Annotated in this window: 47 protein-coding genes (1 of these 47 only partly in view); 28 read left to right on the forward strand and 19 right to left on the reverse strand. The window is 66.6% G+C overall.

Going from position 1 to position 57,483, the window contains the following annotated elements:
• The 5 genes from QQZ18_RS21605 to QQZ18_RS21625 all read left to right on the forward strand — a co-directional run.
• Positions 1-693, forward strand: partial view of an extracellular solute-binding protein gene (locus QQZ18_RS21605; protein WP_284543066.1) — the 3' portion only. Its footprint begins 594 nt before the window's first position; only the last 693 of its 1,287 coding nucleotides appear in the window; its start codon lies off the left edge, out of view; the stop codon is at positions 691-693.
• Between the two features lie 117 nt (positions 694-810).
• Positions 811-1,737 (forward strand): carbohydrate ABC transporter permease, encoded by a 927-nt coding sequence (locus tag QQZ18_RS21610; protein WP_284543067.1) that lies wholly within the window; start codon positions 811-813, stop codon positions 1,735-1,737.
• A gap of 3 nt (positions 1,738-1,740) precedes the next feature.
• Positions 1,741-2,580 (forward strand): carbohydrate ABC transporter permease, encoded by an 840-nt coding sequence (locus tag QQZ18_RS21615; RefSeq protein ID WP_284543068.1) that lies wholly within the window; start codon positions 1,741-1,743, stop codon positions 2,578-2,580.
• Positions 2,581-2,599: 19 nt separating this feature from the next.
• Positions 2,600-3,718: an ABC transporter ATP-binding protein gene (locus tag QQZ18_RS21620; protein WP_284543069.1), complete on the forward strand. Its 1,119-nt coding sequence runs from the start codon at positions 2,600-2,602 to the stop codon at positions 3,716-3,718.
• A gap of 38 nt (positions 3,719-3,756) precedes the next feature.
• Positions 3,757-6,129 (forward strand): glycoside hydrolase family 3 N-terminal domain-containing protein, encoded by a 2,373-nt coding sequence (locus tag QQZ18_RS21625; RefSeq protein WP_284543070.1) that lies wholly within the window; start codon positions 3,757-3,759, stop codon positions 6,127-6,129.
• Between the two features lie 283 nt (positions 6,130-6,412).
• Here the strand turns inward: QQZ18_RS21625 and QQZ18_RS21630 are convergent, their stop codons facing one another.
• Complete coding sequence (locus QQZ18_RS21630; protein WP_284543071.1) at positions 6,413-7,129, reverse strand: helix-turn-helix transcriptional regulator; 717 nt, start codon at positions 7,127-7,129, stop codon at positions 6,413-6,415.
• Positions 7,130-7,239: 110 nt separating this feature from the next.
• On the opposite strand from QQZ18_RS21630, the gene QQZ18_RS21635 reads away from it, so the two are divergent.
• Positions 7,240-7,620 (forward strand): VOC family protein, encoded by a 381-nt coding sequence (locus tag QQZ18_RS21635; RefSeq protein ID WP_284543072.1) that lies wholly within the window; start codon positions 7,240-7,242, stop codon positions 7,618-7,620.
• 103 nt (positions 7,621-7,723) lie between these two features.
• On the opposite strand, the gene QQZ18_RS21640 is transcribed toward QQZ18_RS21635, so the two are convergent.
• Positions 7,724-8,803, reverse strand: a complete 1,080-nt coding sequence (locus tag QQZ18_RS21640; protein WP_284543073.1) for an alkene reductase — start codon at positions 8,801-8,803, stop codon at positions 7,724-7,726.
• A 100-nt stretch (positions 8,804-8,903) separates the two neighbouring features.
• Between QQZ18_RS21640 and QQZ18_RS21645 the strand changes: the two genes are divergently transcribed.
• Complete coding sequence (locus QQZ18_RS21645) at positions 8,904-9,788, forward strand: LysR substrate-binding domain-containing protein (RefSeq protein ID WP_284543074.1); 885 nt, start codon at positions 8,904-8,906, stop codon at positions 9,786-9,788.
• Here QQZ18_RS21645 and QQZ18_RS21650 read toward each other — a convergent pair.
• Positions 9,785-10,522, reverse strand: coding sequence for an SDR family oxidoreductase (locus tag QQZ18_RS21650; protein WP_284543075.1), 738 nt, complete (start codon positions 10,520-10,522; stop codon positions 9,785-9,787). The two genes, QQZ18_RS21645 and QQZ18_RS21650, sit on opposite strands and share 4 nt — an antisense overlap.
• 210 nt (positions 10,523-10,732) lie before the next feature.
• Entirely contained in the window at positions 10,733-12,430 is a 1,698-nt protein-coding gene (locus tag QQZ18_RS21655; protein ID WP_284543076.1) for a methyl-accepting chemotaxis protein, read from the reverse strand.
• A 419-nt stretch (positions 12,431-12,849) separates the two neighbouring features.
• Between QQZ18_RS21655 and QQZ18_RS21660 the strand changes: the two genes are divergently transcribed.
• Positions 12,850-13,419, forward strand: coding sequence for a dienelactone hydrolase family protein (locus tag QQZ18_RS21660; RefSeq protein WP_284543077.1), 570 nt, complete (start codon positions 12,850-12,852; stop codon positions 13,417-13,419).
• Between the two features lie 255 nt (positions 13,420-13,674).
• On the opposite strand, the gene QQZ18_RS21665 is transcribed toward QQZ18_RS21660, so the two are convergent.
• From QQZ18_RS21665 to QQZ18_RS21675, 3 genes are all read right to left on the reverse strand, one after another.
• A complete protein-coding gene (locus QQZ18_RS21665; protein WP_284543078.1) occupies positions 13,675-14,199 on the reverse strand; it encodes a hypothetical protein in 525 nt (174 codons plus the stop codon).
• A 98-nt stretch (positions 14,200-14,297) separates the two neighbouring features.
• Positions 14,298-15,863 (reverse strand): DHA2 family efflux MFS transporter permease subunit, encoded by a 1,566-nt coding sequence (locus tag QQZ18_RS21670; protein ID WP_284543079.1) that lies wholly within the window; start codon positions 15,861-15,863, stop codon positions 14,298-14,300.
• 110 nt (positions 15,864-15,973) lie between these two features.
• Entirely contained in the window at positions 15,974-17,206 is a 1,233-nt protein-coding gene (locus QQZ18_RS21675; RefSeq protein ID WP_284543080.1) for an HlyD family secretion protein, read from the reverse strand.
• 295 nt (positions 17,207-17,501) lie between these two features.
• Between QQZ18_RS21675 and QQZ18_RS21680 the strand changes: the two genes are divergently transcribed.
• Positions 17,502-18,149: a TetR/AcrR family transcriptional regulator gene (locus QQZ18_RS21680; protein ID WP_284543081.1), complete on the forward strand. Its 648-nt coding sequence runs from the start codon at positions 17,502-17,504 to the stop codon at positions 18,147-18,149.
• Positions 18,150-18,549: 400 nt separating this feature from the next.
• On the opposite strand, the gene QQZ18_RS21685 is transcribed toward QQZ18_RS21680, so the two are convergent.
• Together QQZ18_RS21685 and gap are read right to left on the reverse strand one after the other, a co-directional pair.
• Positions 18,550-19,407, reverse strand: coding sequence for an NmrA family NAD(P)-binding protein (locus tag QQZ18_RS21685; protein WP_284543082.1), 858 nt, complete (start codon positions 19,405-19,407; stop codon positions 18,550-18,552).
• 620 nt (positions 19,408-20,027) lie between these two features.
• Positions 20,028-21,029 (reverse strand): type I glyceraldehyde-3-phosphate dehydrogenase, encoded by a 1,002-nt coding sequence (gene gap / locus QQZ18_RS21690; RefSeq protein ID WP_284543083.1) that lies wholly within the window; start codon positions 21,027-21,029, stop codon positions 20,028-20,030.
• An 84-nt stretch (positions 21,030-21,113) separates the two neighbouring features.
• On the opposite strand from gap, the gene QQZ18_RS21695 reads away from it, so the two are divergent.
• The 5 genes from QQZ18_RS21695 to QQZ18_RS21715 all read left to right on the forward strand — a co-directional run bounded on the left by QQZ18_RS21695 (position 21,114) and on the right by QQZ18_RS21715 (position 26,508).
• Complete coding sequence (locus QQZ18_RS21695; RefSeq protein WP_284543084.1) at positions 21,114-21,761, forward strand: TetR/AcrR family transcriptional regulator; 648 nt, start codon at positions 21,114-21,116, stop codon at positions 21,759-21,761.
• A 203-nt stretch (positions 21,762-21,964) separates the two neighbouring features.
• The gene (locus QQZ18_RS21700; protein WP_284543085.1) at positions 21,965-22,348 is read left to right on the forward strand and encodes a type II toxin-antitoxin system HicB family antitoxin; all 384 of its coding nucleotides are present in this window, start codon (positions 21,965-21,967) and stop codon (positions 22,346-22,348) included.
• 119 nt (positions 22,349-22,467) lie between these two features.
• Complete coding sequence (locus QQZ18_RS21705; RefSeq protein ID WP_284543086.1) at positions 22,468-22,761, forward strand: HigA family addiction module antitoxin; 294 nt, start codon at positions 22,468-22,470, stop codon at positions 22,759-22,761.
• A 246-nt stretch (positions 22,762-23,007) separates the two neighbouring features.
• Complete coding sequence (locus QQZ18_RS21710) at positions 23,008-24,036, forward strand: L,D-transpeptidase family protein (protein WP_284543087.1); 1,029 nt, start codon at positions 23,008-23,010, stop codon at positions 24,034-24,036.
• A gap of 90 nt (positions 24,037-24,126) precedes the next feature.
• Entirely contained in the window at positions 24,127-26,508 is a 2,382-nt protein-coding gene (locus QQZ18_RS21715; RefSeq protein WP_284543088.1) for a heavy metal translocating P-type ATPase, read from the forward strand.
• A gap of 4 nt (positions 26,509-26,512) precedes the next feature.
• Here the strand turns inward: QQZ18_RS21715 and QQZ18_RS21720 are convergent, their stop codons facing one another.
• Positions 26,513-26,911 carry a rhodanese-like domain-containing protein gene (locus tag QQZ18_RS21720; protein WP_284543089.1) on the reverse strand — a complete coding sequence of 133 codons (399 nt, stop codon included), beginning with the start codon at positions 26,909-26,911 and terminating at the stop codon, positions 26,513-26,515.
• A gap of 65 nt (positions 26,912-26,976) precedes the next feature.
• On the opposite strand from QQZ18_RS21720, the gene ftrA reads away from it, so the two are divergent.
• Positions 26,977-28,011 (forward strand): transcriptional regulator FtrA, encoded by a 1,035-nt coding sequence (ftrA, locus tag QQZ18_RS21725; RefSeq protein ID WP_284543090.1) that lies wholly within the window; start codon positions 26,977-26,979, stop codon positions 28,009-28,011.
• Between the two features lie 21 nt (positions 28,012-28,032).
• Here the strand turns inward: ftrA and QQZ18_RS21730 are convergent, their stop codons facing one another.
• The 4 genes from QQZ18_RS21730 to QQZ18_RS21745 form a co-directional block, all read right to left on the reverse strand.
• A complete protein-coding gene (locus QQZ18_RS21730) occupies positions 28,033-29,157 on the reverse strand; it encodes a hypothetical protein (RefSeq protein ID WP_284543091.1) in 1,125 nt (374 codons plus the stop codon).
• A gap of 53 nt (positions 29,158-29,210) precedes the next feature.
• Entirely contained in the window at positions 29,211-32,210 is a 3,000-nt protein-coding gene (locus QQZ18_RS21735) for a tetratricopeptide repeat protein (RefSeq protein ID WP_284543092.1), read from the reverse strand.
• A gap of 197 nt (positions 32,211-32,407) precedes the next feature.
• Complete coding sequence (locus tag QQZ18_RS21740; RefSeq protein WP_284543093.1) at positions 32,408-33,118, reverse strand: gamma-glutamylcyclotransferase; 711 nt, start codon at positions 33,116-33,118, stop codon at positions 32,408-32,410.
• Positions 33,119-33,297: 179 nt separating this feature from the next.
• A complete protein-coding gene (locus QQZ18_RS21745; RefSeq protein ID WP_284543094.1) occupies positions 33,298-33,489 on the reverse strand; it encodes a heavy-metal-associated domain-containing protein in 192 nt (63 codons plus the stop codon).
• Between the two features lie 177 nt (positions 33,490-33,666).
• On the opposite strand from QQZ18_RS21745, the gene QQZ18_RS21750 reads away from it, so the two are divergent.
• From QQZ18_RS21750 to QQZ18_RS21760, 3 genes are all read left to right on the forward strand, one after another.
• Complete coding sequence (locus QQZ18_RS21750) at positions 33,667-36,165, forward strand: heavy metal translocating P-type ATPase (RefSeq protein ID WP_284543095.1); 2,499 nt, start codon at positions 33,667-33,669, stop codon at positions 36,163-36,165.
• Between the two features lie 20 nt (positions 36,166-36,185).
• Positions 36,186-36,626: a Cu(I)-responsive transcriptional regulator gene (gene cueR / locus QQZ18_RS21755; RefSeq protein ID WP_284543096.1), complete on the forward strand. Its 441-nt coding sequence runs from the start codon at positions 36,186-36,188 to the stop codon at positions 36,624-36,626.
• Between the two features lie 107 nt (positions 36,627-36,733).
• Complete coding sequence (locus QQZ18_RS21760; protein ID WP_284543097.1) at positions 36,734-37,108, forward strand: VOC family protein; 375 nt, start codon at positions 36,734-36,736, stop codon at positions 37,106-37,108.
• A 3-nt stretch (positions 37,109-37,111) separates the two neighbouring features.
• Here the strand turns inward: QQZ18_RS21760 and QQZ18_RS21765 are convergent, their stop codons facing one another.
• The 4 genes from QQZ18_RS21765 to QQZ18_RS21780 form a co-directional block, all read right to left on the reverse strand.
• Entirely contained in the window at positions 37,112-38,755 is a 1,644-nt protein-coding gene (locus QQZ18_RS21765; RefSeq protein WP_284543098.1) for a Na+/H+ antiporter, read from the reverse strand.
• A 99-nt stretch (positions 38,756-38,854) separates the two neighbouring features.
• On the reverse strand, positions 38,855-40,660 hold the full coding sequence (locus QQZ18_RS21770) for an adenine deaminase C-terminal domain-containing protein (RefSeq protein ID WP_284543290.1): 1,806 nt from the start codon (positions 40,658-40,660) through the stop codon (positions 38,855-38,857).
• Between the two features lie 165 nt (positions 40,661-40,825).
• Entirely contained in the window at positions 40,826-42,667 is a 1,842-nt protein-coding gene (locus QQZ18_RS21775) for a tetratricopeptide repeat protein (RefSeq protein WP_284543099.1), read from the reverse strand.
• A gap of 131 nt (positions 42,668-42,798) precedes the next feature.
• On the reverse strand, positions 42,799-43,707 hold the full coding sequence (locus tag QQZ18_RS21780) for a LysR family transcriptional regulator (RefSeq protein WP_284543100.1): 909 nt from the start codon (positions 43,705-43,707) through the stop codon (positions 42,799-42,801).
• A gap of 118 nt (positions 43,708-43,825) precedes the next feature.
• Between QQZ18_RS21780 and QQZ18_RS21785 the strand changes: the two genes are divergently transcribed.
• The 5 genes from QQZ18_RS21785 to QQZ18_RS21805 all read left to right on the forward strand — a co-directional run bounded on the left by QQZ18_RS21785 (position 43,826) and on the right by QQZ18_RS21805 (position 50,972).
• The gene (locus QQZ18_RS21785) at positions 43,826-44,227 is read left to right on the forward strand and encodes an ester cyclase (protein ID WP_284543101.1); all 402 of its coding nucleotides are present in this window, start codon (positions 43,826-43,828) and stop codon (positions 44,225-44,227) included.
• Positions 44,228-44,911: 684 nt separating this feature from the next.
• The gene (locus tag QQZ18_RS21790; RefSeq protein ID WP_284543102.1) at positions 44,912-45,571 is read left to right on the forward strand and encodes a TetR/AcrR family transcriptional regulator; all 660 of its coding nucleotides are present in this window, start codon (positions 44,912-44,914) and stop codon (positions 45,569-45,571) included.
• Positions 45,572-45,646: 75 nt separating this feature from the next.
• Positions 45,647-46,858, forward strand: a complete 1,212-nt coding sequence (locus QQZ18_RS21795) for an efflux RND transporter periplasmic adaptor subunit (RefSeq protein WP_284543103.1) — start codon at positions 45,647-45,649, stop codon at positions 46,856-46,858.
• Positions 46,855-50,376 (forward strand): efflux RND transporter permease subunit, encoded by a 3,522-nt coding sequence (locus tag QQZ18_RS21800; RefSeq protein ID WP_284543104.1) that lies wholly within the window; start codon positions 46,855-46,857, stop codon positions 50,374-50,376. The genes QQZ18_RS21795 and QQZ18_RS21800 overlap by 4 nt, the downstream gene beginning before the upstream one ends.
• A gap of 149 nt (positions 50,377-50,525) precedes the next feature.
• Complete coding sequence (locus tag QQZ18_RS21805; RefSeq protein WP_284543105.1) at positions 50,526-50,972, forward strand: DUF3788 domain-containing protein; 447 nt, start codon at positions 50,526-50,528, stop codon at positions 50,970-50,972.
• Positions 50,973-50,978: 6 nt separating this feature from the next.
• On the opposite strand, the gene QQZ18_RS21810 is transcribed toward QQZ18_RS21805, so the two are convergent.
• Positions 50,979-52,043, reverse strand: a complete 1,065-nt coding sequence (locus tag QQZ18_RS21810; RefSeq protein WP_284543106.1) for a hypothetical protein — start codon at positions 52,041-52,043, stop codon at positions 50,979-50,981.
• A 319-nt stretch (positions 52,044-52,362) separates the two neighbouring features.
• Between QQZ18_RS21810 and QQZ18_RS21815 the strand changes: the two genes are divergently transcribed.
• From QQZ18_RS21815 to QQZ18_RS21835, 5 genes are all read left to right on the forward strand, one after another.
• A complete protein-coding gene (locus QQZ18_RS21815; protein WP_284543107.1) occupies positions 52,363-52,902 on the forward strand; it encodes a hypothetical protein in 540 nt (179 codons plus the stop codon).
• A gap of 187 nt (positions 52,903-53,089) precedes the next feature.
• On the forward strand, positions 53,090-53,659 hold the full coding sequence (locus tag QQZ18_RS21820; RefSeq protein ID WP_284543108.1) for a hypothetical protein: 570 nt from the start codon (positions 53,090-53,092) through the stop codon (positions 53,657-53,659).
• A gap of 107 nt (positions 53,660-53,766) precedes the next feature.
• The gene (locus QQZ18_RS21825) at positions 53,767-54,660 is read left to right on the forward strand and encodes an SDR family oxidoreductase (RefSeq protein ID WP_284543109.1); all 894 of its coding nucleotides are present in this window, start codon (positions 53,767-53,769) and stop codon (positions 54,658-54,660) included.
• Between the two features lie 321 nt (positions 54,661-54,981).
• Positions 54,982-55,566, forward strand: coding sequence for a hypothetical protein (locus QQZ18_RS21830; RefSeq protein WP_284543110.1), 585 nt, complete (start codon positions 54,982-54,984; stop codon positions 55,564-55,566).
• A 184-nt stretch (positions 55,567-55,750) separates the two neighbouring features.
• The gene (locus QQZ18_RS21835; RefSeq protein ID WP_284543111.1) at positions 55,751-57,430 is read left to right on the forward strand and encodes a methyl-accepting chemotaxis protein; all 1,680 of its coding nucleotides are present in this window, start codon (positions 55,751-55,753) and stop codon (positions 57,428-57,430) included.
• Positions 57,431-57,483: the final 53 nt, after the last annotated feature.

The following is a 57,483-nucleotide window of genomic DNA, read 5'->3' on the forward strand; positions in this document are numbered from 1 at the left end:
TCGATGTACTACGGCTACCTCGTCGACCGCATCGGCGGCCCCGAGGCCTTCGCCAACGCCGCGCAGCGCAAGGACGGCGGCTCGTTCGCCGATCCGGTGTTCGTGGAAGCCGGCAAGCGCCTGCAGGAGCTGGTCAACCTCGGTGCCTTCCAGAAGGGTTACAACGGCCTCGACTATGACGTCGGCGGTTCGCGTCGCCTTCTGTACACCGAAAAGGCCGCCATGGAGCTGATGGGCACCTGGGAAGCCTCGACCATCGGCAACGAGAACCCGGAATTCGCCAAGAAGCTCGGCTTCTTCGCGTTCCCGTCGGTTCCCGGCGGCAAGGGTGATCCGTCCGACCTCCTCGGCACGCTCGGCGACAACTTCGTCTCCGTCACCAATGCCTGCCCCGAGAAGGACAAGGCCGTCGAGCTGATCAAGTTCCTGACCGACGATACCGCCGCTGCCGGCCGCGTGGCCGACTCGCGTCTGCCGCCGATCAAGAACCTCAAGGTCGACAACCCGTTCCTGCAGGAAGTCTCCAAGCTGGTCGGCGAAGCCAAGAGCGTGCAGCTCTGGTGGGACCAGGAGCTGCCGCCGAAGCTCGGCGAGCTGCATAAGGACACCTCGCAGGCGCTGTTCGGCCTGTCCAAGACGCCCGAGCAGGTGGCCGAGGAATTCGAGGCCGCTGCCAAGGCAGAGCTGAAGTAACTTCCTCCCGAGAACGGCCCCGCCGACGGTACGCCGCCGGCGGGGCAAAATAGTGAGGGCCCGGCCAGAAACGCGCCGGAATCGGGCCCCGAGGACCGTGGACGGAGGATCACCACCGTGACCGACATTACGACGCGCCCCGCCGACGGCGGAGCGGGAGGGGCGGCTCTGTCTCTCAGGACCTTCGCGCCGGCCATCTTCCTGGCGCCCGCCATCCTGCTGCTCGCCGTCTATCTCATCTATCCGCTGATCGACAGCTTCCGCTTGTCGCTGCTCGACTGGAACGGCCTCGGTTCCGACGCCCGCTTCGTCGGGCTCGACAACTGGAAGAAGCTCGCCGTCGACACGCTGTTCTGGGAAGCCGCCTGGAACAACATCCTGCTGGCCGTCTTCTCGGTTGTGGTGCAGATGCCGATCGCCCTGGTGCTGGCGGTGGTGCTGGACAACGCGGGCAAGGGCTCGCGCATCCTCAAGATCCTCTACTTCCTGCCGCTCCTGATGTCGTCGGTCGCCCTCGGCGTCCTGTTCAAATACTTCTACGACGTCACCTTCGGCCCGCTCAACGCGCTCCTGGATTTCGTCGGCCTCGGCTATCTGGCCCAGGACTGGCTCGGCGACACGCGCTTCTCGCTCGGCGCGGTGATCGCCGTCGTCTGCTGGCAGTACATCCCCTTCTACATGGTGCTGTTCATGGCCGGCCTCGCCTCGTTCCCGGCCGAGATCTCGGAAGCGGCCAAGCTCGACGGCGCGTCGGAGACGACCATCTTCTGGAAGATGAAGCTGCCGCACCTCAAGGGCACCATGCGCACGGCCGTTGTGCTCTCCGTCATCGGCGCGCTGCGCTACTTCGACCTCATCTACGTGATGACCGGCGGCGGACCGGAAGGCTCGTCGGAACTGATGGCCACCTACATGTACCGCAACGTCTTTTCCTCGTTCCAGCTCGGCTACGGCAGTACGGTGGCCTCGGGCATGTTCATCGTCGTCATCCTGATCGCCTCGGTGCTGCTGCGCTTCTCCAAGCGCTACGAAACGGAGGTCTGACCCATGGCCAGCTCGCCCGTCGCCCGCGTCACCGGCCGCATCGCCGTCCCCGTCCTCGGCCTGTTCTGGCTCGCCGTCACCACCGTGCCCTTCCTGTTCATGGTGATGACCAGCTTCAAGTCGCAGCAGGAGTCCTTCTCCAGCTCCGTCTGGGCGCTGCCCAAGGCGCTCGACTTCGTCAACTACGAAAGCGTGCTCAACGGACCCTTCCTCACCTACTTCAAGAACTCGGTGATGGTGGTGGTGCTCTCGGTCCTCCTGATCATGCTGATCTCGGCCATGGCCGCCTTCGCCTTCGCCCGCATGCGCTTCCGCTTCAACGACGCGCTGTTCGGCCTGATCGTCGCCGGCATGATCGTGCCCATCCACATCACCCTGGTGCCGATCTACCTGATGACGCGCCAACTGGGCCTCTACGACAGCCAGTTCGCGCTGATCGGTCCCTATGTGGCGACGTCGCTGCCGATCTCGGTGTTCATCCTCACCGAGTTCATGCGGCAGATCCCCAAGGAGCTGGAGGAGGCGGCGCGGCTCGACGGCTGCGGTCCCTTCGCCATCTTCTTCAAGGTGTTCCTGCCGCTGTCGGGGCCGGGACTCTCCACCATCGCCATCTACAACGGCATCATGCTGTGGAACGAGTTTATCTTCGCCTACGTGCTGACGTCGTCGACCAGCACCCGCACGCTGCCGCTCGCCATCTGGGACTACCAAGGCCAGTACACCTCCAACATCCCGGCGATCCTCGCCGTCGTCACCCTCACGTCGCTGCCCCTCGTCGTCGCCTATGCCTTCGGGCAGGAGAAGATCGTCAAGGGCATGATGGCCGGCTCGCTCAAGGGCTGAGGCTTCGGAGACGCATTCCATGACCAGCATCACCCTCTCCGGCGTCAACAAGTCCTTCGGCGCCAACTTCCCCGTCATCCGCGGCGTCGATCTCACCATCGAAGACGGCGAGTTCTGCGTGTTCCTCGGCCCGTCGGGCTGCGGCAAGTCGACGCTGCTGCGCATGGTGGCCGGCCTCGAAACCGGCTACTCGGGCCAGATCCGCATCGGCGACCGCGTGGTCGACAAGGTGGAGCCGGCCGACCGTCAGGTCGCCATGGTGTTCCAGAACTACGCGCTCTATCCGCACATGTCGGTCTACGAGAACATGGCCTTCGGCCTCCGGCAGGCCAAGACGGCCAAGGACGAGATCGACCGCCGCGTCAAGGACGCCGCCCGCATCCTGCAGATCGAGCCGCTGCTCGAGCGCATGCCGCGGGCGCTCTCCGGCGGCCAGCGCCAGCGCGTCGCCATCGGCCGCGCCATCGTGCGCCAGCCCAAGGTGTTCCTGTTCGACGAGCCGCTGTCGAACCTCGACGCGGCGCTGCGCGTCCACATGCGCTCGGAGATCGCCACGCTGCACCGGAACTTCCCGGCGGCGTCGATGATCTACGTGACGCACGACCAGACGGAAGCCATGGCGCTCGCCGACAAGATCGTGCTGCTGCATGCCGGCAAGGACATGCTGAAGCACGGCTCGATCGCCCAGGTCGGCCGGCCGCTCGACCTCTACCACCGGCCGCGCAACCTGTTCGTCGCCGGCTTCCTGGGATCGCCGACCATGAACTTCCTGGAGGCGACCTTCGTCGCCCAGGAGCCGGCCGGCGCCCGCGTGGTGCTGAAGCACGGCGAGGAACTCACGGTGCCGGTCGACGGCTCGACGCTTGCCGCCGGTGCGCCCGTCACCCTCGGCGTGCGGCCCGAGCATCTTTCGCCGGTCGTCGGCCCGGCCCCGCAGACGCTGACGCGCAAGGTGTCGGCGGTGGAGCATTTCGGCGAATACAGCTTCGTCTACCTGGAGGGCGGCACCTCGGCGCCGCTGATCGCCAAGGTGCCGGGCGATGGCGGGGTGAAGGCGGGCGACAGCGCCACCTACGCCGCCCCCGCCGACTGCTGCCACCTGTTCGACGCCGACGGCATCGCGCTTAACCACATCTGACCCAGCAGGACGGCCGCCCCGGCCGCGAAGAGTTCATCATGACCCTCGTTTACAAAGATCCCAGCAAGCCGGTCGCCGATCGCGTCGCCGATCTCATGGGCCGCATGACCCTCGACGAAAAGATCGCCCAGCTGCACGCCATGTGGCTGGTGCTCGACCAGCACGGCAAGCACCGCCCGCGCACCGAGGACGCCTTCATCGGCCAGTCCGACGAGACGACCCTGACCGACATGCTGCGGAAGGGCCTCGGCCAGATCACCCGGCCGCTCGGCACCCGTTCGATCGATCCGGCCGAAGGCGTGCGCGCCCTCAACAGCCTGCAGAAGTTCCTGGTCGAGGAAACGCGCCTCGGCATCCCCGCCATCAGCCACGAAGAGTGCCTCTCCGGCATGATGGCGCGCGGCGCCACGCTGTTCCCGTCGTCGCTGGCCTATGGCGCCACCTTCAATCCCGAGCTGATCGAAGAGGTCGGCAAGATCATCGGCGGGGAGGTGCGCTCGCTCGGCGGCCACCAGGGCCTTGCGCCGGTGCTCGACGTCGCCCGCGACGCCCGCTGGGGCCGCACCGAGGAAACCTTCGGCGAGGATCCCTATCTCGTCGGCGTCATGGCCACCCGCTACGTGCGCGGCATGCAGGGGCCGAAGCGCGACTTCCTGGCCACGCTGAAGCACTACGTCGGCCACTCCTTCTCCGAAGGCGGCCGCAACCACGCGCCGATCCATCTCGGCTGGCGCGAGCTGAACGACATCTTCCTGCTGCCGTTCGAAATGGCAGTGAAGCAGGCCAATGCCGGCTCGGTGATGCCGGCCTACCATGACATCGACAACGAGCCGAGCCACGCTTCCAAGCACCTGCTCACCAAGGTGCTGCGCGAGGACTGGGGCTTCGACGGCCTCGTCGTCGCCGACTACATTGGCGTCAGCCTGCTCTACCAGCACCACGGCATCGCCTCCAACCAGGCCGAGGCGGCGGCGCTTTCCTTCAACGCCGGTCTCGACCAGGAACTGCCGGGCGAGGACTGCGCCACCCATCTGCGCGAGGCGCTCGACCGCGGCCTGATCACGGTGGAGAAGATCGACGAGATCGTCCGCCGCGTGCTGACCGAGAAGTTCCGCCTGGGCATCTTCGAGAAGCCCTATGCCGACGACACGGCCATCCGCCTGCAGAGCCCCGAGGCGATCACCGTCGCCCGCAAGGTGGCCGAGCAGTCGGTGACCATCCTGTCCAACAACGGCATCCTGCCGCTCGACCCGAAGAAGAAGGTGGCGATGATCGGCCCGGCCGCCGACGATCCGCTGGCGCTGCTCGGCGACTACTCCTTCCCGGTCCACCTGATCCTGTCGGACGCCAACGAGAGCGCCGCCACGGTGGTGACGCCGCGCGCCGCCTTCCAGGCCGCCGCCGGCAACGCCAACCTGATCTACGCTCGCGGCTGCAACATCCTCGACGAGCGCAAGTCCGGCGCGCCGGTGTTCCCGGGCGACGTCGACGACTCGTCGGTGGTCACCCAGGTGTCGACGGTGTCGACGCGCACCGACATGATCACTGATGCCGTCGAGGCAGCCAAGGCGGCCGATGTCGCCATCGTCTGCGTCGGCGACCTCTCGGGCATCTTCCAGACCGGCACGGTGGGCGAGGGCTCGGACGCCGACTCGCTGGACCTGCCGGGCGTGCAGCAGCAGCTGCTCGAGGCCGTGGTCGCCACCGGCACGCCGGTGGTGGTGGTGGTGTCGGCCGGTCGCCAGTACACGCTCGGTGGCCTGGAAGACAAGGTCGCCGCCCAGGTGTGGACCTTCTTCGCCGGCCAGGAAGGCGGCAACGCGCTTCATGACGTGCTCTCCGGCAAGGTGGAGCCGTCGGGCCGCCTGACGCTGTCGGTGCCCCGGAGCGTCGGCGCCTCGCCCTACTTCTACAACCACAAGCTCAAGAGCTCGGGCACGCCGATCGCCCGCCACTTCGGCAGCCGCTATCCCTTCGGCCACGGCCTTTCCTACACCGACTTCGAGTTCGAGGAGCTGAAGCTGAAGTCGGACAAGGTGGACGTGGAGACCGGCGAGATCGTCGTCAGCTTCAAGGTGAAGAACACCGGCAGCCGCAAGGGCGTCGCCGTGCCGCAGCTCTACATCCGCGACTGCCTCGCCTCGGTGGTGCGGCCGGTCAAGGAGCTGAAGGCCTTCGGTCGCGTCGAGCTTCAGCCGGGCGAGGAGAAGACCGTCACCTTCACCGTGCCGGTCGACATGCTGTGCTTCACCGGTCCCGAGGGCTACCGCGTGGTCGAACCGGGCGAGCACGAGCTGCAGCTCGGCGCCTCCAGCGCCGACATCCGCCAGCGCGCCAAGGTCGAGGTCACCGGCAAGACGCGCAAGCTGCCGAAGGATTGGCGCATGGAGAGCAAATTCTCCGTCGCCTGATTTGTACGACAAAAAAGCCACTTGCCGGGGAGACCGATCTCCCCGGCCAGACTTTCACCTTGAAAATGAATCGTTTCGAGACAATAGTCGGAGCGGAGGATTTCAAGTTTCACGAGGGACCGAACGCCGTCCGGCGTCTCCCTCATCGGGTTTCCGGCGATGATAACTCCCGCGTCGCCGGAGAACGCGCGGTCGCTTCCCAACCGCGCATCACGCCCCCCCCGGCGTCGGACGCGAGGCGGATCTCCCCCCGGAGTCCGCCTCGCTGGCGTTTTGGGAGAAATCAGTTGGACTTGGTGCCGGGCGACTGCCGGCGCTGCTCTGCCTCGGCCTCGGCGATGAAGGCCCGGAGCAAGGCGACCCTGTGCGGGCGAAAGCTGCGGCCGGTTGGGCGAAGGTCGCTGATTCGGTCGATCCTGAAGCGCCGGAACGCGTTTCGATCGCAGCACTTTGCGATCAGGATCAGCGCGTTATCCAGGTAGAGGATCGAGAGGGGCCAGATCTCCCGGTCGGTCGTTCGCCCCTTCTCGTCGGTATAGCGGATGGCCAGAACGTCTTCCTGCCAGCAGGCCGAACGAAGAGCGGCCATGTCCAGCGCGGGGGCGGGGGGAGCTGTCGGTTTGTAGATGCCGTTGACGGCGTGAACGGCATGCAGTTGCAGCCGCTCCGGCAGCATCGCCGTGATCTTGGAGAATACCGCCTCGGCGGCCCTGGCCAGTTCGGGGTCGCCGACGTGCTTGACCTCTTCGAGCCCGAGTACCAGAGCCTCGATCTCGATCCGGCTGAACATCTGGGGCGGCAAGGCCATGTCCTCGACCAGATGGTACCCGAAGCCGGTCGCCCCCTCGATGGTCGCGCCGGCCGCCCTGAGACTGTCGATGTCGCGATAGATGGTCCGAACCGATACCTCCGTCTCCTCCGCCAACCGATCGGCGGTCACCGGGCTGGGCAAGGTGCGCAGTGCCTGCAGCAATCGCAGCAGTCGGTCGCTTCGCGCCATCTTGGTATTTCCCCCAGACCCTTACTGTCGACTTTTGTCAGTAAGGCTAGAGGATATTGCGCCTCGGTTCCACAGGCATTCCGCCTGTATTTTCAAGACGAGGATACCCGATGTTTCGCGCCAACAGCCTCATTCTCTACGTCGACGACGTCGATCGCAGCACCGCCTTCTACCGGGACATACTGAAGGCCGACCCTGTCGAGACGTTCCAGGACTTCTCGGTGTTTGCCCTGAGCGATGGCTTTGTCGTCGGATTGCAGTCCAAGCATGCGATCGACCCAAAGCCCCAGCCGTCCTTCGGCGGCTTCGAACTGTCGTTCAGCGACGCCACCAAGGAAGACGTCGACCGGCTCCATGCCGACTGGACGGCCAAAGGCGTCGAGATGGTGCTCGAACCGACCACGCTCGAGTTCGGCTACACCTTCGTGGCCGCCGATCCCGATGGCCACCGCCTTCGCGTCTGCGCCACCGATACCACCAACGTCGCCTGACCGGCCGGACTTGACCCCGATCCCCCCGGAGGCCGCCTCGTGGGCGTTTCGGGGGGGGAGGTCGAGACCCTGCCGATCCCGGTCTTCACCCCAGCCGGCGGGCTCATCTCATCGTGTCATAGACCGCCCTCGCATAGGGGCGGAGCGGTTCGCCGGCGAACAGTTTCTCTACGAGGTCGGGATTGGCGAGGAAGAGCCGGCCGAAGGAATAAAGATCGGCTTTCCGAGCTTCGATGCCCTGGGCGGCCGCCTCGGGAGTGTAGCCGCCGTTCGCGATCACCGTGCCGGCAAAGTTGCGACGCAGGAACTCCGTGGGCGTCATTCCCAGATACGAGCAGAACACGTCGTCTTCCGCGCCGGTGTGCACGTAGGCGCCCTTGTGGCGCTCGATGTGCGCCAAGGCGATCCGAAGGGCGTCCTCGTCTCCGTCCGTATGAACCATTTCCGACATGTAGTCGGCTGGCGACAGGCGGACGCCGATCCGTTCGGCGCCGATCTCGGCGGCGCACGCGTCGAACACCTCCTTCAGGAACCGCGCCCGCTTCTCGGCGGTGCCGCCCCAGGCGTCGGTTCGACGGTTCGTGTGTTGCTTGAGGAACTGGTCGAAGAGGTAGCCGTTGGCCGCGTGAAGCTCGATGCCGTCGAAGCCCGCTTCGCGAGCGCGTCTGGCCGCCATCTGAAAGGCGGCGATGGCGTCGCGAACCTGCCCGTCGGTCATCGCCACGGGCATCTCGTGGCGGAAGTCGTAATAGCGCTCGCCATGTCTCGGCGCGTCGTCCAGCACCGCCGAAGGGGCCAGGGCGCGCGTCCCACTGTAGAAGGAATGGGCCATTCGGCCGAGGTGCCAGAGCTGGCTGAAGATCAGCCCGCCTTTGGCGTGGACCGCCGCCGTGACCTCGGACCAGCGATCGACGTGTGCCTGGGTGTAGATGCCGGGCAGGGCGGGCCCGCCGCGCGCCTCTGGAGCGACGACCACGCCTTCGGTGATCAGGAGCCCCGCGGCTGCGCGCGACGCGTAGTGCCTTATGGCGCTCCTCGTTGGCGTGAAGTCGAGTTCCGAGCGGTTGCGTGTGCAAGGGGCCAGGATGATCCGGTTCTTGAGCCGCATCGACGGGCCAAGCTGAAACGGCGTGAACAGCGACTCGACGGCAGCCGGAGCGGATATTTTCGGAAGGGCGTTCATTTTAGCTCTCCTGAGAGCTTGAGGGCGAGACCTGAACGCTAATGTTGATTTTCCGGGCCAGCCATGACCAAATCCTGACCATCAGGTTAGGATTTCTAAAATGGCTTCGATCCTCGGGGTTGAACTCAATGCGCTCATCGCCCTGGAGGCCGTCGGTCGGCTGGGGACTGTCGTCGCGGCGGCATCCGAAATGGGCGTCAGCCCCGGCGCGGTCAGCCAGCAGATCAAGAAGGCGGAAGCCCAGATCGGCAAACCCCTTTTCTATCGGACTGCCACGGGGCTGCGGGCGACGCCCACGGGCGAGAAGATCTTTCCGGCGCTGACCGCCGCCCGCCATCAGATTGCCGATGGCATCAAGGCTTCGCGCTCGGACGACGATTTCGTTCTCAACATCACCATGGGGTCGGCGTTCGCCTCGAACTGGCTTGTCCCGCGCCTGGCCCGGTTCGGGGAGCGATACCCCGACTATCAGCTGCGCTTCATCGCGACCTCGCGCTTCGTCGATTTCTCGCGCGGCGACGTCGACGTCGGTATCAGGCTTGGCCTGGGAGGCTGGCAGGTGCTGCATTGCGAAAGGCTGGTTGGCGAAAGAGCCTTCCCCGTCTGTGCGCCCGGTCTGGCGTCAAGGCTGTCGCAGCCGCGCGACCTCGCGACCGTGCCCATCCTGTTCGACGAACGAACGGTCTTTCCCTGGTCGAGCTGGTTGGAACGAGCCGGGCTTCCCGCCGACTTCGGCCTGTCCGGCCCGTCCTTCACCGACCCGATGCTTGCTTACGGCGCCGCCATCGCCGGGCAGGGCGTGCTGATGGGCTGGTCGATCCTGACCCGCGACGCTTTGAGCGATGGACGCCTGACGCGCCCCTTTCCCATCGAGGTCGAGAGCAACCACTCCTATTGGCTGGTCGTGCCGCATGCCCAACGCAGGGCGCCGAAAGTCAGGCTCTTCCGCGACTGGATCATGGAGGAGCTCGATCGCGATGGCTAAAGCAGCGTCCGCCCGCCGTTGACGGCGAACTTCTGGCCGGTGATGAAGTCGGCCTTGTCGGAGGCGAGGAACACGACCATGTGGGCCACGTCTTCCGGTTTGCCCAGGTGGCCGAGAGGCGTGCGGTCGGCGTACCAGTCGATGGCCGCCTGTTGGGCGCCGGCATGGCGTTCGACGGGAATCCAGCCCGGCGCGACGAGATTGACGGTTATCCCCTCGGGGCCCAGTTCGTTGGCCCAGGAGCGGGTCATCGACAGCATGGCGCCCTTGGCGGCGGCATAGTTGCCGAACTGCGGATTGCCGAGTTCGGCGATTTCGGAGCCGATGTTGATCACGCGGCCCGACTTGCGGGCGCGCCAGTCCGGCAGCACCGCCTGAAGCAGCTCCAGCGGCGCCTTCACGAAGAACTCCAGTTGATCGAGATAGCTCCGCCAGGATTGCTCCATCAGCGGCATTTCCGGCTGGGGTCCGGTGGCGTTGTTGACGATGAGGTCGACGGGGCCGAGGGCCTGGGCGATCTCCCGAAGGCCGGCCTCGATCTGGGCGCTATCGATGACGCTGAACTTCGCCGCGTGGGCCTTGCCGCCGGCTGCCCGGATGCCCTCGGCCACGGCTTCGGCTCCCTTGGTGTCGCTGGCGTAGTTGATGGCGACGGCCCAGCCGGCGCGCGCCAGTTCCCGGGCCATTACCGCTCCCAGACCGCGCGAAGCGCCGGTCACCAGTGCTACCTTCATGGTCTTTCCCTTGCGGATTGCAGCCCTATCGGCGCGCGAGATGACGCAAGGTAGGTGCGGAGCGCCTGCCATTCAACGGGCGACGTCGCGGCATGGGCATCCACGGGAGGCTGCGCGGGCGGTCCGCGTTCGGCATCCCCCGGAAATGCCAACGGGCGCCGGTGAGGGCGCCCGCTGTCGGTGTTGGGGAAGCTGCCGCTGCCGGTTGCGTCAGGCGGCGCGGAGGTTGGCGACGAAGTCGGCGACCTCCCTTTGCAGCGTGCTCGACTGGTCGTTGAGGTGGTTGGACAGCGTCATCAGCTGCGTCGAGGCGGCGCCGGTCATCTCGGCGGCGGTGCTGACGCCGGAGATGTTGTTGGTGACGTCCGTCGTGCCGGTGGCGGCGAGCTGGGTGTTGCGGGCGATCTCGCCGGTCGCCGCGCCCTGTTCCTCCACCGCGCTGGCGATGGCCGCCGACGAGTCCTGGATGCTGGTGACGGTGCGCACGATGCGCGAGATGGCTTCCACCGTGCTGCCCGTCGCCGCCTGGATCTCGCCGATCTTGCTGCCGATCTGGTCGGTGGCCTTGGCGGTCTGGTCGGCCAGTTGCTTGACCTCGGCGGCGACCACCGCGAAGCCCTTGCCGGCGTCGCCGGCCCGCGCCGCCTCGATGGTGGCGTTGAGCGCCAGCAGGTTGGTCTGGGCGGCGATGTTGGAGATCAGCGTCACCACCTCGCCGATCTGCTGGGCGGCCTGCGACAGGGTCTGCACGTTCTGCGAACTGGATTGGGCCTCGGAGGCGGCCTCCCTGGCGATCGACGACGACTGGCTGACCTGGCCGGCGATCTCCTGGATGGAGGCCGACAGTTCTTCGGCACCAGCAGCCACGGTCTGCACGTTGGCGGCGGCTTCCTCGGCGGCGCCGGCCACGGCTTGCGCCTGCCGCGCCGTTTCCTCGGCGGTGGCCGACAGGTTGCGGGCGGCGTCGGCGACCTCGCCAGACGATTTGCCGAAGCCGGCCGCCAGCGCTTCCATGCGGGCGACGAAGCTTTCCGCCAGCGAGGCCCGCTTGCGGATGGCTGCGTCGTCGGCCGCCTTGGCCGCTTCCTGCCGCTTGCGGAGGGTTTCGGCGTCGATCAGGCTCAGGCGGAAGGATTCGAGGCCCTCGGCGATGGCGCCCACTTCGTCCTTGCGGCCGAGGCCGAGGATGGCCAGATCGTAATGGCCCGATTGCATCGACTTCATGGCGTCGATGAGCTTTCCGACGGGGGCCGTCACGCCGTTGCGCAGCAGCCAGGCGGCGAGGCCGATCACCAGCGCGATGATGGAGCCGATGACGATCAGCGTCGTCCAGACCGACGACCAGGAATCGGCGGTGTTCTGGTTGTTGCGCGCGTCGACGTCGGCCAGGATGGCGTTGTTGAGCTTGGTGGCGCTGTCCTGGATCTGGTCGAGCAGCGGCCGGCATTCGGCGTTGAGCTTGCCGAGCGCCTTGGCATTTTCGGCCGGGTCGGTGGAGTTCGACATCTTGGCGACCTCGCCGCACACGCCGCTCATCGCCGCCTGCACGGATGTGCGATACGTCTCGATGTCGCCCTTGAACTGATCGGGGGCGCTGGCGATCGCCTTGTCGATGTAGCTGTTGAAGTTGTTCAGCGCGTCGTCGCGCGCCTTGCTCGCATCGGCATTTTCCTCGGCCGAGGTCGCCGCCGCGTTCCAGTACATGGTGGCCTTGATTTCCGACAGCCGGCGCGAGGCGCGCACCATGCTGACCGAGGCATCCATCGGCCCGGCGATGAGATGGCTATAGTCGTTGTCGATCTTGACCATGTTGTAGCCGGCGTAGCCTGCCCCGAACAGCGCTCCCAAACCGAGCAGCATCAGAAGGCTGATCACTTTGGCCATGATGGAAAGATTGGCGTATGACACTTGATCCCCCTGTTCGCACGGAGCGATGATGATCGGGGGGAATGATTGCCGATGTTTATTGATGGATAATGAAAATTTTTCACGATCCTTGCCGTCGGGAAGAATAAATACGTTAATGAGTCGTTGACGCCGGTGACTTGAGGCTGTGATCTCCACGATCTGGCAGTTATATCGATACAAAAAGCGGAAATACTCAGTCATGTCTTCGTATTGGTCGAGCGGCCTGACAAAGTCGTGGCTGAACAGGCGGATATGCGCGGTACGTGGCTTCCGGCGCGATCCCGGCTGTTGCCGGGGCGGTTGGCCCGTCACGACCTGATCGAACGCTGCATGGACAAACCCCGGCCAGCATGCAGACTCCAGGAAAGCGTCCGGGCTCTCGGAGGTCTGTGCCCGGGCCGAAGCGGGGAGGGCAGGCGATGGCTTCGGTGGTTCTCTTCCATTCGGTTCTCGGCCTCAGGCCGGTGGAGCTTGCCGCCGCCGACAGGATGCGCGCCGCTGGCCACGGCGTCTCGGTGCCCGACCTGTTCGCGGGGGCGACCGCCGACACGGTCGACCGGGGCATGCGGCTCGTCGAGGAGATCGGCTGGGACACCATATGCGAGCGGGCGCAAGCGGCCCTCGGCGACCTTCCCGCCACCACGGTTCTCGCCGGCTTCTCGATGGGCTGCGGCGTGGTGGCTTCGGTCTGGCCCGAGCGGGCGGAGACGGCCGGCATCCTGCTGCTGCACGCGCCGGCCGACATCCCGAAAGGCGTGAACCTCAAGGGGCTCCGGGCGCAGCTGCACGTCGGCGAACACGACGATTTCTGGCCGCCGGAGGACCTGAGGCGCTGGCAGATGGCGGCCGAACTCGCCGGCATGTCCGCCGAACTCCACATCTACCCCGGCGCCGGCCACTTCTACACCGACCCCAGCCTCCCCGACCACCACCGCCTCGCAACCGAGGAGACATGGACCCGGGCGCTACGGTTCCTGGGGGAGGTTTAGGCGGGCGATTGCGTCCTGTTGGGGATGCCGCCGATTGCGAAGCATTGAAGCCGCGTTGAAGGCCATTACGTTGACATTCGGCGGTGATACAACCATATTTGCAATGTCGTTGCAGATCGGCTTCGCCGGGCTTGCTCGGAAATGGTAACGATACCCTTGGTCTTCTGACCAAGCACTTGCCTAGGGCTGTGGGGCTTATGCCTTGGTTGCGCCGGGTCGTTAAAGCCGGAATGGTTCGCCGTTCCGGCTTTTGCGTTATCTTAAGCCGAGTATTTCCTCGACAGCCTTTCCAAATGGAGGCTTCCAGTCACCCGCGACGATATTGTCCTTCGGGTAGGCGCTCTCAACCGACAACTTGATCTGATGAAACCCTGGCGTTCCTTGCCTGTTGGTTTGTTCCAGTTTGAAGAAGGCGTAGTATTTTTCACCCGACTTGAGTTCATGCAGGCCGACCTGGAATATCTTGAAGTTGTGTCGCCCCGATACCTTCTGGATTTGCTTGGTGGGTTGGTGAACGAGGGTTTGAATGATCTGAGGAAGAAAGATCGAAAGGGTGTGACGCTGAATGTTGAAAACGCGCCATTCTTTCTTCTCGCGGATGCTCCACATCTCCGCAGGTGGGATCATGGACGATCCCACGGTATAGCAATGGCATGAGTATCTGATCTCGACTTCCGCTTGGACGGGCTGTTTCTTCTCGCCGATCCAGGCCCCCATCTTGAGCACGCACCCGTTTAAATGGGAGAGATCGTATTGCTGATTGCAGTGGTCGATCTTCACCCAAGCGCCCTCGCTTTGCCCGACATGCGGGCCGTTGGGGGCAATCTACGATGGGCGACAGATATCGTAAATCCCTACGACTCCTCGGTGAGGGTATCTCAATGCCCCCCGCCGCCGCCTCGCTGTGCTGCCGGCTTCTTGACCATGGGCAGGGCGACGACCAGCACGAGGAACAGGGCGGTCAGGATCAGGAAGATGTCGTTGAAGGCCATCACCGAGGATTGCTGTTGAGCGAGGCCGGTCAGGCGGGAGATGGCGGCGGTGTGTGCGTTGCTGCCGAGTTCCGACAGGGAATGCTCCATGCCGGCGATGGTCGCCATGGCGGTGGAGCTGGTGATGTTGACGGCCTCGCGCAGCCGGTCGAAGTGCAGGTCGGTGCGGCTCGTCATGATCTGGTTGATCAGGGCCAGACCGACGGCGCCGCCGAGGTTGCGGGTGAGGTTGAACAGGCCCGAGGCGTTCTTCATTTCGGCCGGCGGCAGCGTGCCGAGCGCGATGTTGTTGATGGGGATCATGCAGATCATCATGAACACGCCACGGAACACCTGCGGCCAGAACAGCTCCCAGAAGTCCCAGTCGGCGGTGAAGCCGGTGGAGAGATACGTGGCGACGGCGATGCCGGCAAAGCCGATGCCCATCATGACGCGCGGGTCGAGCTTGGCGGACAGGCGGCCGGCGATCGGCGCGGTGAACAGCATGGCGACGCCGGAGACGAACATGGTCTCGCCGATCTGCAAGGCCGAGAAGCCGCGGATGCGGGCGAGGTAGACCGGGTAGAGATAGGTGAGGCCGTAGAGGCCGATGCCGAGGCAGAAGGAGAAGGCGCTGCCGAAGGCGAAGTTGCGGTTGGCGAAGGCCTTGAGATCGACGATCGGGTTGTCGCGGGTCAGCGCGCGGAAAAAGAAGACGATGCCGCCGATCACCATGACGCCGGTGAGGACGGCGATGCGCTCGTCGGCCAGCCAGTCCTTGCTGGGGCCTTCCTCCAGCACGTATTCCATGGAGCCGAGGAAGGCGGCCATGGCGGCGAGGCCCCACCAGTCGAACACCTTGAACAGGCTGAAGTCCGGTTCGTCGAAGTCGATCAGGAAGTAGCTCGTCACCGTGACGAAGATGCCGGGGATGATGTTGACCAGGAACAGCCAGTGCCAGGAGAACAGCTCGGTGAGATAGCCGCCGGCCGTCGGGCCGATGGTGGGTGCCAGCGTGGCGACGAGGCCGATGATCGGCGTCACCAGTCCCATCTTCTCGCGCGGGAAGATGGTGTAGGCCGAGGCGAACACGGTGGGGATCATGCCGCCGCCGATGAAGCCCTGCACGGCGCGCCACAGGATCATCTCGTTGATCGAGGAGGCGAAGGCGCACATCATCGAGGCGAAGGTGAAGCCGCCGGCGGCGATGACGAACATCCAGCGCGTCGAGATCATGCGCGACAGGTAGCCCGACAGCGGGATCATGATCACTTCGGCGATCAGATAGGAGGTCTGCACCCAGGAGATCTCGTCATTGGCGGCACCTAAGCCGGCCTGGATCTCGCTGAGCGACGCCGAGACGATCTGGATGTCCAGGATCGCCATGAACATGCCGAACACCATGCAGATGAAGGTGAACAGCCGGCGGGTGGTGAACGTGGGGCCGGCACCGGCCTGGGCAATGGCGGACATGGGTGGACCGATGGCTATCGGCCGAGGGTGCGCGGGGCGTTCCCCCGCACAAGCCGGTCGGATCAGGGAATGATCGAGGCCGGTCCTTGGGGAGCCGGCCGCAAGAGGTATCAGTTGGCCGGAACGACGGCGGCCGTCTGGGTAGCGGTCGGCGCGGTGCGCGGATCGGCGGCAACCACCACGGAGAGGCCGGGGCGGAGTTTGCCGCTCAGGGCCACGTCGTCGGGCACCGCGATGCGCACGGGCAGGCGCTGCACCACCTTGGTGAAGTTGCCGGTGGCGTTGTTGGCCGGCAAGAGGCTGAACACCGAACCGGTGGCCGGCGACAGGCTCTCGACCTTGCCGAGGATGGTCTCCTCCTCGCCGAGGGCGTCGACGGTGATGCGCACGGTCTCGCCGGGAACGAGCTTGGCGAGCTGCGTTTCCTTGTAGTTGGCCTCGATGTGGGCGCTGCCGCTGGCGACCAGCGAGGCGAGCTGCTGGCCGGGCGTCACGTAGGTGCCGACCTCGACGGCCTTGTTGCCGACGACGCCATCGATCGGGGCGCGGATCTCGGTGAAGGAGAGATCGCGGTTGGCCTTGTCGAGGGCGGTCTGCAAGGTCTTGCCGGTGGCTTCCGCCTCGGCCTTCTCAGCCTTCAGCACCTCGATGTTGGCCTCGGCCACGGCGACGGCCGCCTCGGCGGAGGCCACGGTGGCGCGGGCGGCGTCGCGGTCGGTGCGGGCATCGTCGAGCTGCGACTGGGCCGACACCTTGTTGGTGACCAGCGTGGTCTGTCGGCTGAAGTTGATGTCCTTGGATTCCAGGCTCGCCTCGGCCGAGGCGACGCCGGCCTTGGCCTGGGCCACCTGCGCCTCGCCGGCAGCGATCTGCTTGTCGATGCGGGCGATGGTGGCGAGGTTGCCGGCGAGCGCGTTCTTCGCCTGGGCGACGGCCAGCGCGTAGTCGCCGCTGTCGACGCGGGCGATGACGTCGCCCTTCTTCACCGCCTGATTGTCGGCCACCATCACCTCGGTGACGTAGCCGGAGGCCTTGGCGGCCAGCGTGGTGATGTCGGCGGCCACATAGGCGTCGTCGGTGGTGACCAGGAAGCGGCCGTCGAGCCACCAGGCATAGCCGGCCTTGCCGCCGAACCAGGCGGCCGCGCCGAGAAGGGCGACCAGAACCAGTCGGCCCGTGATGCCGCGCTTCTTCTTCGGTTGAGCCGCCGGTGCGGCCGCCGCCTCATGGTGCGGCGCCTCGCCGATGTGCTTGGGCGCAGCCTCGGTGGCCGGGCGGATCTGAGTGACAGTGGCTTCCGAGCCGTCGCTCTCGTGAGCGGCGTTCGCTTCGCGCTTGGCCATTGAAATCTCCATCTGTCCGCTGGGCGGACGGCGCCGGGCGACTGGGTCCCGCGACTAAAGTCTTAAGTGTTGTTCCTATGCGTCAAAGGTGTTATCTCATGACCGAACCGTTCGGTCAATTGCAGTATTGGCTCTTGGTTGACGATTTGACCCCTTCGGGGGCAGTCTCCGCAAAACGTGATCGTCGCCCCGGATTTCCGTGAACGCCGATCGCCAAAAGGCAGGCTGGCCCTCGGGCCGCAAATGCCGACAATGATCAGCGCGGGTGGAATGAACGCCGCGAGGGCAGGGGTGGATGAGCAAGGTAGCGGCGCAGGCCGGCGGATCGACGGCCGGTGGTGAAGGACAGGACAGCGAGAAACGGCGGCAGATCCTCGACGGCGCCCGCGAGGTGTTCCGCGCCAAGGGCTACGAGGGCGCCTCAATGGACGCCATCGCCAAGGCGGCCGGCGTTTCCAAGGGTACGCTCTATGTCTACTTCACCAACAAGGACGAGCTGTTCGAGCGGCTGATCACCGACGAGAAGCAGGAACTGGCCGCCGCGCTCGACGCTTTCCAGCCGACGACCGAAAGCTTCCACGACAACCTCCGGGCCTTCGCCATCAGCTTCAACGACCTGCTCACCGGCGAGAACCACATGTCGTCCATCCGCATGGTGGTGGGCGCGGTGGACAAGTTCCCCGCCGTCGGCGCCATGTTCTTCCGGGCCGGCGCCGAACGCGGCACGACGCGGCTGACCGAGGTGTTCGGTCAGGCCGTGGCCGACGGCCGTCTGAAACCGTGCGACCCCGCCGTCGCCGCCCACCACTTCATCGCGCTATGCACCTCCGAGGTGATGAAGAAGGCGCTGTTCGGCGCCGAGCTGCGGCCGTCGCCGGAGGAAGCGCGGCGCATCGTCGACAATGGGCTGGACGTGTTCATGAGCTACTACAGCCGGGACTGAGCGGAAATTCTACTGGGGCGGGCATTTGGCTTAGTCTTCTGTGCTTCCGGTGCTCACGGACGTTAAGTCCGCTCCGCTCCGGTTCTCGAAGCCGTCGCCAAGGGCATCCGCCCGAAAAGTTGCAGACTTTTCGGGCCAAGCGGATGCCCAGGGATGCCGCACCCCAGCGAATTTCGGCTCAGTCCCTTGGAGCTTCACATACTCGGAGCCCTATATTGGCGTTGCGCCTGGTTCTGCCCGAGATCCTCTGCCTTCGCAGAGGAGGACAGCTTGATAATTACGGGTGCGAGCCAGTGTACTGTTTCGCCTATATAAATCTGTCCTCCTCTGCGAAGGCAGAGGATCTCGGGCCGGAAGGGGCGGCGCGTGTGGGATCGGGCTCCCTGCCATTCCCCCGCGTTCAAGCTGCAAGGACGGACGAGACGAACTCCGAGAGGGTGACCTTGCCGCGGCGGGGCGCTTGCTGTCTGTCGAAGTCGCTGTCCACGATGGCGGCGGTCATCCTGGTGAAGGAGCGCGCCGCCACGTCGGAGAAGCCCAGGCTTCTGAAGGTTTCCTCCCAGCGGCCTCGCTCCGTCACCTCCAGCCCGATCTCCCTGCCGAGGGCGTCGGCGAAGGCGTCGGCCACGTCGCTTGGCGTGTACAACTCGGGGCCTTCGACGTAGACGACGCCGACATCCTCGAGCGGGCTGACCAGCCGGTCGGCGGCCGCCTCACCAAGGTCGCGCGGCGACACCATGGGGATGGGCATGTCGGCCGGGAACATGCTCTGGAGCTTGCCTGAGTGACGGACGCCTTCGGCAAGGCCGGTCCAGTTGGTCATGTAGTAGGCGCCACGGTTGATCGCGGCGGGAATGGACTGCCGGCGCAAGCCGTCTTCCAGCTCCCACAGGGTCGACAGGTCGCCGATGCCCTCGCCGGGTTGCGCGCCATAGGTCGACGCCGCGACGACCTTTTCCAGCCCCGAACCGTCGAGCGCGGCCAGAATGTTGGCGATGGTCCGGCGTTCCGTGCTGTCGGTGTCGCCGGTCGGGTCGGCGGGAGGATTGAGCAGGAAGGCCCGCTTTCCGCTGCGAAAGGCCGCCTTGAGCGAGGCGGTATCCTCGGCGTCGGCCTGAACGATCCGTGCCCCCTTGTCGCGCCAGATCGAAGCGCGTTCGGGCTGGCGGGTGAGCACGGTCACCGCCTCTCCCTTGGCCAGCAGCGCGTCGGCGACCGCTCCGCCGACGTTTCCGGTTGCTCCCATGACGACATACATTTGCGTGTCTCCTGAAATGATGGAGATCATGCTACCGTCTATTGCTGCCAATTTATGGCATCATGATTGTGTGTCTTCCGATCAGTCCACCTTGTTGCGCGCTGAGAATGTGCCTTTTATCTGGGGTTTCGGATGTCTGTGGAGCCTGTTGATGCTGTCATATCGAGGCAGTAGACCGAAAGGCGGCGATCATCGTCATACCAAGTGGCCAGCTTCGCCTCATCGAGGTCGAGCCTCAGCCTCAAGGCCGGAACGAACCTTCTACGGAAGTGGGCATCCCCCCGATCCCAAAGGTCTGCAACTCTTCGAGCGGATGGCTTGGATTTGGGGACGCTTGACGTTCTCGACCCGATTGCCACCTGCCGCAGCCCAGCGAGCCTCGCTTCAGCTCCGTGGAGCTCTTCATGCGGCAGCATGATATCGGCGTTGCGCTTGGTTCTGCCCGAGATCCTCTGCCTCCGCAGAGGAGGACAGCTTGAAAATTAGGAGTGCGAGCCAGTGTCCTGTTTCGCCTATATAAATCTGTCCTCCTCTGCGAAGGCAGAGGATCTCGGGCAGGAGAGGGCGGCGCGTGTGGGGTCGGGCTCCCTCTTGATGAGGAAGCCCGCCCGCGATCAGTCCTATCGCATCATGTGCACGGCCAGATCGAGGCAGCGGCAGGAGTAGCCCCACTCGTTGTCGTACCAGGCGATCAGCTTGGTCAGGCCCTCGGAGGTCTGCATGCCGGCCTTGGCGTCGAAGATGGAGCTGTGGGGGTTGCCCCTGAGGTCGGTGGAGACGACGGCGTCGTCGCAATATTCGAGGACGCCGCGATAGGCGCCGGCCGAGGCTTCGCGGATGGCCTCGCAGATCTCGGCGTAGGAGACCTTGGTGCGCAGGCGGCAGGTGAGGTCGACCATCGACACGTCGGCCACCGGCACGCGCACCGCCATGCCGTTGATGCGGCCGTTCAGCGTGGGAATGACCTTGCCGACCATGCGCGCCGCGCCGGTGGTGGCGGGGATGATGTTGTTGAGGATGCCGCGCCCGAAGCGCCAGTCCTTGCGCGCCACGCCGTCGACCGGGTTCTGGCTGGCGGTGACCGCGTGGACGGTCAGCATCAGCGCCTCTTCGAGGCCGTAGAGGTCGTCCATCAGCTTGGCGAGCGGCGCCACGCAGTTGGTGGTGCAGGAGGCGTTGGAGACGATGGTCTCGCCGGCATAGGCGTCGGCGTTGACGCCCATGACGAACACCGGCGTCTTGTCGGTGGGCGGGCCCGATATCACCACCTTCTTGGCGCCGGCCTTGATGTGTCCCTCGGTGCTGTCGAGGGTGAGGAAGCGGCCGGTCGATTCGATCACCAGATCGACGCCGGCATCGGCCCAGGCGATCGCGGCGGGGTCCTTCTCCTCGAAGGCGGCAATCTTCCGGCCGTCGACGATGAGGGCGCCGGCCGCCGTTTCAACCGTGCCGGGGAAGGCGCCGTGCACGCTGTCGTATTTCAGGAGATAGGCGAGGTGGTCGATGGGCAGGAGATCGTTCACCGCCACCACCTCGATGTCGTCGCGCGTCCGCGCGGCGCGGAACACCATGCGGCCGATGCGGCCGAAGCCATTGATGCCGATGCGAATTTTGTCAGCCATGTCACTCTCCATTTTTCCTCTCACAATTTCATACTAGGTCGCATAAAATGGAGCGTCGATTAATTTTTTGCGAAGCGGTACAAAATGACAGCTAAACCCAGCCGTGGCCGGCCCCGCGCCTATGACCCCGAGGAGGCGCTGACCGCCGCCCTCGGCGAGTTCCACCGGCGCGGCTACACCGCCACATCGCTCGACCACCTGTCGGACGCGACCGGGATGGCGCGGCCGAGCCTCTATGCCGCCTTCGGCAACAAGTTCGAGATCTACCGCAGCGCCGTCCGGCAATATTCCGAGCAGTCGGCCGCGCGGCGGCGGCATGCCCTGTTCGAGGAGCCGTCGCTCTCAAAGGGCCTCGACGACTATTTCCGGGCGATCATCGACGCCTATTTCTCGCGCGAGGGCGAACCGCTCGGCTGCCCGGTGCTCAGCGTCATCTCCGGCGAGGCGGCCGCCGATCCGGTGATCGGAGCGGAACTGGCGGCCTCCGTCGGCAAGACGGATGCCTTGTTTCTCAAGCGGATGACCATGGCGGCGGAGGCCGGCGAGATCGCGGCCGGGGCCGACGTGCACGGCCTTGCGACGATGCTGGCGGCCCTTCAGCACAGCCTGGCTCTCAGGGCGCGGGCCGGAACGCCGCGCCCCAACCTCCAGTCGATCGCCGGGGCGCAGATCGCGCTGGTGCTCAAGGCGGCGGGCCACACGGGCGGGGAGGCGATGAGACGGGGTACGTGAAATAAATGACCTCTCGCCTCATGTTAAGATTTCGTTTACCATCTTTTGCGACCGTTAACCGTCTCGGGCCGATGCAAGGCGCGCCGTTATCGGTCCGAGGTCCTCGGCTGGCGAGGGAGCCCACTCAAATGGCTCCTCGTGCCCGGACCCTTTCCCTTCGGGGACCTTCCCTCTCGTTCTGACACCGGAGCCAGGAGGCTCATATGGCCTACGCCGTTGCGCTCATTCATGAAGAAGACAACCGCAGTTTTGGCGTGTCTTTCCCTGATTTCCCCGATTGCCACTCGGCGGCCACCAACCTCAACGACGCGATCGCCCGGGCCGCCGTGGCGCTGGCCGCCCACGTCAAGAACCTCGACGAGCAGAAGATGCCGATCCTGCGCACGCTCGACGATATCCGCCGCACCCAGGAGCTGAACGAGGCGATCATCGCCGCCGTGCCGGTGGACATGCCGGGCAAGTCGGTGCCGGTGCAGCTCAGCCTCAACGAGCACCTTCTGGCCGCGCTGGATCGCGCCGCCAGGGCGAGCGGCGTCACCCGCTCGGAGAAGATCGCCGAGGCCATCCGCGCCAGTCTTAAGGTTTGATCGCCCGACCCGATACTCTACTGGGGGCGGGCGTTTTCTGCCGCACCCCAGCGAGTTTTGAGCCAGGCGCTAAGCGCCCCTATATCCCGTCATCGACGCCCCCTCAGGAGGCCACGACCATGCCACGCGATATGTCGCTGCACCCCGGCATCGTCCTCAGCGAAGAGTTCCTCAGGCCGATGGGGATCTCGGTCCAGGCTCTGGCCGAGGCGATCGGCGTCTCCAGCAGCCTGATGGGCGAGATCTGCAACGGCCGGCAGGCAATGTCGGCCAGCATCGCCCTCCGGCTCGGCCGCTACCTTGCCTTCGATCCGCAGTGGTTCATGACCATGCAGTCGAAATACGATCTCTCGGCCGCCGCCGAGGACATGGCCGAGGCGCTCCAACTCATCCGGCCCTGCGAGGCCGCTTGATCTACATTTCTTCCGCTTGAGCCGGACAGGTCCGGCTCAAGCGGGTTTCGGCCTGACCGGCCGGCGCCCGGTCGGGCGCTTCCGCTTCTGCCGGATTTCGCGGGAGCGTCGAAACCCGACCGAAGCGGTATAAGGCAACCGGCCTGCCCATGCCGTGGCGAAGCCGGTTGCCAAATCACAGCGGGATGCGCTAGCGCGTCCGTCACGGGCGCCGGCTGGCGCCCGGCCTGACGAAAGGCTTGTTCGGTGAATTTGCGTTCGGTCGCGTTTGTTCTTCTCACCACGGCGGCCCTCTCGGGCTGCGCCCTGTTCGGCGACGACCTCAAGCGGTCGGAACGGCCGATCCCCGGCAAGCTGCTGTCGGAGATGAACGCCAAGGGGCTCGGCGCCGCCGCGCCCATCCTGATCCGCGTGTTCAAGCAGGAGAGCGAGCTCGAGCTGTGGAAGATGGACCGCACCGGCCGCTATGCCTTGCTGAAGACCTATCCGATCTGCCGCTGGTCGGGAAAGCTGGGGCCGAAGACGACGGAAGGCGACCGCCAGACGCCGGAGGGCTTCTACGCCGTCGCCCGGTCGCAGATGAACCCGGACAGCCGCTACTACCTGTCCTTCAACCTCGGCTTCCCCAACCGGCTGGAGGCGGCGCTCGGCTATGAGGGCTCGGCGCTGATGATCCACGGCGCCTGCTCGTCGCGCGGCTGCTACGCGGTGACCGACAACGCCGCCTTCGAGATCTACGCCGTGGCGCGCGAAGCCTTCCGGGGCGGCCAGCCGGCCTTCCAGGTGGAGGCGCTGCCCTTCCGCATGACGCCGGCCAACCTGGCGCTCCACCGCAACAACCCCAACATGCCCTTCTGGCGCAACCTCAAGGAAGGCAGCGACGCCTTCGAGCTGACGCGCAAGGCGCCCCAGGTCGGCTATTGCGGCGGCCGCTACGTGTTCAACGCCAGCAACATCGACGCCTCCGTCGATCCGCTTCAGCCCTGTCCGCCGCTTCAGACGGACGCGACGCTCACCGCCGCCGTCGCCGCCAAGGCGGCCAAGGACGACGCGGCGGCCGCCGCCATCGCCGCCGCCAACCCGGCCATGCCGGCCATGAGCTATGTCGACGGTGGCATGCACCCGGCCTTCCGCGCCATCCTGCAGGACAAGGGCGCTTCGCGGCTTTCCAAGATGACCTCGGAAAAGACCCCGGTCAGCCAGCCCGACGCGGCGCTGGCCGACCCCTACACCCCCGACCTGCCGGCGCGGCTCGTGGGCAGCGGCAACAGTTGAGAGGCGCCCCGCCGCCCCCTCAAAAAAGGGTCTTGCTCCTCTAGTGGCTAGAGGTTGTAGCACTCCGATAATCGGAATCGGAGTGATGTCATGACTGAGGCAACGCAGCAGGACCGTTACCGCGTCGGCGGTATGGATTGCGCCTCCTGCGCGCAGAAGATCGATACGGCGGTGCGCCGCCTGCCGGGCGTCGAGGACGTTTCGGTGTCGGTGACGGCCGGCACGATGACCGTGCGCCACAACGGCGACGAAACTCTGGCGCCGGCCATCACCAAGCGCGTCACCAGCCTGGGCTATCAGATCAGCCCGCTGGCGCCCGCCGCTTCCAAGCCCGCCTCCGGGGGCGAAGCGGAAGAGAAGGCCTGCGGCTGCTGCCACCACGACCATGATCATGAGGGGCACGACCACAGCGACCATGATCATGACCACGCGGGGCACGACCATGCGGGACACGACCACGCGGAGCACGACCACGCGGGACATGATCACGACCATTCGGGGCATGACCACGCAGCCCACGACCACAAGGCTCAGGCCCACAAGGGCCACGCCCACGATGCCGCCGATGAGGTGCCGGGCCTGCATGGGCACGACCATGGCCCGATGACCGGCCCATGGTGGAAATCGGCCAAGGGGCGGCTCACCATCATGGCCGGTCTCGCGGTGGCCGTGGCCTGGGGCCTCGGGCATCTCTTCCCCGCCTATGAAACCTGGATCTTCGCGGTGGCGATGCTGGTCGGGCTGGTGCCGATCGCCCGCCGCGCCGTCATGGCCGCGCTGGTCGGCACGCCCTTCTCCATCGAGATGCTGATGACCATCGCCGCCGTCGGCGCGGTGATCATCGGCGCCAGCGAGGAGGCGGCGGCCGTCGTCTTCCTGTTCCTGATCGGCGAACTGTTGGAAGGCGTGGCGGCTGGCCGCGCCAGGGCGAGCATCCAGTCGCTCGCCAGTCTCGTGCCGAAGACGGCGCTCGTCGAAGAGGGCGGCAAGACGCGCGAGGTGCCGGCCGAGAGCCTTGCGGTTGGCGCCGTCATCCTGGTCCGCCCCGGCGACCGCATTCCCGCCGACGGCACTATTCTCTCCGGCGAAAGCTCGGTCGACGAGGCGCCGGTGACCGGCGAGAGCACGCCGGTGCGCAAGGGCGTCGATGCCACCGTCTACGCCGGCACGGTGAACGGCGAGGCGGCGCTGCGCGTCAAGGTGACGGCGGCGGCGGCCGACAACACCATCGCCCGGGTGGTCAAGCTGGTGGAGGAGGCGCAGGAATCCAAGGCGCCGACCGAGCGCTTCATCGATCGCTTCTCGCGCTACTACACGCCCGGCGTCGTCGCCGTCGGCGCGCTGGTCGCCATCGTGCCGCCGCTGCTCATGGGCGGCGCCTGGGGCGAATGGATCTACAAGGGCCTCGCCATCCTGTTGATCGGCTGCCCCTGCGCGCTGGTCATCTCGACGCCGGCCGCCATCGCCGCGTCGCTGTCGTCGGGCGCCCGGCGCGGGTTGCTCTTGAAGGGCGGCGCCGTGCTGGAGACCATCGGCAAGGTGACGGCCGTGGCGCTCGACAAGACGGGCACGCTGACCGAGGGCAAGCCGGTGGTGACCGACGTCGTCGCCTACGGCCGGCCGGAGGCCGAGGTGGTGCGCCTCGCCGCCGCGCTGGAGACCGGCTCCAGCCATCCGCTGGCCAAGGCGATCCTCGACCGCGCCGCCAAGGATGGTACCGACGTGCCGCCGGCCGACGACGCCAAGGCGCTGGGCGGCAAGGGCGTGACCGGCGTGGTCGAAGGCGCCGAGATCCTGCTGGCCTCGCCCAAGGCGGCGGCCGAGCGCGTTCCCCTTAGCGACGAGCAGTCGAGGCGCATCTCCGCCTTCAACGACGAGGGCAAGACCGTGTCGGTGCTGGTGACGGGCAACGCGGTGGCCGGCATCCTCGCCATGCGCGACGAGCCGCGCGCCGACGCGGCGGCCGGCCTGAAGGCGCTGACCGACGCCGGCATCCGCACGGTGATGCTGACCGGCGACAACCGGCGTACCGCCGAGGCGATCGGCCGGCAGTTGGGCATCGAGGTTCGCGCCGAGCTGCTGCCCGAGGACAAGCAGCGCATCGTCGGCGAGCTGAAGGCACAGGGCCTCAAGGTTGCCAAGGTGGGCGACGGCATCAACGACGCCCCGGCGCTCGCCGCCGCCGACGTCGGCATCGCCATGGGCGGCGGCACCGACGTGGCGCTGGAAACGGCCGACGCCGCCAGCCTGCACGGCCGCGTCGGCGACATCGCCGAGATGATCGCCCTCTCCAAGCGCACCATGTCGAACATCGGCCAGAACATCACCATCGCCATCGGCCTCAAGGCGGTGTTCCTGGTCACCACCATCCTCGGCATCACCGGCCTCTGGCCGGCCATCCTGGCCGACACCGGCGCCACCGTGCTGGTAACCATGAACGCGCTGAGGCTGCTGGCGCCGACAAAGGGGTAAACCGTCAGGCGTCGCCGACGGCCAGCTCGAAGCCTTCGTCGATCCAGCCGGTGAGGCCGCCGGCCATGATCTTGACGGGACGGCCGAGGTCGGCGAGGCGGAGGGCGCCGCGGGCGGCGCCGTTGCAATGCGGGCCGGCGCAATAGGTGACGAACAGCGTCTCCTCCGGCCACTCCGCCAGCTTGGAGCGGATGATCTTGCCGTGCGGCAGGTTGATGGCGCCGGGCACGTGCCCCTTGGCGTAGAGGGCAGGGCCGCGCACGTCCAGGAGCACGAAGTCGGCGCCTTTGGCGAGGGCGTCGTGCACGTCGTAGCAGTCGGTCTCGAAGGTGAATTCGGCGGCGAAGTGCTCGCGGGCGACGTCGCTCGGCGCGGCGGGGATGGCGGTGACCGCTGATGTCATCGGGCTCTCCATTGGGTTGGCAGGGAGATCGTGCCGGCGAAGCGCCGGGCTTGCAATTGGCGCGGATGACAATGTACGTAAAGATCATGCCAAACGCTGCCACCCGCATTTCACCCCAGGGACCGCTTGCCGTCGCGCTGCTCTACGACGGGCTCTGTACCTTCGAGTTCGGCATCGTCTCCGAGGTGTTCGGCCTCTATAGGCCGGAGATGGGGCCGGGCTGGTATCGCTTCCTGAGCGCGGCCATCGAGCCCGGTCCGCTCCGGGCGCATGGCGGCTTCACCATCATGCCCGACGAGGGGCCGGAGGCGATCGACGCGGCCGACATCATCGTCGTGCCCGGCTGGAAGGGTGCCGACGTGCCGGTGCCGGAGGCGCTGTGCGCGCGGCTCAGGGCGGCGCATGGGCGCGGCGCGCGGCTCGTCTCGATCTGTTCGGGCGCCTTCGTGCTGGCGGCGACCGGCCTTCTCGACGGCGGCACCGTTTCCACCCACTGGCGCTATGCGGAGGCGTTGCAGCGGCGCTTTCCGTCGGTGACGGTCGATGCCGCCTCGCTCTATCGCGAGCATGACGGCGTGTTCACCTCGGCCGGCAGCGCGGCGGGCATCGACCTGTTGATCGAGATCGTGCGGCGGGATTTCGGAGCGGAGGCCGCCAACTCGGTGGCGCGGCGGCTGGTGGTACCGGCCCATCGCTCCGGCGGGCAGGCGCAGTTTCTCGAGCGGCCGGTGCCGGCCCGCCCCACCGGCGAGGTGGCGCCGCTGCTCGACCGGATGCGCGAGACGCTCGGCCGCGACTGGACCACCGAGGCGATGGCCGAGGCGTGCCGGATGAGCCTTCGCACCTTCCTGCGCCGCTTCCAGGAAGCCACCGGCGCCAGCCCCGGCGACTGGCTGATCTCCGAGCGCGTCGAGGCGGCCAAGGGGCTTCTATCCTCCGACGATCTCGCCATCGAGGGGGTGGCCGCCGCCGTCGGCTTCGGCAGCGCCCATGCGCTCCGCCACCATTTCCGCAAGAAGGTGGGCCTGACGCCGACGGAGTACCGTTCGCGCTTCATCAAGGTGGAGCAAAGGTTGGGCGCGGCACTCCAGCCGGCATGACGGCTGGAGCGTTGCTTCCGCCTATGGGCGAGACTTTCCGACAAGGTCAGCAAGCGAGCGGACCGCATCCTCCAACTCGCGCTCGGGAAAATCCGCTGCCGCGTCTTCGGGCGTGGAAACGTCAGGAGCGGCCTTGGCCGCGTCGAGCACCCTTTGCTTGCCGGCCTGCGCCTTGGCGACGAGGTCGCGCACCGGCTGCTCGTAGGCCGAGCCGAAGCGGCTGACGATATCGTCATAGACGGCAACTGCCTCGTCGCCGCGCCCCAGCGCTTCCAGTATCAGCCCCTTGTTGGCGAGCAGCGTGGCGTGTGCTTCGCGGCGGTCGCCGCCAAAGGCTCCAGCCAACGTGTCGGCCGTGGTGGCGAGCGTCTCCAGTGCCGCGTCGGCGTGGCCGAGGCGAAACTGGGCGATGGCGAGGACGTTGCTCGCCTTGGCCTCTTCGACGTCGCCCCGCGCCGCCTCCACCGCGTTGGTGGCACAAAAGAGGGCGGTGTCGCGATCGGCCGCATCGCCGTCGACATGGGCCCAGGCTTCGGCGATCCAGTAGTCGGCATTGGGGGCGCCGATCCTGAAGCTGCTGCTTGGCTTGGCCGGCAGCCCGGAAAAGCTGGGCCGGGGCAGGTCGATGGTCAGGGACCTGAGCCAGGTTTCAAGGGCCTCGCGCTCGGCTTTCGTGGGGCTCTTCAGGAAGGCCCATTCGCCGACGTGGTAGCTTCCCGCCGCCTCGATCCTGCGCCGGAAGTCGAGAACGGCTTTCAGCTGATCGTCCGGCGCGGCCAGCCTGTCGGCGGCGACCTTGCCGAACACTACGGCGATGCCGGCCAGCTTGTTTGTCCGGTAGAGCTCCTCGGCAAGGGCCCATTGCTGCGACAGGGCGGACATGGGGCCGACCTCATCGGACGAACTCCAGCGGTCGTCGACCAGGAACACGGCGAAATCGCTTTGGCGAAGGTCCCGTTCGATCTCGGGCGCCAGGGGCCGTCCTTCTTCGACGCCCGTCTGCGCGTTGGTGGACGACAGACCGCAGTCGTCGCGCCGGAAGCTTGAGGAAAAGCTCAAGAGCGCCAGGAACAGTTTGTCGCGCGCGACCTGAAGCCCGGTCCTGCTGCCGATGAAGACGGAGTATTCGGTGATTGATTGTGCCATCGCACGCCTCTCAATTCGGAGCGGGTCGTCGTTTGTCGCTGCGTCGGGATCGGTCACGTCCGGCCTCTGCGGAAAAACGCCTCCAGGCGCTTGCCCAATCTCATCATCTTCGTGACGAACCAGTAGATGGGAGATCCACGGGTCTCGCGAATGTTCCGCCCGAGGTGCGCCGCCGTGGCGCCCATTTCACGGAGCGAGGGCTCTTCTGCGTTGGCGCAGTGCTGATAGAGCTGTTCGAAGCAGGCGGCCGCATCGTCAGTGCGATCGAGATCGACGAGGATTTTTCCCTTGAGCGCGAGAGCCTTGGCCACCCGCTCACGAAAGGCAAAATCCGCTTCGCGGCCGAAGCGGTCCACGAGTTGGTCGAAAGCGTCGATGGCATCGTAGCGGTGGTCGGTATTCGCGAGCGTGACGCCCCTGCGCAGCAGCGCTTCGGCGACCTTTTCGCGCAGCGACGTCTCGTACATTCTTTCGAAGCGGGTGAGGACATCGTCATAGACGGCGACTGCCTCATGCTCGCGCTTGAGTTGTTCGAGATTGATCGCCTTGTGCAACAGCGCATCGGCGACGTTGTCGCGCAGCGGCAGATCCGGCTCGGCGCCAAAGCGGTCGACGAGGCTGTCGTAGACGTCGTTGGCATCGTCGGGGCGGCCGATGGCCACGGTTGCGTCGCCGCGATACAGAATGGCATTGGCGATCTGGGTGCGCAGAGGCAGCTCGCCGGCCGAGCCGAACCGGGCCACGACGTCGCCGTAGACGGCGATCGCGTCGCGGTGCCGGCCGAGCGCGCCGAGCGTCAGCCCCTTGCACACGAGAGCCACGGCCACCTGTTCGCGCAGGCGCACATCGCTGTCCGTCCCGAAGCGGGCGATGGCGTCGTCGTAGATGGCGATCGCTTCGTCCTTGTGCGTGAGGCTGGCCTTGAGGACGAGCGCCTGGGCGATATGGATGCGCAGACGCGGATCGGCCAAAGCCTCGAACTGGTTGATCGCCTTGTCGAGAGCGGCGATCGCCTCTTCCGTCTTGCCTGACATACCCAGAAGCCGCCCATAGTTGACAAGCGCCTGGGCGGCTTTGACGACGTCGGGCTCGTCGGCGGGCTGGGCGGGTGACCTATCCGCCGGACCGTGTCGTTCAGGCCGGCTTGCGGCGTTCCTGCCGACGGCGGGGCTGGCAAGACCTTGCGGCATGGATGTCGCGGCTGAACTGGATTTTGCGCTTTCGATCAGCTTGCTCTCATCGAGGTGTTCCTGCCTCTCCGCAAGCATCCGGTTTGCCATTTCGCGCATTTCCGGGTCGTCGTCATTGGCCAGTCGGACCAGCAACTCCTCATGGACAAGGTTTGCTTCGTCCGGACGACCGAGGCTTTCGAGCGCCTCGAACTTACCCAAGAACGCATCGACGACCTCATGGCGCAAGAAGCTGTCGGTTTCGGCGTGGAAGCGATCGATCACATGGTCGAACGCGGCGAGCGCATCGTCGTGGCGCCCGAGTTTATTGAGCGCACCTCCCTTGCGGACAAGCGTAAGGACGACTCTCTGACGTTGGTAAAGTTCTGTATCGGCGCCATAGCGGCCGACGATCTCGTCATAGACGGCGATCTGGTCCTCGGCTTGGGTCAGCAGGTCCGACTTCTTTATCAAGGCCTCGGCGGCCTGTTCGCGCCGGAGCATGTCGTCTGACTTGGCGAACCGCGCAGCCAGATCGTCCAGGAAGGCAATCGCCTCTTCGGTCCGTCCTCCTGCCTGGAGCGTAAGCCCCCGGCTCTCCAGGCTGTCGACGACCCAACTCCGCAAGGTATTGTCGGTCTCCTCACCGAAGCGGGCGAGGACGTCGTCGTAGATGGCGATTTCCTCATCGGTGCGGCCGAGGGTGCCGAGCGCGATCGCCTTGTTGAAGAGGGCCCGGGCGAGTTGTTGGCGCACGCGCAAATCGTCGTCGGCCCCGAAGCGGGCGAGGATATCGTCGTAGACGACGATTGCCTCGGGGCTGCGATCGAGAGCGGCGAGGGCAACTCCCTTGTCGGTTAGCGACTGGACCAGAACTTGGCGCAGGGTCAGGTCGGTCTCCTCGCCGAAGCGGGCTAGAATGTCGTTGCAAACGGCGATCGATTCTTCGTCGCGTCCGACCGTGGCGAGCGTGATCTCCTTGTTGATAAGGGCGAAGGCAACGAGCTCGCGCAGTTTGGGTTCGGTGGCCGTGCCACAGCGGGCGATGATGTCGTCGTAGATGGCAATCTCTTCGTCGCTGCGTCCGAGTTCACCGAGCGTAGCCCCCTTTTTGATAAGGGCGCTGGCGACGCGTTCGCGAAGGTCGGGATCGGTCGAGGTGCCAAAGCGGGCTATGATGTCGTCGTAGATGGCGAGCTTCTGTTCGCCTTGCTCCTTGTCGTCGAGCAACCGCGCTGTGTTGGCGAGCGCTGAGGCAACGATCACGCGGAGGGGCGGCTCGGTTGCCTTGCCGAAGCGGCTGACGATCTCCTCGTAGACGGCAGTCGCGTCGCTGGTGCGCCCAAGCTGTCCCAGAACGTCGGCTTTTTTCCCGAGAGCCTTGCCGACGCATTCGCGCGTGACGTGCTCGGTGGCTGTCCCGAAGCGGGCGACGATTTCGTCGCAGACGGCGATCGCTTCGCCGTCGCGCTTGTAGGCGGCGAGCACCAGCGCCTTGTTGGTCAGCGCGGCGGCGTGGAGCCCGCGACGATCGGTGTCGGTGAAGGCCGAGAGTTTCTCGACGATGTCGTCGAAGGCGGCGATGGAGGCGGCGAAGTTGCCCCGGCGATAGGATGCGATGCCCCAGGCCATTTTCGCCTTGGCCCACTCGGCGTCGCTTCTCGATGTTGCGACCGCCTTGCTCGCCCAGTAGAGCGCGGCGGTATGGTCGCCCGCTTCGTCGTCGAGGGCGGCCGACGCCTCGGTCAGGCAATAGTCGAAGCTGGGGGCGCCGATCCGGAAGCCACGGTTCGGGTCGGGCCGCCCGGCAAAGGCGTCGCTTTCCGTTGGCAGGGATTGCGAGGCGCCAAGGGAGGCGTCGGTTGGGTGGATCGCTTTGGGCACCGGTAGACCTCACGCTCTCGCAGGTGGTTCTCGACCCTCGGTGACCACGCGCGGTAGTGGAGGATACCCAAATTTCTACTGAAGCGACAAGTCGGCTTCCACAGGCGATTGGTATGTAGTTACCGGGTCTTGGGGGGCGGTCTCGGCCTTGGCGGGGGCCCGTAGCGGTTCGATCCTCGCTTCGTGCCGGTCGGGTGTCAGTCGGGTGTCGGGCGCAGGTCCGGGGCCTCCGCGCCGAGACGGAGCGCCACCAGCTCCTGAAGGCGCCAGAGGTTGCGGTCGTGGATGCCGAGCTGTTCGAGATGGGCGACGGTGTTGCGCAGATACTCGGCGCCGGAGCCCACATGGCCGCAGGCGCGCGCAAGCGTTTCGGCCACCTGTTCCAGGGATTGCTTGGCGACGACATAGCGCCCGGTCGGCGCGACCCAGAAGCACAGCGTCCGGACCTTTCGCCCGTCGATCATGCAGGTGATCCAGCGGGCGAAGCGCAGGTTTTCCGGGGTGTCCACCTCGCGCCGCAGCAGTTCGGTCAACGCCGCCAGCCGGTCCTCCTGGCGGACGCGGAAGGCGACGCCCTTGCAATTGCCGCCGCGCTGCAAGGCCATCATCAGGCCCGGCCCGGACGGGGTTCCGCGCCATCGCCGCAGCGGGATGCAGAACGAGCGATGCCAGCCGTGGGCCACGGCGAGCCGGGTTTCCTCGGGCTCGAAAACCGGTTTCCAGATCAACGAGCCGTAGGCGAAGATCCACAGCTCGTCGCCGGCTTCGGCGTCGAGCCGCGCCGCCTCGGCGACAAACGCGTCGTCGCCGAGCAGCACCTCGTCGGCGTCCGGGCCAGGGTCGACCTCGGTTCTCAGGGTTTTGGCGACCAGCTCTTCCGTAAGCATCATCCGGCGGGCAGGCGGCATGCGGTCTCCTCGTTGCAGGGCGGCCCGGTGGCGCGCCCGACGCCCGGCCCTGGTGGCTCACGGATGTGGTCCGGATCGGCCCTTGGGCAATATCCGGCAATCAGACCCGTTTGCGCACCGGAGTGCAACGATGGAGTTGCCTTCGGGCGTTCCCTCCTCGTTGGGACTTGCCTGCCCGCTCAGCTGGCCGGATAGCCGGCGGCGGTGAGGGCGGCGCGCAGGGCGGCTTCGCTGGCCGGGCTTTCGACGCTGATCGTGTGGGCGGCAAGATCCGCCTCGACCTTGGCCTCGGCATCGACGCCCTGAAGCGCCTTGGTGACCGAGCGGGCGCAGCCGCCGCAGGCCATGTTGGGAATGGTGAACTGGTACATCGTGGGGCCTCCTTGGGGTTGAATGATCGTGAGATAGGGCTTCCAAGCGTTGGAAGGTCAAGGGGCGTGACTTGCCGTTGGCTTTTATCGGCCCCATGTGAAAAGGGGCTTGACCTTCCCATGGTTGGAAGCCCCATCTTCCTGGGCATGACACATTCGGAACAGAAGGAAGCGGCCATGAATGCCCCCGCTCGCACCGCCTCGCCATCGTCCACCCGGATATCGCTGCCCATCGAGGGCATGACCTGCGCCTCCTGCGTCGGCCGCGTCGAGCGCGTGCTCAAGGCGGTGCCGGGCGTCGAGACGGTGTCGGTCAACCTTGCGACGGAGCGGGCGAGCATCACCACCCATGCGCCGGTCGAGCGCGCCAGGCTGGTCGACGCGGTGGAGATGGCCGGCTACGGGGTGCCGGCGTCGCCGGTGGCGGAGGGGCGCGTCGAGCTGGCCGTCGAGGGCATGACGTGCGCCTCTTGCGTCGGTCGCGTCGAGCGGGCGCTCAAGGCGGTGCCGGGCGTCGACGAGGCCATCGTCAATTTGGCGACCGAGCGCGCCACCATCCGCGGTTCCGCCGAGGCGGCGGCGCTGATCGGCGCCGTGGAGACGGCCGGCTATGACGCGCGGCAGATCGGGGCGACCGATGTCGCCGACAGCCTCGCCCAGGACGCGGAGCGGGCCGACCGGAAGGACGCCGAGCGGCGGACGCTCACGCGCGACCTGATCGTCGCGGCGGTGCTGACGGCGCCGGTGTTCGTCGTGGAAATGGGCTCGCACCTGTTCTCCGGCATGCACATGCTGATCGCCGACACCCTGGGCATGCAGGGCAGCTGGTACCTGCAGTTCGTGCTGACGACGCTGGTCATGTTCGGTCCCGGCTGGCGCTTCTACGCCAAGGGGCTGCCGGCGCTCTGGCGTCTGGCGCCGGACATGAACTCGCTGGTGGCGGTGGGCTCGCTCGCCGCCTACGGCTACTCGCTGGTGGCCACCTTCGCCCCGGGCCTGCTGCCGGCGGGCACGCTCAACGTCTATTACGAGGCGGCGGCGGTCATCGTCACGCTGATCCTGCTCGGCCGCCTGCTGGAGGCGCGCGCCAAGGGGCGCACCTCCGAGGCGATCCGCCGCCTCGTCGGCCTGCAGGTGAAGACGGCGCACGTGCGCCGCGATGGGCGGCTCGTCGACCTTCCCATCGCTTCGGTGATGGCCGGCGACGTCGTCGAGGTGCGGCCGGGCGAAAGGGTGCCGGTGGATGGCGAGGTGATCGAAGGCGACAGCTTCGTCGACGAGTCGATGATCACCGGCGAGCCGATCCCGGTGGCCAAGACCACCGGCGGCAAGGTGGTCGGCGGCACCGTCAACCAGACGGGCGCCTTCGCCTTCCGCGCCACGGCGGTGGGCGGCGACACCGTGCTGTCGCAGATCATCCGCATGGTCGAGGAGGCGCAGGGCTCCAAGCTGCCGATCCAGGCCATGGTCGACCGCATCACCATGTGGTTCGTGCCGGCGGTGTTCGGCGTGGCGGCGCTGACCTTCGCGGTCTGGCTGATGCTGGCACCGTCGTCGCCGCTGACCTTCGCGCTGATCAACGCGGTGGCGGTGCTGATCATCGCCTGCCCCTGCGCCATGGGGCTGGCGACGCCGACCTCGATCATGGTCGGCACCGGCCGGGGCGCCGAGCTCGGCGTGCTGTTCCGCCGGGGCGAGGCGTTGCAGCTTCTGAGGGACGCCAAGGTGGTGGCCGTCGACAAGACCGGCACGCTGACCGAGGGCAAGCCGGCGCTGACCGACCTGGAGCTGGCCGAGGGCTTCGACCGCCCGGCGGTGCTGGCGCTGGTGGCGGCGGCCGAGAGCAAGTCCGAGCATCCGATCGCCCGCGCCATCGTCGCGGCGGCCGAGGCCGAGGGGCTGGAACTGCCGGCGGTGACCGATTTCGGCTCGGTGACCGGGCTGGGCGTGAGGGCGGTGGCCGGCGGCCAGCGCGTCGAACTGGGCGCCGACCGCTACATGGTCCAGCTCGGCTTGGACGTATCGGGCTTCGCCGATGTGGCCAGGCGGCTGGCCGGCGAGGGCAAGTCGCCGCTCTATGCGGCCATCGACGGCAAGCTGGCGGCGATCGTCGCCGTGGCCGATCCGATCAAGCCGGCGACACCGGCCGCCATCGCCGCGCTGCACGACCTCGGCCTGAAGGTGGCGATGATCACCGGCGACAACGCGCTGACGGCCAAGGCCATCGCCGCCCGCCTCGGCATCGACGAGGTGGTGGCCGAGGTGTTGCCGGACGGCAAGGTGGAGGCGGTGCGCCGGCTCAAGGCCGAGCACGGCACGCTGGCCTTCGTCGGCGACGGCATCAACGACGCGCCGGCGCTGGCCGAGGCGGATGTCGGCCTCGCCATCGGCACGGGCACCGATGTCGCCATCGAGGCGGCCGACGTGGTGCTGATGTCGGGCAGCTTGCAGGGCGTGCCCAACGCCATCGCGCTCTCCAAGGCGACCATCGGCAACATTCGCCAGAACCTGTTCTGGGCCTTCGCCTACAACACGGCGCTGATCCCGCTGGCGGCCGGTGCGCTCTACCCGTCGCTCGGCATCCTGCTGTCGCCGGTGTTCGCGGCCGGCGCCATGGCGCTCTCCAGCGTGTTCGTGCTGGGCAATGCCTTGCGGCTGCGCCGCTTCGCCGTTTGAGAGATGACAAGGAGTCGGACATGAATATCGGACAGGCGGCCAAGGCCTCCGGCGTGTCGGCCAAGATGATCCGCTACTACGAGCAGACCGGGCTGATCCCCAAGGCCGACCGGCGGGAGTCGGGCTATCGCGACTATTCGGACACCGACGTTCACATGCTGCGCTTCGTCCGCCGGTCGCGCGACCTGGGCTTTTCCGTCGCCGAGATCCAGGAGCTGCTCGACCTCTGGCGCGACGAGGGGCGGGCCAGCGCCGAGGTGAAGCGGCTGGCGCAGAACCACATCGACGATCTGCACAAGCGGATCGCCGCCTTGCAGGAGATGACCCGGACGCTGTCCAAGCTGGTCTGCGCCTGCCACGGCGACGACCGGCCCAACTGCCCGATCCTCGAAGGGCTGAGCAGCGACAGCGACGACGAGGACCTGTCGATCCAGCCGCGCCGTGGCGCGGTGGCAGGGTAGGGCGGGGCCGGCAGCCTCGAACGGCGGCTTTTCCAGCGCCGGCTTGCAATACCTGAACTTCTCGTGGAACTTGCGGGCTGAACGCGATCGACGTCAGGGAGGCTACGATGGCGCGGCTCAAGGAAGTGGTGGTCGACTGCGACGTTCCCTCGGCCATGGCCCGGTTCTGGAGCCAGGTGCTCGACGGCTACGAGATCCTGCCCTACGACGACGCGGAAATCGCCCGGCTGGCGGCCCTGGGCCTGACGCCGGAGACCGACCCGAGCGTCATGGTCGTCGGTCCGGGCACGCGCCTCTGCTTCCATCTCAAGACGGGGCCGCGCCCCGACCGCAACCGCGTTCACTTCGACGTGGCGGCCTCCGACCCCGCCGCCGAGATCGCCCGGCTGAAGGCGCTGGGCGCCAGCTTCGTCCGCGAGGGCGACGGCTACACGGTGCTGAAGGACATCGAGGGCAACAACTTCTGCGTCGTCCGCGGTTAGAGTTTATGTAGACGCGCCGAAGCGCGCTTCCAGAAGGTCGATTTCCCGGACCAGCTTGCGCGCGGCGTCGTCCGACAGCCTGCGGCTGCGCGCCTTGCGATAGATCTCGTCGCGTTCGGCCTTGAGGCCGGCGAGGCGCAGCTTGCGTTCGATGTCGTCGATCCGGCGGGCGAGGTCGCGTTCGTCGCCGGTCTTGGCGCGGCCGTCGATGCGCTGCCGGTAGAGCTCCATGATGCGGGCGCCGGCATCGATGTAGAGGTCGGCGTCGGCGCGGCCTTCGCCCATCTTGTGCTGCGCCTGTTCGATGGCCCGGATCGCCGCTTCGGCCGCTGCCGTGCGGGCGCCGTCCTCCTCTTCCTGGTTGGAGGGTTCGGGCGGCAGGCTGAGGTTGTTGAGCAGGCGCGGCAGCGCCACGCTGGCGGCGACCAGCGACACGATGATCACCCCGGCGGCCAGGAGTATGGCGAGGTCGCGGGCCGGGAAGGGCGAGCCGTCGTCCATTGCCAGCGGCAGCGTCATCACGCCGGCCAGCGTGATGGTGCCGCGCACGCCGGCCAGCGATGTCGCCGCCACCAGACGCCAGCTCGGCTTGTCCACGGTCTTGCCCCGGCGCGCCGCCTTGAACAGCACGAAGCGCAACGAGGCCCAGACCCACAGGAGCCGCAGGGCGGCCAGCGCCAGATTGATGGCGAGGATGTAGATCAGCAGCCACGCCGGATCGTGATGGCCGGTTTCCTCGACGACCCGCGCCGCCCCGGCGACGATCTGCGGCAACTGCTCGCCGAGCAGCACGAAGATGATGCCGTTGGCCGCAAAATGCACGGTGTCCCACACGGCGCTGCGGCGGACGCGGGTGGCGGCGAGCGCCTGACCGGTCTGCTCGGCGTAGCTCATGGTGATGCCGGCGGCGACGGCGGCAAGGATGCCCGAGCAATGGAAATGCTCGGCCAGCAGGTAGCTGGCGAAGGGAATGAGCAGGCTGACCAGGATCTGCGAGCCGCTGTCCTCGCCGTACATCCTCGACAGCCAGCTCTTGACCTTCATCGTCCCCCAGGTGACGGCGGTGCCGATGACGATGCCGCCGATGGCCAGCCACAGGAAGGTGCCGAAGGCGCTGGCCAGCGAGAAGGTGCCGGTGAGCGCCGCCGCCACGGCAAAGCGCATGCAGACGAGGCCGGACGCGTCGTTGAGCAGGGATTCGCCTTCGAGGACGTGCATCAGCCGCTTGGGGATCGGCGCCCGCTTGGCGATGGCCGACACGGCGATGGGGTCGGTGGGCGAGACGATGGCGGCGAGCGCGAAGGCGACGGCCAGCGGCATCGACGGGATCATCCAGTTGATGAACAGGCCGACGCCGAGAACCGTGAAGACCACGAGGCCGAGGGCAAGCTCCAGAATGGTGCCCTTGTCGCGGAACAGCCCCTCCTTGGGGATGCGCCAGCCGTCGAGGAACAACAGCGGCGGCAGGAACAGCAGGAAGAAGATATCCGGCTGCAATTCGACGCCCAGATTGGCGACGGAGGCGATGCAGGCGCCCAGGGCGATCTGGTAGAGCGGCAATGGCAGGGCGATGGGCGACATGCGTGCCAGCACCCCGCTTATGACGACGGCCAGCAACAGGATGAGGACGATCGCCACCGTTTCCATGCATGTCCCTTGCGCTGATCGAGGCGCCGGGAAGCCGGTCGGCGCCCTTGGATAGCAAGTCCCCCGCCGTGGCGGGGGGCCGAAAGCTGCGAGGTCGGCTTATTCGGCCGCGTCGAACAGCGGCACCTGGGTCATTTCCGGCACCAGCACCATGCCCTTGTCGGTGATGCGGATTTCCGGGATGACCGACAGCGGGATCAGGTTGAAGCCCATGTAGGGCAGGGTGCAGCCGGCCTTCTCCCACTCCACCTTCAGCGCCTGTACTTCGCCGGCGACGAGATGGACGCGCTTGTCGGACATCAATCCGGCCACCGGCAGCGGCACCATGGCCGTCACCACGCCGTCGCGCACCACGCAGATGCCGCCGCGTTCGGCCTCGATGGCCTTGAGCGCCACCGCCATGTCGGCCTCGTTGGTGCCGGCGATGATGATGTTGTGGCTGTCGTGGCCGACCGAGGAGGCGACGGCGCCGTGCTTCAGGCCGAAGTTCTGCAGAAGGCCGCGCGCCACGTTGCCATCCGACTTGCCGTGCCGCTCGACGACGGTGACGAAGGCGAGGTCGTGGCGGTCGAACAGCGTCTGCCAGTCGTTGGCCGGCTCCAGCGCGATCTTGACGTGCTTCAGCACGATGCCCGGCAGCTCGGCGCGGATGACGTTGGCGGTGACCGGCTCCGTCGGCAGCTCCGGCGTCAGCTTCAGCTCTTTCGGCAGGTGGATGGTGGCGTAGGCGGCGTCCGGGTAGCGGTAGCGCGCTTCGAGGGTCGCTTCCAGCGTCGGGGTGATCGAGCGGCGGTCGACCATCAGCTCGCCGCCGTACCAGGTGGACTGCGGCACCAGATCGTCGTCGAGCAGCACCAGGTCGGCGCGCCGGCCGCCGCCGAGGCCGCCGATCTCGCCGTCCATGGCATAGCGCGTGGCGCCGGAAATCGAGCCCATCGCCCAGGCGGTGGTGCGCGGAACGCCGATGCGGTAGGCCTGCCGCACCACCCAGTCGAGGCCGAAGGCCAGGAGGTCCTCGGCGTCGCGGTCGTCGGTGCAGACGGCGATGCGGCGCGGCGAGGCGCCGAGCTCGGTCATGGTCTTGATCGCCTCGGGCAGCGAGTGCCAGGGCGTGGTCGGCGGGCCGCCGCGCAGGAAGATCCAGACGCCGGCTTCGAGGAGATCGTCGGCGATGTCGCGGTCGACCGCCTCATGGGTGTCGGTGACGCCGGAGGCGGCATAGGCGGCGACGAACTCGCGGCCGTAGACGTGGCCGGAGACGGGCCGGCCGCGACTGAGGGCGGCGGCGATGATGGCGTGGCTGCGCTCATCGCCCATGGTCACCGGCACGAAGTCCATCTTCTCGCCGAGCGCCACGGCCTCGGGCCACTTGTCGAACAGGGCGCCGATCTTCTCCGGCGTCAGGTCGCCGCCGGCCGTTTCCAGCTCGGGCGAGGTGGCGGGCACGGTGGAGGCCAGCGTGTGGAAGATGGAGAGCGGCGCCTCGCGGGCATCCTCCATCATCGCCTCGATGCCGGCGACGTCCATCACGTTGCCGATCTCGTGGCTGTCGCAGAAGATAGTGGTGGTGCCGTTTAGCAGCGCGGCCTCGGCATAGGCGCAGGCCGTCACCATCGAACTCTCGATGTGAATGTGCGGGTCGACGAGGCCGGGGCCGATGATGCCCCCCTTGGCGTCGTAGATCGTGGCCGAGCCGCCGCGATAGCTGCCGGCTTCCTTGACGGCGGCGATGCGGCCGCCGGAAATCCAGATCTCGCGATCGTTCAGGATGCGCTCGGAATAGGTGGACAGGGCGCGGGCGCCGGTGATCACCAGGTCGGGATCGGCGCGGCCGGACGCCACGTCGGCAAGGTGGCGGGTCAGAAGGTGCAAGGGCTTGACGGAAAAACGGGTCGGCTTGGCAATACGGGACATCCGGACCTCGGGCTCGATTCAACAAAGCCCCGCCGGTCGGCCCGAGCGGGGCCAAGCCATGGTAAACGCCGGATGAGGCGATTCAAAGCCGAAAGTCGAGGTGGCATCGCACAGTAGCCGTTCGCGGTGGCATGGCGAGGGCCAGGACGTGCAGGTCTAGTGTTTGTGCAGGCGTTCCTTGCCGGCTTCTGCAACGGCGACCCACAATCCTAGAATAGGTTCGGTCGTGCCACCAAATTGGACGATGGCGGCGTCATAAGCGGCGATCGCATCGTTAGGACGCCCAAGTCCTTCTAGTTTTAACCCCTTGTTTATGAACGCTTTAATGGCTAGCTCCTGCAGGGCGGATTCGGTCGTGGTGCCATAGTGGACGATGAAGTCGTCTAGGGCGGCGAGAGTTTCGTCGTTACGCCCAAGCCTTTCGAACGCCCCTGCTCTGTTAAAGCGCGCCCTCGCCACTTGCTCGCGCAAGGACAGTTCAGTTGCACTGCTGTAGCGGGTAACTACGTCATCGTAGGTCGCGAGCGCCTCATCGCTGCGTCCAAGCCCATCGAGGATCATTCCCTTGCTCACGAGCGCAAAAGCAACCTGCTCGCGTAGGGGCAGCTCAGGTGCCGTGCCGTAGCGGACGACGACTTCATTGAAGACTGCCTTCGCGTTCTCTTGACGCGCAAGTTTGCCGAGCGCACGCGCCTTCATCGCGAGCGCCCTGGCCACTGCTTGGCGCTGAACCAACTCGGTAGCCGCGCCGAAACGGACAACGAGGTCATCGCAAGCCGCAATCGCGTCTTCATAGCGCTTGATCTCGGTGAGAGTATCTCCCTTGCTTAGGAGCGCTCTGGCGACAATCTCACGTGAGGGGAGCTCGGCGGCTATTTCGATCAGGTGTGGATCGGTCTTTGCTCCGAAGCGGGCTACGATGATGTCGAAGATGGCGAACGCATCTTCGTGGCGCCCAAGCTTGTCGAGTATCCTCGCCTTGTTCAGATATGCCTTGCCGACATAGTCACGGATGGATGATTCTGGTGCCGTGTCGTAACGGGAGATGACTAGGTCATAAGTGGTGATCGCGTCTTCGGTTCGCCCGAGTAGGTCAAAGGATACGCCTTTGTTGTAGAGCGTCATGGCTACAGCGTCACGTATGCCCGCCTCCTTCGCTGTGCTGTAGCGATTGACGAGGTCGTCACCGACGGCGAAGGCTTCGTCGTTACGCCCAAGTGCGCGGAGCGCTGTTGTCTTGTTCAGAAGGGCCATGGCGACTTGCACGGGCTGGGACAACTCGGTTGTCTCGCTGAAGTGTAGAGCGACATCGTCATAGACCATGATCGCCTCGTCGAAGCGATCGAGTGCCGCCAGCCGTTGTCCCTTGTTGACAAGCACCCTGGCAATCGCCCTGCGGGCGGGTATGCTGGCGTCCGCTCTCAAGCGAGCGATGATGTCGTCGTAGACAGCGATCGCAGCCTCGTTGTGGCCCAGTTCTCCAAGCGCGAACCCCTTGTTATCGAGTGCGTTGAAAACGCTTTCGCGCAAGGGCCGTTCGGTAGCTGCTCCTAAGCGGGTGATGACCTCATCAAAGACGGTAATCGCCTCGTCGGAGCGATGTTGACGGGAGAGCGCAGCCCCCTTGTTCACGTAAGCCCGTGCGACTTGCACGCGCAGGTTCAATTCAGTGGCGCTTCCAAAGCGAGCGATGACCTCATCGTAGATTGCAATCGCTTCATCAAGAGAGCCGCGGTCATAAAGATCATTTCCCTTGGACATGAGCGCGGTAGCTATCCGCCTGCGAGACAACGGGCCGGCCTCTTTTCCAAGGCGGCCGATTGTGTGGTCATGGTTCGCGATGTCGCGATCGGTGGATTGGGAACGGGCGGGATTTCCCGCCAAGGCTGGCGCAACGACATTGTGGAAGCCTCCCAGCACCATGGCAAAGGCGATGGCACCACACAGGACACGCGCGGGCTTTGCAGAAAAGCGGACAGGCTTGGCGCTGCTGGACATTCGGGCTGGTCTCGGTTGGGAAAGCCCACCGGCCGGTCCGATCAGGCCATGCCAGATTAGCGGCCTCGGGTGGTTGTGCAAGCGCAATCGGGGGTGGTGCCTTTCCCTATGCCGGCCCGCATTGGCGTCGCCTAGGCATCAGGCATTCCGTGCCGGATCTCCGCGTCCCCCCTCTCGCCGATCCAGTCGCCCAGGAAGCCGGCGACGGTGCGGAGGAGCGGGTCGTCCTTGCGGGATTCGTGGTAGCAGAGCCAGACGGGCGCGGCGAAGGTCGGCAGGGCGGCGCAGAGGACGAGGTCGGGTTCGCCGGAGGCGGCGAGGGCGGGCAGGGCACAGAGACCCATGCCGGCCTTGGTGGCCGCCAGGAGACCGGACATCGAGTTGGATCGGTAGGCGACCCTGGCGTTGCCGGCCGCCGCCAGCAGCCAGGCGTTGGGCGCCGTCGCGGCCATCGAGCCGTCGCCGGCAATGACCGGGAAGGCGGCGAGGTCGGCCGGCTGGAGCGGTTCGCCGTGCCTCCCGATCAGCGAGCGGCTGCCGTAGACGCCCCAGACGGACTCCATGATCTTCCGCCGGATCACGCCGTCTTCCTCATTGGCGCCGCCGGCACGGATGGCGATGTCGGCCTCGCCACGCTGGAGATCGAGGCGTGCGTCGGTGACGACGATCTCCGTGGCGATCTCGGGATGGCGATCGCGCAACGCGGCGACGGCCGGCGCCAGCAGCTTGGCGACGGTCAGCTCCGTGGCGGTGATGCGCAGGGTGCCCGAGAGCTGGCGTCGCCGTTCGCGCGCCTTGTCGAGCAGCGCGTCGGCCTGCCGCTCCATCGCCTCGGCCTGCGGCAGGAGGGCCTCGCCGTCGGCGCTGAGGCGATAGCCCTGCCGGTGGCGGTGAAAGAGCGGCAACCCCAGCGTCCGCTCAAGATCGGCGATGCGGCGCATGACGGTGGTCTGGTTGACGCCGAGCGCCCGCGCCGCCCTCAGCGTCGAGCCGTGACGGGCGGTCAGGATGAAGGCGCGGAGGCTGTTCCAGTCGAGCATGGCCTATTCTGCATCAGCGCAGAACCGGACTGCAAGGGCGCGGCTCCCCGGCATCGGACCGATCCGCTAGATGCACGGCCGTCGGCCCGCCCGATGCGGGCCCTAAAGGAGTGAGAACATGACGGATATCAGCGCCGGCAAGAGGGTTGTCCTGAGCTACGTCGAGGCCATGAACGCTGGCGATTTCGAGCGGCTCGCGACGCTGTTCTCGCCGGATGCCGCCATTCACGGCGTGGTCGGCAAGGGCTCCGTGGAGTTCGCAATGCCGGTCTGGAAGGACCTGCACGGCGCGCTGCGGATGCATCTCGACGTTCAGGAGATGGTCGAGGAGGGCGACAGCGTCGTCGTCCGCTTCAGGGAGACGGGCACGTCGGTGGCGCCCTTCCGGGGCTTTCCGGCCACCGGCAAGAGCTTCGAGCTGACGGCCATCGAGTGGTTCACGCTGGAGGAAGGCCGCATCGCCAGCCGCCACGGCGTGCGCGACGGTGCCTCGCAGGCGCGGCAGCTCGGCTGGGTGTGAGCCTGACGGGCGGTCCGGGCAGCATATTCGGTCCGATCACGCCGATTTGAACATCGCGTGAGGAACCGTCTGCGAAGGCCTCCAAAAACGACATGCCCCGCTCCATCCGGTTGAGATGGAACGAGGCATGCGCATTTCCTCGACCCGACAGTCACGGTCCACTTCTTAGCAAATGGACGAGACGGCCAGTTTTCGTGCGACACACATGGGGTCGTCGCAACGAACCGTTAGGCAATTGTTCAGAACTGAAGGTCGCTCAAGGAAGCTATTGTCCAGCGAAGTCTTGCCTCGATCGAGGATCGATTGCTTAGGTTCACCGGTCACCTCCTTTCGTTTGTTGCGTACGGACAGGAGCATGAACCCGATTTCCTAAGGCTGCAAGTCAAAAAACAAAGCTGACTATCGATATCCGTATTCGATCTGAGGTAATCGCCGTCTCGGCGGTCGGTAACGCAACCCGGGAGGGCGTCGCGCCGCGCCTGTCGCGCCGTTGGCGGTGGAGGAGGAGTAAACCGACGTGACTGCAAGGCGTTAGCTAAAAAGTCGTACCAATTGGCCGTTGCAGTCGTTCGCCGGTAACCACTGGTGAACGATGTGAGGTGGCTTGCATTGACGCGGCGGGGCCACAATTCTATGGGAGCGAACGTTCGTTCGCATCCTCGGGGTGCGCAAGGGGATACTCCTATGGACCATGGCGTGGCGGTGCCCGCGCGGCACGAAGCCCTGACGGCGCAGCAGGACGGGCGGCGGTCGCACATACTCGACGCGGCACGCACCTGCTTCTCGCGCGCCGGCTTCCATCGCACCTCGATGCAGGAGATCTGCGCCGAGGCCAAGATGAGCCCCGGCGGGCTCTACCGCTACTTCGCCTCCAAGGACGCCATCATCGAGGCGATCGCCCAGGAGGAACAGTGCGCCGGCCGGCGCATCCTGGAAGTGCTGCTGGAGCCCGGCTCGCTGCACGACCGGCTGCTGCGCAGCGGCCTGACCTATATCGAAACGATGCGGGACCGGCGGGCGGTGCAGATGATGCTCGAGGTCTACGTCGAGAGCATGCGCAACACGGCGGTGGGCGCCTTCTTCGCCGCCTGCGAGGTGGAGAACCGCAAGCTGGTGCACGAGGTGTTCGAGCGCGCCAAGGCGACGGGCGAGATCGCGCCCGATGCCGACGTCGACACCGTTCTGATGACGCTGATGGCCTTCGCCGACGGCGTGATCCTGCGCATGGGGCTCAACCCCAGCTACGACGTCGAGCGAGCCGAAACCATCCTGTCGCGGGTTGTCACGGCCGTCCTGCAAAATGAGGCACCGAAGGTCGCTCCCCCCTTGGCAAACGAGGGGTGACGCCACATGTGTTCGCAGATTAACTTTTTGTCATGTTTGAAGCCCGGCACAAGCCGGCGATGGGGACGTTCCGCAATGAAGTTCTGGCTCATGCCACTGGCCGGCGCGCTGCTGGCCGGTACGATCGTAACGTTGCCGGCGCTGGCGCAGGAGCAAGCCGCGGCGCCCGCCGCGACGCAGGAGGTCGTGCCGACGGTCAGCGTCGTCAAGGCGGCCCGGCAGGCGCTCAGCCAGAAGGTGATCGTGACAGGCACGCTGGTGGCGCGCGAGCAGGTGCTGGTGACGCCGGGCGTCGAGGGGCTGAAGATCGAGAGCGTTCATTTCGATGCCGGCGACCGGGTCGAGGAAGGCGCCGTGCTGGCCCGCCTCGCCGTCGACACCGTCGACGTGCTGCTCGCCCAGAACACCTCGCAACTCGCCTCCACCGACGCGCAGATCGCCCAGGCTCGCGCCCAGATCACCTCCGCCGAGGCGCTGGTGACCCAGACCGGACAGGCGTTCCGGCGCGCGCAGGCCCTGGTGGGGACCAACGCCATGGCCAAGGACGCCTTCGACCAGCGGCAGCTGGCGGCCGATCAGGCCGCGGCCCAGCTTCAGGTCGCCAGAGAGGCGCTCAGCGCCGCCGAGGCGGGCCGCAAGCTGGTCGAGGCGCAGCGGGCCGAGCTGGAGCTTCGCCGTTCCAAGACCGAGATCCGCGCCCCGCGCGCCGGCCTCATCCTCAGCCGCAACGCGGTGGTGGGGCAGGTGGCCTCGGCCGGCGGCAACCCGCTGTTCGTCATCGCCGAGAACGGCGACATCGAGCTTGATGCCGACGTCACCGAGACGCTGCTGCCGGAGCTGAAGGTCGGCCAGAAGGTGGCCGTGCGGCCGTCGGGGGTCGGCGAGGCGGTGGCCGGCGTGGTGCGCCTGGTGCTGCCTGAGATCAACGCCGCCACCCGTCTCGGCAAGGCGCGCATCGCGCTGCCGGAGGGCAAGGACCTGCGTGTCGGCGCCTTTGCGCGCGGCACGGTCGAGGTGGCCCACAGCGAGGGGCTGGTGCTGCCGGTGACGGCGGTCGCCGACGGCGGCGACGGCTCCATCGTGCAGGTGGTGAAGGATGGCGCGGTCGACACGCGAACGGTCAAGACCGGCCTCACCGACGCCGGCTTCGTCGAAGTGACGGAGGGCCTTGCGGAAGGCGAACTCGTCGTCTCGAAGGCCGGGACGTTTCTGAGGGATGGCGACAAGGTCAAGCCGCAGGTCGCCACGGATACTGAAACCAAGACTGGCGCGGGAGTGAAGGGATGAACTGGAACTTTTCCGCCTGGGCGATCCGCAATCCGGTCCCGCCCATCCTGCTGTTCGTCTGCCTGATCGCGCTGGGGCTCTACTCGTTCTCCCGGCTGCCGATCACCATGATGCCGAACATCGACCTGCCGCTGATCTCGGTGACCATCACCGACGGCGGGTCGGCGCCCTCGGAACTGGAAACGCAGGTGACCAAGCCGGTGGAGGACGCGGTGGCCGGCATTTCCGGCGTGCGTCACATCTACTCCACGGTGACCGACGGCGTTTCCTCCACCGTGGTCGAGTTCAACCTCGACGTCGCCACCGATCGCGCGCTCAACGACGTCAAGGACGCGGTGGCCGAGATCCGCGGCGACCTGCCGGGCACCATCGACGAGCCGGTCGCCCGGCGCATCGACATCGAGGGGCAGGCGATCATCACCTACGCGGCGGCCTCGCCGGCCATGACGCCGGAAGAGCTTTCCTGGTTCGTCGACGACAAGGTGATCCGCGACCTGCAGACCGTGAGCGGCGTCGGCCGCGTCGAGCGCATGGGCGGCGTCAAGCGCGAGATCCAGGTGCAGATCGACCCCGACCGCCTGATGGCGCTCGGCATCACCGCCTCGCAGGTCAACACGGCGCTGAGGTCGGTCAACGCCGATCTCTCCGGCGGCAAGGGCGAGGTGGGCGGCCAGACGCAGGCCGTGCGCACGCTGGCCAGCGCCCATACGCTTGCCGACCTCGCGGCGACGCGGCTGCCGCTTTCCGACGGCCGCAACATCCGCCTCTCGGACGTCGGCCAGGTGGTCGACCACTGGGCGGAGCCGAAGTCCTTCGCCCGGCTCGACGGCCGTCCGGCCGTGGCCTTCGCCATCTATCGCGCCAAGGGGGCGAGCGACGCCTCGGTGTCGGAGGGCGTCGGCAAGGTGGTGGATCGCCTCGCCAAGGACTATCCGGGCGTGTCGATGAAGCGCATCGACGATTCCACGGTGCAGACCTACAACAGCTTCGAAAACTCGATGAAGACGCTGATCGAGGGCGCGCTGCTCGCCGTCATCGTCGTCCTCCTGTTCCTGCGCGATTTCCGGGCGACGATCATCTCGGCCATCGCGCTGCCGCTGTCGGCCATTCCCACCTTCTTCGCGCTGGACATGCTGGGCTTCTCGCTCAACATGGTCAGCCTTCTCGGCATCACGCTGGTCACCGGCATCTTGGTCGACGACGCCATCGTCGAGATCGAGAACATCGTCCGCCACATCCGCACCGGCAAGAAGCCCTATCGGGCGGCGGTGGAGGCGGCCGACGAGATCGGCCTCGCGGTGATCGCCATCTCGACGACCATCATCGCCATCTTCTCGCCGGTCAGCTTCATGAGCGGCATTTCCGGCCAGTATTTCCGGCAATTCGGCCTGACGGTGGCGCTGGCGGTGTTCTTCTCGCTGCTGACCGCCCGCCTGATCACGCCGATGCTGGCCGCCTACTTCATGAAGACGCCCTATACCGGCGACGGCGAGGACGGCCGGCCCGTCTATCGCGGCTTCGTGCGCACGGCGCTGCGCCGCATCGTCTGGTTCGTGCCGCTGGGCGTGCTGGCCTACTTCGGCGTCTACTGGCTGAAGGACATCGGGCCGCTGGGCGAGCGCTCCGGCATCTTCGACGGCGTCGACGCCACGGTGAACTTCCTGACCGGCTCGGGCGGCGAGATGACGGCGCTGTGGATGGCGGTGGGCGTGGTGTTCTTCGCCCTCTTCACGGCCTGGCTGACCCGGCCGCACCCGGAAGAGCACGAGGGCGGCCCCTTCGTGCGCGCCTATGCCGCCTTCCTGAAGGTGACGCTGTGGTCGCCGAAGGTCCGGGTGCGCGGCCACGTCCTGAGCGTGCCGGTGATGCCGGTGGTAACCATCGTCGCCTGCCTTTCCACCTTCCTGTTCGCCATGGAGCAGGCGGGCAAGCTGCCGACCGAGCTGTTCGCTCCGGGCGATCAGGCGCGCATCGTCACCTCCATCGAACTGCCGCCGGGCTCGACGCTCGACGACACGCGCGGCGTGACCGACACCATCTCCGACCGTCTCCATGCCTTCAAGGAGGTGAAGAGCGTGTTCGTGATGGGCGGCACTTCGCCGACCGGCACGCTGGAGACGCGCCGCGCCGCCCTGATCGTCAATCTGGTGCCGCGCACCGAGCGTACGCAGACCCAGAAGCAGATGGAGTACAAGGTGCAGGCGGTGCTGCGCTCCATCCCCGACATCCGCTTCTTCTTCGTCAACGAGCGCGGCGACCGCGAGGCGACCGTCGGCGTCCTGGGCAAGGACGGCGAGGCCGTGGCCAAGGCGGCGGCGTCGCTGGAGAACGACATGCGGGGCAACCCGATGTTCTCCAACCCGTCGGCGCTGTCGTCCTTCGCCCGGCCGGAGATCCGGGTGACGCCGCGCCGCGACGTCGCCTCCGATCTCGGCGTGTCGACGGATGCGCTGTCGCAGACGCTGCGCGTCGCCACCGTCGGCGACGTCGACGCCAACCTTGCCAAGTTCAACGACGGCGACCGGCAGATCCCGGTGCGCGTGCAGCTCGACACCGACGCCCGCGGCAACATCGAGACGCTCGCCGCGCTGCGGATCCCCACTGCCTCGGGCGTGGCGGTGCCGCTGTCGGCCGTTGCCGACATCGGCTTCGGGCAGGGACCGTCGACCATCGACCGCTACGACCGGGCGCGCCTGGTCAAGGTGGGCACCGACATGATGCCGGGCTTCACCTCGGGCCAGGGGCTCGAGGCGATCAACGCCCTGCCGGCGGTGAAGGCCTTCCCGGCCGGCGTCACCATCCAGAACACCGGCGACGCCGAGATCCAGGCCGAGATCTTCGAGGCCTTCGCGGTGGCGATGATCGCGGGCCTGACCATCGTGTTCATCGTGCTGATCCTGCTGTTCAACAGCGTGTTCCAGCCGATCACCATCCTGGGCTCCATTCCGCTGTCCATCGGCGGCGTGGTGGTGGCGCTGCTCATCACCGGCTACGCGGTGTCGATGCCGGTCATCATCGGCATCCTCATGCTGATGGGCATCGTGACCAAGAACGCCATCATGCTGGTGGACTTCGCGGTGGAGCGGCAGAAGCACGGCCTCAGCGAGACCGAGGCGATCATCGACGCCGGCCGCAAGCGCGCCCGCCCGATCGTCATGACGACCATCGCCATGGTGGCCGGCATGTACCCGGCGGCCCACGGCGGCGGCCAGGGCGCCGAGTTCATGGCGCCGATGGCCATCGCGGTGATCGGCGGCCTCCTGGTCTCCACGGTGCTGTCGCTGGTGTTCATCCCCTCGTTCTACCTGATGATCAACCGGCTCAACCGGGCCATCGGCTGGGTGTTCGGCAAGCTTGCCGATCCCAACGAGTCCGACGAGGCGGAAATCGAGGCGGACGCCCACCCGCCGGCAACCCACCCACAGGCTCCGGCCCGCCCGCATCTGGTCTCGACCGCGCCGGTCGGGCCGAGGCCAACGCTCCTGGGGCCGGACGGCATTCCGCTCGCCGCCGAGTGAGGGTGGACAAGAGATGACAAAGCCGCGCTCTTCACGACGGTGAGGGGCGCGGCTTTCGTTTTGGGGGCTTCGATCCGAAGGGCCAATGCGGTTGCCGGCGCGGTTCGCGATAGGCTCTCTCATGCGAGAGTCCGAGGGAGTGACGCGCCATGACTACGCCCGAGATCGGCGCCCGGCTTGTCGACAAGGCGGCGGTTCCGGATGCGGCGATGCTTCGCGCCTTCGTGGGCGAGGCCGCGTTCGGTTACTGGACGGCGCTCAGGGACTGGATCGCCGCCTCCTATCCCGGCGTGTTCGCGCCCGACTGGACCCATGGCGGACGCAAGCATGGCTGGTCGCTGCGCTACAAGAAATCCAAGGCGTTCTGTACGCTGCTGCCCGAGTACCGCGCCTTCTCCGTGGTGATCGTGCTGGGCGCGGCGGAGCGCGACAAGGTGGAGGCGCGGCGCGACGGGCTCGGCCCGCGCCTGATGGCGCTCTACGACGCGGCGGAAACCTTCCACGACGGCAAGTGGCTCAGGATCGGCATCGCCTCGGACATGGACCTTGGCGACGCAAAGGCGCTTCTCGTCCTGAAGCGCCCGCCGAGGGCGTGAGGCGCCCTATCCCTGGCGGGTCTTCCAACGTGAGGCGAGCAGCGGGTCCCACATGGCGGCGGTGGCCGACATGACGAGGTCGGCGCCCATGGCGAGGCGGTGGTCGACGTCGTCCTCCGTCATCACGCCGCCGACGCTGACGACGGCGAAGGTCGCCTTCAGGCGATCGCGGATGGCGAGCAGGCGGCCGGTCATCTCGCTGGCGACGCCGGCGATGGCGGCGCCGCAGACGCCGCTCTTCAGGCGGCCGTTGCCGGGGAGGGCCTGATTGCCGGCGGCATCGACGATGGACAGCGGCACGGTGTTGATCGCCGCGACGCCGTCGATGAAGGGCAGGCAGGCCTCGATCACGGCGGCGAGGTGGTCTTCCGGCAGCGCGCCGATCTTGATGATCAGCGGCGTGTCGCCGATCCGCTCCTTGATGTTCCGGACGATGGCGGCTGAGGTTTGCGCGTCGCGGAACAGCTCGCCCTCGGCGCTGGCGACGTTGGGGCAGGAGAAGTTGGCCTCGATGACGCGGGCGCCCGCCGCCTTGGCCAGCGCGGCGGTGTGTGCGAAGTCGTCCTTGAGGTCGCGCCCGTCGGCGCCGGGCGTGCCGACGACGCTGACCACCATGAGCTGGCCGGGCCGCATCGCCCCGGAGGCGCGGCGGACGTCGGCCTGCCAGTCGTCCGGCGCCATGCTGGGCATGCCGAAGGAGTTGGTGATGGTGAGGCCGCCGACCGACTGGGGCGCGGGAGCGACGGTGCGGGTGGTGTGGGCGTCGGCTTCCGCCAGCATGTCGGTGGCGATGAACAGGCAGTTCGGCGCGGGGTGGGAGGCGCGGGCGACGCTGCGCACCGTCTTGTAGACGGGCACGTCCCAGCCGAGGCGGGCGTAGAGTTCGACATAGGCGGCGTTGAGCAGCGGGCCGGCCGGCACGCCGATCGGGCTCGACAGCTCGAAGCCCAGAAAGGACCAGGTCTTCCGCGCGGCCCGCATGGGCGGGATGGCGCTCGCGTAGACCGGGCCGGCGCTGAAGTTCTCCTCGTAGGATTTGCCGATGTCGTAGGTCGGAGGAAGAAGCGTCATCGCGAGGAGTCCCTGGGCTGCCGGTTGCCCGTGGCCGATACCACAATGGGCGGGCCGATGAAACGATCGCGACGCCGGTGAGCCATGCGTGCCTTCCCTAGGGTGTGGCGGTTTGCTGGGCTTTTCAGGGCGATGGAGCCTGCTAGGCCGGGCACGAGAGCGGCGGGCGTGAGAGTGCCGAGCGGGGCACGGCCGGCCGTCTCCAGCTTGGCGATGTTTTCTTTTTGTTCACATATGTAAACCTACGCTTGCATGCCGGTTGGCACGACTTCAATCTCGGCGTGCTTCAACCGTTGCCATAATGGTCCTGACGATGTCCATGCGTAACCTGATACTGCTCCCGATCTTGCTCGTCGCCCTGTCTTGCTCTCCATCCCTGGCGCGGAGTGCCAAGGATGCGATGGCGGACAGGGTCTATGATGCCGATGGCAAGCATTGGACCATCCTGATGCAGCCGGAGCGTCAGTCATGCAGTCTGGCAACGTCATTCGACGGGGGCGCGCTGGCCTATATCGGGCTGGATGAAGACGAAGCCGACAAGCTGTCCTTCTACTTTATCTTCCTGAAGAAAGGTATGGAGTTCAGCAAAAGCAAGAAGCATGACGTCAAGATCGAGTTCTGGAAGGATATCGTCTGGAGGAGCGAGGCAAATGGGGCCGCGTCTCAGGGGTATGGTGGCGTTCATCTTCGCAAGTTGGACCGGCAGTTTGGGGTGAACTTCTCCCAGGGCGGCGCCATGTTCGTGACCATCGACGGACGGGACTATGGGGGCTATGAACTCGAGGGCATGCGGGAAGGTATGCTGCGGATGCTCCAATGCGAAGCGGATCTCGACCGGGGCAAGATTCCAGCTCGCTGACGGCGCGGCGCCGCTGCGGCTCTCTCGTTGGAGCCCCTTCGGAAAGATCATCGCTCCGTGGCCGGGGCCGTATGAGCGGGCTGCGTTCTCAACGAAGCATGTCTATTATCGCCCGGATAGGTAGGGCTGCCGTTGCGCCTTCCGGTTGCTTCGCCTTCAATCGACGTGCGTTTGGGAATGGGGCTCCATGGTCAGGTCTTTCCGACTTTTCGCTGTGATCGCCGTCTCGCTGGCGGCTGTTCTGGTGGCTCACTCTCCTGCCACAAGCGCCGAATCCCGGTCTACCGCTGCGCTTTTCGACAAAGGCGACAGTTGGGCCATCATGCGCGATGCCCGTTACCGCACCTGCGTTGGCGTGTTCTGGTTTGAGAACAAAGCGCTGACTCTGACGTCGTCCCCCTACGAGGGGCGGATGACCCACTCGATCAGTTTCAGCGAGGTGAATAAGTCGCCAGAGAGCAAGATCTATAATGTTGAACTGAGGAATGAAGGCTCGCTGAACCTGCGGCTTATGGGGAAAGGGTTTCTGAACACCGGTGTCCTCGACTATGTCATGACCGAGCCATTCGGCATCAAGCAACTGAATGCCATTACGGGCAGCCGGACCCTCGATGTCGAAACCGATGGTGTCGGCGCGGGGCAGTATGACCTCAGTTTCCAGCGCAGGGCGTTTGGTCGATACTATGACTGCCTCAAGTCGAACGAGAAGAAGAAATCGCCGCCGGCAACGCCGCCCACGGTGCGCCGGATGAACTGACCGGACGGCACGCATCCTGTTAGGCCGTATACCCCTATAAGGTCACACCTTTTACCCTGAAAATCGGGCGCTAAAGTCTCCGCATCACAACAGCGGAGACAACTCCTATGCGCGTATTTCTGACGGGGGCTACCGGCTTCATCGGCTCGCATGTGGTGCCGGAGCTTCTGGCGGCCGGGCACGCGGTTCTGGGCATGACGCGGTCCGAGCAGGGCGCCGAGGCGCTCAAGGCGGCGGGCGCCACGGCCCACCATGGCGAACTCGAGGACCTTGCCAGCATTCGGGCCGGCGCGGCCGGGGCCGACGCGGTGATCCACACCGCCTTCGACCACGACTTCAGCCGGTTCGTGGAGAACTGCGAGAAGGACCGGCGGGTGATCGGTGCCCTGGCCGACGAGATCAAGGGCTCTGGCCGGCCGCTGATCATCACCTCCGGCGTCGGTATGGGCGAGCAGGGGCACGGCAAGCCGGCCATCGAGACGGTGTTCAGCGCCGCCCACGCCAACCCGCGCATCGCTTCCGAGGAGGCCGGCAATGCGGCGCTTCAGGCCGGCGTCGACGTGCGCGTGGTGCGGCTGCCGCAGGTGCACGACACGGTGAAGCAGGGGCTCGTCACGCCCTATGTCGCCATGTGCCGTGCGAAGGGCGTCGTCGGCTATGTCGGCGAGGGGCTCAATCGCTGGTCGGCGTGCCATGTCGGCGACGTCGCCCGTCTCTACGTGCTGGTGCTCGACAGGGGACGGAGCGGCGAACGCTACAACGCGGTGGCGGAAGAGGGCGTCAGCGCCCGCGAGATCGCCGAGACGGTGGCTGTCGGCCTCGGCCTGCCGGCTCGCTCGATCGCGCCGGAGGAGGCGCGAGATCACTTCGGCTGGTTCGCCACCTTCGCCGCCATCGACCTCGCGGCGTCGAGCGACCTGACGCGCCAGCGCCTCAACTGGACGCCGACCGGTCCCGGCCTGATCGAGGATCTGAAGCGGATGGACTATTCGGCCGTCTGACGATCGGTTGCGGCACCGGGCCGTGGCGGTCTGGAAGGATCGCCCGGCTTGGTCGCCCTCCAACGACGATCCGCCAGCAAACGACGGAGTTGGTGGGCTGCCACCGTATTCGGATTATTTACGACCTTGTCAAAATCGCCTAATACTTTTGTTCTTGGTGGTTTTAGGCTCCGTATAACTGTCGATCCGGCGCATATTCGCTTAAATATAGGAGATTAAAACGCGTCGTAACTCGACGTTACGTCGTTTTCCACTTTGGATTTATGTTTTGGGAAACCCTTCGCGTGGCATTCGTTGCCCGTAATTCTCTTGGAGGGTTCCATGACGATAGCCCGATATGTGACGCTTGGTCTGCTGCTCTGTTCCACGGTGGGGGTGAACCAAGCCCTGGCCGAGGATGATTACGCCGTCGCCGCCCGCGCCTATGTGGAGCAACACGTCCTGCCGTTCCTGTCGGAAGCGGTGGTCGTCGATGCGGTCAATGCGCAGAACGCCAAGTTCGCCGGCTTGAAGCAGGCCGATATCGACGCGCTCGACCAGAAATGGCGGGCCGAGGTCGAAGCGGCCGACAAGCCGATGATCGACGAAACGCTTGCCACGCCGCTGTCCAAGTTCCTGGTCGAGCAGCGGGAGAAGTCGGAGGGCGTGATCACCGAGCTGTTCGTCACCGACGGCAAGGGGCTCAACGTCGGCCAGAGCGACCCGACGTCGGACTACTGGCAGGGCGACGAGGCCAAGTGGCAGAAGTCGTTCCAGGGCGGGCCGGGCGCCATCTTCGTGGACGATGTGGAAAAGGACGAGTCGACGCAGCAGCTGCAGACGCAGGTGAGCGCCACCATCGTCGATCCGAAGACCGGCGCGGCGATCGGCGCCGTCACGGTCGGCATCAACGTCGACGGCCTCTGATACTCGTTCCGCTTGATCCGGTTGCATCCGGGCCAAGCGGGCTTCGGCCTGACCGACCGGCGCCCGGTCGGTTACGCCAGATCACCGGCACGACGCGGCCTCACGCGAGGCCGCGCCATCCGGCGCGCCTCGACGGCGTCGTCGGGCCTTGGACGCACTCTCTGACGCGGAGACGAAACGGACCATGCCCCAAGCGCTTCTCAACCTTTCGCTGAAGGCCAAGATTGCCGCGATCCTGACCGCCGTGATCCTGCTGGTCATCGCCGCCACGGCCCTCGTTTCGTTGCGCAGCACCTCGGCCATCGTTGGCGAGGAGTTCGCCGAAGCCCGCCTGCAGATGACGCGGCTGATCGCCGCCGCCACCGAAGGCGGCGTCAAGTGGAAGAAGAAGGACGTCGTCGCAGAGGCCTATGCCGAGTTCGTCAAGGGGCCGACGCCGCCGATCCTGAGCGTGCGCGTCCTGGCCGCCGACGGCACGTTGATTTCGGACTTCGCGGCCGCCGATGCCGACGCCGCCTATCTCGATGCCCAGGCGGCGGACCTCCTGGCGGCAAGCCCTGGCGATGGCGACCATCGCGAGACCGATGTCGACCACCGCGAAGCCGGCGGCACGCACCGCTCCGTCAATGGCGCCGAGCTGATCGTCATGCCGGTCGGCAAGGACAAGGCGGGCAATCCGATGGGGCATATCGCCATTGCCTGGCGGACCGACACCCTGGCGCAGTCCATCACCGCGCTGACGGGGCGGATTGCCGGGGCGCTTCTGATCGGCGCGTTGGCGATGATCGTCATCGTGCAGGTGTTCATCGGCCGCGTCGTCACCCGGCCGCTCTGCACGCTCAAGCAATCCATCGCCTCGCTGGCGAGCGGCCACTCCGATATCGACGTGCCCTATCGAGGCCGCGCCGACGAGATCGGCCAGATCGCTTCGGCGGTGGAGGTGCTGCGTCTCGGCGTCGAGGAACGGCTTCGCCTGGAAGACGAACAGCGCCAGAGCTATGAGCAGCAACGCAATCGCGAGCAGCGCCTCAGGGCTCTGTCCGGCGCGTTCCGCGACGCCGCCAGCCGCATGCAGGGGACTGTCGACGAACAGATGACCGCCCTGAAGGCGACGGCCGAGGGGCTGTCGACGACCTCCACCGACACGCGTCGCCGGGCCGAGGCCATGCGCGACAAGTCGAACTCCGCCTCCTCGAACGTGCGGTCGGTGGCCGCGGCGGCCGAGGAGCTGTCGAGCTCGATCCAGGAGATCGGCGAGCAGATCCGCCGGTCGACCGAGGCGGTCGCCGAGGTGGATGCCGAGGCTGTTTCCTCCTCCGGGCAGATCGGCGCGCTCAGCGACGCTGCCGACCGCATCGGCGCCGTCGTCGACCTGATCCGGGGCATCGCCGCCCAGACCAACCTGCTTGCCCTCAACGCCACCATCGAGGCGGCGCGGGCGGGCGAGGCGGGCAAGGGTTTCGCGGTCGTGGCCTCCGAGGTGAAGGATCTCGCCGGGCAGACCGCCAAGGCGACCGACGACATCGCCTCGCAGGTCGCGCAGATCCAGGCCAGCACGCGGGCGGCCGTCGATGCCATCCAGGGCATCACCCTCAAGATCGCCTCGGTGAGGGCGCTGTCGGACGCCATCGACGCGGCGGTGGCGCAGCAGTCGCAAGCCACCGACGAAATCAGCCGTTCCATCGCGACGGCCGCCGAGGGAACGGCGATGGTGGCCGATGAGGTCGAAACGGTGGAGGCGGCCTCGGCCGAGACGGTCAGCGTCGCCGGTGAGGTCAACGCCACCGCCCAGACGGTGGAACGGGGCATCCGGGATTTCGGCGGCATCGTCGAGGAGTATCTCGCCAACTCGGCCGCCGCTTGATCCCGGGCGGCAGGCGTCAGGGGGACGTCCTGGAGTATTGTCCGACCGAAGTG

Origin of the sequence: Pleomorphomonas sp. T1.2MG-36 (assembly GCF_950100655.1) — a bacterium.
Lineage (GTDB): Bacteria > Pseudomonadota > Alphaproteobacteria > Rhizobiales > Pleomorphomonadaceae > Pleomorphomonas.

Coding starts and splice junctions, on each gene's coding strand:
- QQZ18_RS21615 (WP_284543068.1), top strand. CDS start 1,741: ATGGCCAGCTCGCCCGTCGCCCGCGTCACCGGCCGCATCGCCGTCCCC.
- QQZ18_RS21620 (WP_284543069.1), top strand. CDS start 2,600: ATGACCAGCATCACCCTCTCCGGCGTCAACAAGTCCTTCGGCGCCAAC.
- QQZ18_RS21625 (WP_284543070.1), top strand. CDS start 3,757: ATGACCCTCGTTTACAAAGATCCCAGCAAGCCGGTCGCCGATCGCGTC.
- QQZ18_RS21630 (WP_284543071.1), bottom strand. CDS start 7,129: ATGGCGCGAAGCGACCGACTGCTGCGATTGCTGCAGGCACTGCGCACC.
- QQZ18_RS21635 (WP_284543072.1), top strand. CDS start 7,240: ATGTTTCGCGCCAACAGCCTCATTCTCTACGTCGACGACGTCGATCGC.
- QQZ18_RS21640 (WP_284543073.1), bottom strand. CDS start 8,803: ATGAACGCCCTTCCGAAAATATCCGCTCCGGCTGCCGTCGAGTCGCTG.
- QQZ18_RS21645 (WP_284543074.1), top strand. CDS start 8,904: ATGGCTTCGATCCTCGGGGTTGAACTCAATGCGCTCATCGCCCTGGAG.
- QQZ18_RS21650 (WP_284543075.1), bottom strand. CDS start 10,522: ATGAAGGTAGCACTGGTGACCGGCGCTTCGCGCGGTCTGGGAGCGGTA.
- QQZ18_RS21660 (WP_284543077.1), top strand. CDS start 12,850: ATGGCTTCGGTGGTTCTCTTCCATTCGGTTCTCGGCCTCAGGCCGGTG.
- QQZ18_RS21670 (WP_284543079.1), bottom strand. CDS start 15,863: ATGTCCGCCATTGCCCAGGCCGGTGCCGGCCCCACGTTCACCACCCGC.
- QQZ18_RS21675 (WP_284543080.1), bottom strand. CDS start 17,206: ATGGCCAAGCGCGAAGCGAACGCCGCTCACGAGAGCGACGGCTCGGAA.
- QQZ18_RS21680 (WP_284543081.1), top strand. CDS start 17,502: ATGAGCAAGGTAGCGGCGCAGGCCGGCGGATCGACGGCCGGTGGTGAA.
- QQZ18_RS21685 (WP_284543082.1), bottom strand. CDS start 19,407: ATGTATGTCGTCATGGGAGCAACCGGAAACGTCGGCGGAGCGGTCGCC.
- gap (WP_284543083.1), bottom strand. CDS start 21,029: ATGGCTGACAAAATTCGCATCGGCATCAATGGCTTCGGCCGCATCGGC.
- QQZ18_RS21695 (WP_284543084.1), top strand. CDS start 21,114: ATGACAGCTAAACCCAGCCGTGGCCGGCCCCGCGCCTATGACCCCGAG.
- QQZ18_RS21700 (WP_284543085.1), top strand. CDS start 21,965: ATGGCCTACGCCGTTGCGCTCATTCATGAAGAAGACAACCGCAGTTTT.
- QQZ18_RS21705 (WP_284543086.1), top strand. CDS start 22,468: ATGCCACGCGATATGTCGCTGCACCCCGGCATCGTCCTCAGCGAAGAG.
- QQZ18_RS21715 (WP_284543088.1), top strand. CDS start 24,127: ATGACTGAGGCAACGCAGCAGGACCGTTACCGCGTCGGCGGTATGGAT.
- QQZ18_RS21720 (WP_284543089.1), bottom strand. CDS start 26,911: ATGACATCAGCGGTCACCGCCATCCCCGCCGCGCCGAGCGACGTCGCC.
- ftrA (WP_284543090.1), top strand. CDS start 26,977: ATGACAATGTACGTAAAGATCATGCCAAACGCTGCCACCCGCATTTCA.
- QQZ18_RS21730 (WP_284543091.1), bottom strand. CDS start 29,157: ATGGCACAATCAATCACCGAATACTCCGTCTTCATCGGCAGCAGGACC.
- QQZ18_RS21740 (WP_284543093.1), bottom strand. CDS start 33,118: ATGCCGCCTGCCCGCCGGATGATGCTTACGGAAGAGCTGGTCGCCAAA.
- QQZ18_RS21745 (WP_284543094.1), bottom strand. CDS start 33,489: ATGTACCAGTTCACCATTCCCAACATGGCCTGCGGCGGCTGCGCCCGC.
- QQZ18_RS21750 (WP_284543095.1), top strand. CDS start 33,667: ATGAATGCCCCCGCTCGCACCGCCTCGCCATCGTCCACCCGGATATCG.
- cueR (WP_284543096.1), top strand. CDS start 36,186: ATGAATATCGGACAGGCGGCCAAGGCCTCCGGCGTGTCGGCCAAGATG.
- QQZ18_RS21760 (WP_284543097.1), top strand. CDS start 36,734: ATGGCGCGGCTCAAGGAAGTGGTGGTCGACTGCGACGTTCCCTCGGCC.
- QQZ18_RS21765 (WP_284543098.1), bottom strand. CDS start 38,755: ATGGAAACGGTGGCGATCGTCCTCATCCTGTTGCTGGCCGTCGTCATA.
- QQZ18_RS21775 (WP_284543099.1), bottom strand. CDS start 42,667: ATGTCCAGCAGCGCCAAGCCTGTCCGCTTTTCTGCAAAGCCCGCGCGT.
- QQZ18_RS21780 (WP_284543100.1), bottom strand. CDS start 43,707: ATGCTCGACTGGAACAGCCTCCGCGCCTTCATCCTGACCGCCCGTCAC.
- QQZ18_RS21785 (WP_284543101.1), top strand. CDS start 43,826: ATGACGGATATCAGCGCCGGCAAGAGGGTTGTCCTGAGCTACGTCGAG.
- QQZ18_RS21790 (WP_284543102.1), top strand. CDS start 44,912: ATGGACCATGGCGTGGCGGTGCCCGCGCGGCACGAAGCCCTGACGGCG.
- QQZ18_RS21795 (WP_284543103.1), top strand. CDS start 45,647: ATGAAGTTCTGGCTCATGCCACTGGCCGGCGCGCTGCTGGCCGGTACG.
- QQZ18_RS21800 (WP_284543104.1), top strand. CDS start 46,855: ATGAACTGGAACTTTTCCGCCTGGGCGATCCGCAATCCGGTCCCGCCC.
- QQZ18_RS21805 (WP_284543105.1), top strand. CDS start 50,526: ATGACTACGCCCGAGATCGGCGCCCGGCTTGTCGACAAGGCGGCGGTT.
- QQZ18_RS21810 (WP_284543106.1), bottom strand. CDS start 52,043: ATGACGCTTCTTCCTCCGACCTACGACATCGGCAAATCCTACGAGGAG.
- QQZ18_RS21815 (WP_284543107.1), top strand. CDS start 52,363: ATGCGTAACCTGATACTGCTCCCGATCTTGCTCGTCGCCCTGTCTTGC.
- QQZ18_RS21820 (WP_284543108.1), top strand. CDS start 53,090: ATGGTCAGGTCTTTCCGACTTTTCGCTGTGATCGCCGTCTCGCTGGCG.
- QQZ18_RS21825 (WP_284543109.1), top strand. CDS start 53,767: ATGCGCGTATTTCTGACGGGGGCTACCGGCTTCATCGGCTCGCATGTG.
- QQZ18_RS21830 (WP_284543110.1), top strand. CDS start 54,982: ATGACGATAGCCCGATATGTGACGCTTGGTCTGCTGCTCTGTTCCACG.
- QQZ18_RS21835 (WP_284543111.1), top strand. CDS start 55,751: ATGCCCCAAGCGCTTCTCAACCTTTCGCTGAAGGCCAAGATTGCCGCG.